Here is a 57,671-nt window from a genome sequence, read left to right on the forward strand (position 1 = left end):
TTTTAAAATTTGATAGAAAAACTAACAAATAGTTCCCAAAATCCATAAACCAAAAAAGATGCTTATTTTTGTGGACTATGAAACATTTTCCAGAAAATTTATCCGCAAAACTTGAAATTCGAAAGCAGCGTAATGCGTTGCGAAAATTACCTTTGTCAAGTAAAAAGATTGATTTTTCCTCCAATGATTACTTGGGTTTGTCACAATCAGAAATTATTTTTGAGGAAACGCATCAGTATTTAATTACCAATGAAATCAGTCAAAACGGTGCGACCGGTTCCCGATTATTATCTGGAAACCACAAAATATATCAAGAAACTGAAGATTTTATTGCAAAGTTTCACAAATCGGAATCGGCTTTAATTTTCAATTCCGGGTATGATGCTAATCTTGGATTCTTTGGCTCAGTTCCACAAAAAGGAGATTTGATTTTATATGATGAATTGTGTCATGCTTCTATTCGGGATGGAATTCAACTGTCGAATGCGAAAGCCTACAAGTTCAATCATAATGATTTTGAAGACCTAGAAAAATTAATTTTACGGAATCTAAATACCAATATCTATATCGTCACTGAATCTGTTTTTTCGATGGATGGTGATTGTCCAAATCTGGAAGAATTAATTTTGGTTTCAACTAAGCACCAGTGTTATCTTGTTGTTGATGAAGCGCATGCTTTGGGAATTTTTGGTTCAACAGGCGAAGGATTTGTTCAAATGCTGGGCTTGCAAGATCACGTTTTTGCCCGAATTATGACTTTCGGAAAAGGTTTGGGATGTCATGGAGCCTCGATTTTAGGTTCGGTTGAGTTAAGGGATTATTTAGTAAATTTTGCCCGAAGTTTTATTTATACCACAGGGCTTTCGCCACATTCTGTTGCAACGATTTTGATTGCTTATCAGCATTTAAAACAGGATTCGGATTCCATTTTAAAATTAAGAGAAAATATTATTTCTTTTAATCAGCAGAAGAATTTGTTGGGTTTAAAGCCACTTTTTGTTCGAAGCAAATCGGCGATACAATCTGCCATTATTCCAGGAAATGAAAAAGTAAAAACTATCGCGAATCAACTGCAGGAAAAAGGATTTGATGTGAAAGCAATACTTTCTCCAACTGTTCCAGAAGGCCAGGAAAGACTGCGTTTTTGTTTGCACAGTTATAATTCACAAGAGGAAATCTCTGAAGTCTTGCGATTGTTGAGTACTTTTGTTTTTAGCCACAGATAACACGGATTAAACGGATTTTAATTTTTAAACAGTAATAATGACTGAAATTTTGCACAAAGAATTATCGGAATCTATTTTAAAAGTTTTTTACGAAGTTTACAATGAATTGGGTTATGGTTTTCTTGAAAAGGTGTATCAAAACGCAATGTATTTGGAATTAAAATCACAAGGTTTTAAAGTGGAGCCTCAAAAGCAAATTAAAGTGTATTATAAAAATGAACTTGTTGGTGACTTTTTTGCTGATTTGTTAATTAATGATGTAATCATTTTAGAATTAAAGGCTTGTGACATTTTGGTAAAGGCTCATTATGTTCAAACTTTAAATTACTTAAAAGCTACAAATATTGAAATAGGTTTGTTATTAAACTTTGGAGAAAAACCAGAAATTAAAAGACTTATTTTTACAAACAATAGGAAAAATTAAAGAATCTATATAAATCCGTTTAATCCGTGTCATCTGTGGCCAAATATCTATGAAACTATTTATAACAGGAATTGGGACCGATGTTGGTAAAACCATCGCGTCGGCCATTATAACAGAAGCTTTAGAAGCTGATTATTGGAAACCTGTTCAAGCAGGCGATTTACAAAACTCCGACAGCCATAAGGTTAAATCTTTTTTGTCCAATGAAAAAACGGTGATTCATCCCAATAGCTATGCTTTGAACACACCGGCGAGCCCACATCTTGCAGCTGAATTGGACGGAATTGTGATTGATTTAAAGAAAATTATTGAACCCAAAACAGAAAATCATTTGGTTGTTGAAGGAGCGGGAGGTGTTTTCGTACCATTAAATGGTACTGATTGTGTGATTGATTTAATCCAAAATGAATATAAAGTGATTGTGGTTTCCCGTCATTATTTGGGTAGTATCAATCATACTTTGCTAACGATTGAAGCCTTGCAAAACAGAAAAATAGTAGTTGCAGGGATTGTTTTCTCCGGAGATGAAAATAAAGCGACAGAGAAAATAATCTTGAGTAAAACGGGTATCAAATGTGTTGGAAGAATAGAGCAAGAACCCTATTTTGACCAAAATGTAATCAAAGAATATGCTGATTTGTTTCGGGAACAGCTATTGACTTTATAAAAAATAAGAAGCAAGAGGATAGAATTCAGACTTGTTTTTTATGTTTTTCTCGCTTCTTGTAGCTTGCTTCTTTTATCTTTGCAAAATGAATTTAACAGAAAGAGACGGTCAATATCTTTGGCATCCGTATACCCAACACAAAACTGCAGCGTTACCAATTGCCATTAAAAAAGGAAAAGGCGCTTTGCTATGGGATGAAAACAATAAAGAATACATTGATGCAATCGCTTCTTGGTGGGTAAATCCTTATGGGCATTCCAATACGTTTATAGCCAATGCGATTTACAAACAACTCACGACATTAGAACACGTGTTGTTTGGTGGATTTACACATGAGCCTGCTATATTAGTAGCTGAGAAGTTGATGGAAATTTTACCAAAAAACCAACAAAAAATATTCTTTTCTGATAATGGGTCTACGGCTGTTGAAGTCGCTATTAAAGTTGCCTTGCAGTATTTTTTCAATAAAGGAGAAAAGAGAACTACGATAATTGCTTTTGAAAATGCATTTCACGGGGACACATTTGGCGCTATGGCAGCAAGTGGAATCTCGTTTTTTATAGAAGCTTTTCAAGGAATGTTTATTGATGTGGTTCGGATTCCAGTTCCGGTGAAAGGACAGGAGCAGGAAAGTTATGATGCGTTACAATCAGTTATAGAAAACAACAATTGTGCGGGTTTTATTTTTGAGCCATTGGTTCAAGGAGCCGCAGGAATGGTGATATACGAACCGGAATCGTTAGATAAATTGATGCGAATTTGTCAGGAGAATAATGTCCTAACCATTGCGGATGAAGTGATGACGGGCTTTGGGAAAACCGGAAGAATTTTTGCAACGGATTATTTGGTGGAAAAACCAGATATGATGTGCTTGTCCAAAGCATTAACTGGAGGGACTATTCCTATGGCAATTACGACTTTTACGCAGGATTTATTTGATGCTTTTTATGATGACGACATTAATAAAGCGTTGTTTCATGGACACACCTTTACAGCAAATCCAACAGGTTGTGCGGCAGCTTTGGCTAGTTTAGACTTGTTGCAAACCGATGAAATGCAAGCGAATGTAGTTCGTGTCAATCACAGACATTTGGAGTTTGAAGAACGCGTGAAAAATCATCCAAAAGTAACAACAACAAGAGTTCTCGGAGTCATTTTTGCTTTGGAAATAAAAACTGAAAGTTCAGCCAGTTACTATGGAACTTTGCGCAATAAACTATATGATTTTTTTATCGAAAACGGAGTAATTTTGCGTCCGGTTGGTAATATTGTATACATTTTGCCTCCTTACGTTATTACGGATGAGCAATTACAAAAAGTATATCATGTGGTTGAAAAGGCGCTGGAAATAGTTTGATTTTTAGCCACAAATTAAAAGGATTCTCCAAGATTAAAAAATCCGTCTTTATCAGCTAAATCCGTGTTATCCGTGTGCTATTTTTTTACCATTAACCTGGCAGATAGATAGCTACAATTGATTTCTAGTTTTTTTAGCCGCAGATTAAACGGATTAAACGGATTTCCACAGATTGAAAAAATAAAAATCTTTTTTTGTCAGTAGCATAGGTGCTATTGTGTGCCAATTTTTCGAAAAACTTTGCGACCTTTGCCGCAAAATAATAGTACTATCTTGTCAACAATAATCTCCATAACCGCCATAGCTTCCATTTCACCTTTGGGAGCTGACTCAAAAATAATTTGGGAAAATTATCTTAATGAAAATCATTGTTTTACGGAACATGTTTTAGACGATAAGAAAACTTTCGTTGCTAAGTTGGACAATGATTCAAAAGAAGTTGTGGATGCTTTACAAGAGTCAGATAACAAATATAAGTCTTTAGATAAGTCAGTTTTGTATGCGATGGCTGCTTCGCGAAAAGCAATAAACAATGCGGGTTGGACACACAAAGATATTTTTGGGATTAACATTGGTTCCTCTCGTGGCGCAACAGATTTATTTGAAAAACACTATCAGGACTATTTAAAAACTGGGAAAGCACAAACTTTGGCTTCACCAACGACGACTTTGGGAAATATTTCTTCTTGGGTTGCCCATGATTTACAAAGTTCTGGTCCTGAAATCTCACATTCTATAACTTGTTCTACTGCTTTACATGCCGTTTTAAACGGGGTGGCGTGGCTTCGAGCAGGAATGGCTGATAAATTTCTTGTTGGTGGTAGTGAAGCGCCTTTAACTGATTTTACGATTTCACAAATGCGCGCTTTGAAAATTTATTCGAATAACACAGAACAATATCCGAATCGGGCACTTGATTTAGAAAAAAAGCAAAACACCATGATTCTTGGCGAAGGTGCAGGCGTGTGTTGTCTCGAAATTGGGAAAAAAGAAAACGCATTAGCTTACATTGAAGGAATTGGTTATGCTACAGAGATATTGGAACATAGTATTTCTATTTCGGCGGAAGCGACTTGTTTCCAAAAATCAATGAAAATGGCGTTGCAAAACACCAATTTATCCGAAGTTGATGTAATTGTCATGCATGCTCCGGGAACCATAAAAGGTGATTTGACAGAATATAAAGCGATAGAAAAAATCTTTGGCGAAAGCCTTCCTTTATTGACTACCAATAAATGGAAAATTGGTCACACTTTTGGCGCATCTGGAATATTGAGTATGGAACTCGCTATACTGATGATGCAACACAATAGATTTATCGGAGTTCCTTTTGCGGAAGTACAAAAACAAACAAAACCCATTAAAAAAGTACTTATTAATGCTGTTGGTTTTGGTGGAAACGCGGTGAGCTTGCTTTTGAGTTTGTGATTTTTTATTCTTCTTTTAAATTTTCCAACTCTTTTACCTTTTCATAAATTATATTGCTTTCGAATCCTTTGCGCAATAGATAATCACAGAATTTTTTTCTTTTTTTCAGATTGTTGGTTTCGCTTATGGTTTCCCATTGTCTTTCTGCGACGGTATCAAAAGTCGATAAATACTCCTCTATTGAGATTTCTTTGAGTGCCAGATTTATATTGTATTGTGTTATTTTTCGAAATTTCAATTCGTTTACAATTCTGATTTTTCCCCAAAATTTGATGCGGTGTTTTCCTCTTGCGAAACTGCAGGCAAAACGGCTTTCATTCAGAAAATTATCTTTGATAAGATGTACTAAAATAGTGTCAATTTCATCAGAATCCATTTTCATGCTCCTTAATTTTTGAACTACTTCTTCGTGACAGCGTTCCTGATAGGCGCAATAATGCTCTATTTTATTAATGGCTTCTTTTATAGAGTAAACTGGGTTCATTTTTTTGATTTTAAAATGATTCTCTGTGCTTCAATTTGTAAAATAGATACGCAATTTTATTTCAAAAATAAGGCTTTAAATCCATTGTGATCCAAGTGGTAAACATGAATTTATTTTTTGTTGTTTTTTATCATAAAAAAGGAAATTAAATTTTCAACAAAAAAGGTTGTCGTAGAGGAAGTTCAGGCTAAGAAATAATTTGTTTTCAAGGTGAGTTTCAAAAGATTTTGCTAGGCTGAAAAGTGTATTTTGACAGATTATTTTGTATTTTGTCGATTAAATTGGGCTTTATTTAAAATACGGAACGATATTGCGATGCAAGATAATTTCTTTGTTTTTTTGATAAAAAATAAGAAAGAAGTTGTTGAATTTAGTGTTACGATATATAACGATAATACCACATGAATAAAAAATTACTTTTACTAATTGCATTCTTTTTTACGGTTGCGTTTACAAGTGCACAAAATACTCGATTTTCTGTTAATAGTGGTAATTGGAATAGTACTTCTACATGGAGCACAACTTCGGGTGGTGCAGCAGGAGCATCTGTTCCTTTAGCAACCGATGCTGTTGTAATTGAAAGAGGTAGAACAGTTAGTGTCAATATTAACAATGCAGTTTGCGCAAGTTTACAATTAGGCGGGTTAACAGCAGATAATTCAGGTACACTTACTTTTTCAACAACAACTATAACTGATCCTACACTTACAGTAACTGGACTTGTTCAAGTAGGTGGGGCTGGAAATGCAAACCGAGACGGAATTATAACATTTATAAGTGGATCAACTCTTACAGCAGGTAGTTTAACTCTTGGTAATTCTGCAGGAACACCTGGACAAGGTGCTGTTACAATGACTTCAAATTCTATCATGAATGTTGGTGCATTTAATGTAATAAACGCAGGTCATGCTTGGTTTCCAAGTACAGGAACGGTAAACATGACCACTACAAATACTTTACCTACATCAATATTTACTTCTTTTAATAATTTGACAGTAAGCGCTGGCACAACAACCGCTGGCTCTGATTTTTCAGTAAGTGGAGTTTTAAATGTTGCGGCAACAACTACTTTAAATATGGCTGCTTTTGCTATGACAGGAGCTGCTCTAAATACTTCAGGCATAGGAACAATTCGAACACAAGCAACTGCAACACCATTGCCAACAGGACGTAATTGGTCTGGAACAGTTCAATATGATAGACCTGCTGGAGGTCAAGTAATAATGGCGGGTACTTATAGCAATTTAACCTTGAGTAATACTAGCGGAACACAAACGGCTAGTGGAGCATTAACTGTAAACGGAGTATTAATTACAACTGCAGGCTGTACATTGAATATCGGGACTAATCAATTGTTAGGAACTCTTACTACAATAACCAATGGCGGGACAATACAAACCCAAAATACGACATCAACACCAATTCCTACTGGCAAAATATGGGGTGGAACAGTGCAATACAATGGGGCTGGACAGACTGTTATGAGTGGGACTTATAATAACTTAACTCTTTCAGGAAGTGGTGTTAAAACATTTGCAGCCAACACTGTTATCGATAATATAACTGCTATTGGGACGGGAGTTCAAGCTAATTTAAATGCAATAACTACGCATACAACAGGAGCACTTCTATTGAATGTTGCTAATCAAGTTGGTGGCACATGGGGAACTACGACCTCAGGAGCTACCAGCACTAACAATACGTTTTTTTCAGGGACCGGTAGAATAACTGTTCCAAATAATGCTATTATTGATAATAATTTTGCCTCTTATAGTAATTCTACAGCCGATGTTTTTGCTTCTGTTGGAGAGTATACAGGTCCATTAACACTAACAGCCCCTAATGGATTTGTTTTTATTAATACTAAGTTTGCTAGTTATGGAACTCCAAACGGCTCGTATCCTAACTTCACAATAGGGAGTTGTCATGCAGTTAACAGTCGCGCAATAACAACTGGTTTGTTGGGAAATACAATAGCTACAATAGCTCCAACTAATGGTGTTTTTACTGACCCATGTGGAGGGACAGTAAAAAGATATAGTATTATTGCAACGTATGCTGAGCCTATTTGTTCAGGAAATAGTGTGGGTGTGATAACAGGATCCACACCAACTGGCGGTAATGGGACATATAATTATTTATGGGAACAAAGTACAAGTGTCGCTGGTACTTACATAACGGTTTCTGGTACAAGTAATGCCAAAGACTATACACCGGGAACGCTCACTGCGACTACTTACTATAGAAGAACAGTAACTTCAGGGGCTTACTCAGATGCCACCATCGTAATTGTGCCCATTTTAAGTGGCCCTATTACGGCTCCAGTAATAACATCATTATGCACTAACACACTGTCTGTGCCAGCATCGACAATTCCAGGAACTTATGTACAGTGGTTTTCAGGATCATGTGGCGGTACAGTACTTGCCACGGGAACAACATATAATCCAACTGCGGCAGGAACCTATTTTGCTCGTTATACTAATCGTTGTGCCAGTAGTTCTTGTAGTAGTTTTAATGTGGCTTCTACTCCTCCAATAAATACTGTAAGTATTACCCCAACAAGTCCTAATCCAATATGTACTGGAACATCAACTGCAAGTTTAGTCTACACATCAACAGGATCTCCTAATAGCTATAGTATCACTTGGTCACCAAACGGATATTTAATTGATATTGCAAATAGGAGCTTGCCTAATGCATCAAGCGGAACGATTACTTTAGATATTCCAGCCAATGTTCTTGCGGGAACTTATACAGGAACTATAACGGTAAGAACTTCTGGGGGATGTGTAAGTGCAAGTAAAACATTTACTATGCAGTTTAATAAAGCAGCTAGTATCGCTTCTTCAAGTCCTACTTTGTGTCAGAATACCTTAATGACACCCATAACTCATACCACTACAGGTACTACAAGTATAGGTGCGCCTACGGGCTTACCTATAGGCGTTTCAGCCTCTTGGGCATCAAATACTATAACAATTAGTGGTACACCAACACAGTCAGGGACATTCAATTATAGTATTCCGTTAACCGGAAGTTGTTCGGGCACGGTAAATGCAACAGGGACGATAACAGTAAATCCACCGAGTGTTGGAGGAACAGTTTCAGGAGGCACCACTGTTTGTTCAGGGGCAAATAGTACGATTTTAACATTATTAGGGCATACAGGAGCAGTTGTGAGATGGGAATCGTCATTAGATAATTTTGCTACAGCAGGAAGTGCCATTGCTAATATAGGCACAACATTAACCGCAACGAATTTAAGCACTACTACTTCTTATAGAGCTGTCTTGCAAAGTGGTTCATGTTCAATAGCAAATTCATCATTGGCTACTGTAACAGTAGATCAACCGAGTGTTGGAGGAACTATTTCAGGAGGCGTAACGGTTTGTTCAGGGATAAATAGTACGAATTTAACATTATCAGGGCATACAGGAACAGTTGTAAGATGGGAATCGTCATTAGATAATTTTGCTACAGCAGGAAGTACCATTGCTAATACAAGCACAACATTGACAGTAACTAATTTAAGCGCTACTACTTCTTACAGAGCTGTTTTGCAAAGTGGTTCATGTTCAATAGCAAATTCATCATTGGCTACTGTAACAGTAGATCAACCGAGTGTTGGAGGAACTATTTCAGGAGGCGTAACGGTTTGTTCAGGGATAAATAGTACGAATTTAACATTATCAGGGCATACAGGAACAGTTGTGAGATGGGAATCGTCATTAGATAATTTTGCTACAGCAGGAAGTACCATTGCTAATACAAGCACAACATTGACAGTAACTAATTTAAGCGCTACTACTTCTTACAGAGCTGTTTTGCAAAGTGGTTCATGTTCAATAGCAAATTCATCATTGGCTACTGTAACAGTAGATCAACCGAGTGTTGGAGGAACTATTTCAGGAGGCGTAACGGTTTGTTCAGGGATAAATAGTACGAATTTAACATTATCAGGGCATACAGGAACAGTTGTGAGATGGGAATCGTCATTAGATAATTTTGCTACAGCAGGAAGTACCATTGCTAATACAAGCACAACATTGACAGTAACTAATTTAAGCGCTACTACTTCTTACAGAGCTGTTTTGCAAAGTGGTTCTTGTTCAATAGTAAATTCATCATCTGCCGCGGTAACAGTAAATCCACCGAGTGTTGGAGGAACAGTTTCAGGAGGCACCACTGTTTGTTCAGGGGCAAATAGTACGATTTTAACATTGGCAGGGCATACAGGAGCAGTTGTGAGATGGGAATCATCATTAGATAATTTTGCTACAGCAGGAAGTGCCATTGCTAATATAGGCACAACATTAACCGCAACGAATTTAAGCACTACTACTTCTTATAGAGCTGTCTTGCAAAGTGGTTCATGTTCAATAGCAAATTCATCATTGGCTACTGTAACAGTAAATCCACCGAGTGTTGGAGGAACAGTTTCAGGAGGCACAACTGTTTGTTCAGGGACAAATAGTACGGTTTTAACATTGGCAGGACACATAGGAACAATTACAAAATGGCAATCAGCTGTAAGTCCATTTTCAACTTGGACAGATATTGCAAATACGGCTGCAACCTATACATCGGGTTCATTGAGCGCAACAACGCAATTTAGAGCAGTAGTTCAAAGTGGTTCTTGTGCAGAAGTTTATTCAGTTCCGGTAGCAATAACGGTAAATAGCGCTCCAACAATCACTCCAAATAAGGTTGACGAAACCTGCGCCACAACTAATGATGGTTCAATTTCACCGACACTTTTCGGAGGATTAACAAATGTACGTTACATCAAATTAACTCAGAAATTTGTTAATGCTGATGCTTGGCAACAAGTGCAAGAAATTCAGGCACTTGAAGTTTTTACAGGTTCAAATGTTGCGCTTTCCTCTACCGGAGCTATTGCAACTTCGAGTTCTATTTACAATAATGATCCAGGAACTTTTGGACCCGCAAAAGTGAATGATGGAGATGCTGTAGGATATAGTTTTTGGCATAGTAATTCAACTAATATTAATGAATGGGTACAAGTAGATCTTCAATCAGGAAAAAATATTGATTATCTGCGCATCTATAATAGATCGGATTGTTGTCAAAATAGAGGTCAAAACATGTTACTAGAACTCTTCGATGGTGCAAATAATTTAGTATATTCTAGAACTGTAAATCTTTGGGAGAATATTAATGGACCTCATTATATTGATGTAAATATATTAGATTTATCTTGGACAGATAGTGCAACCACTTTAAATAGAACCGGTTTAGATTCGGCTACATATATTTTGAATTATGCAGATGCAATAGGATGTTCGTTAAGTTCTCCAATAAACATTGGTTCAGCAATTATAGCTATACCAACACAAGGAACAATTACGCCGATAACTTGTAATGTTCCTGTAGCGAGTGTAATTTTAAATAACTTGCCGTCAGTAGGGACTTGGACTTTGACGCAAAGTGGAACTGCTACAGCAACAATTTCTGGCACAGGTAGTTCAGCCACTATTTCTGGACTTGCACCAGGCACATATAATTTTTCAGTATCAATTGGTGGTTGTTCTTCTTCTAATCTGGAAGCAGTAAAAATTGATCCTTTACAAGAAACTATTTGGAATGGTGGGTGGTCAAATGGATTGCCAAATAGTGATAAAAAACTTATTTTTACTGCAAATTATAACCAAACCATAGATTTAGTTGCATGTTCATGTGAAGTAAAATCAGGAAATGTTACTGTTTCAAGTGGAAAAACAATGACCTTGACTAATGAATTAAAAGTTTCTGGAGGAATAATGAAATTTGAAAACAACGCTAGCTTAGTTCAAATAAATGAAGACTCAACTATAAACTCGGGAGCTATAACCTATCAAAGGGAAACAGTAACGCCAGTGGATAAATTTGATTTTACCTATTGGACTTCACCTGTTTCTGGACAAACTTTATACAATACATCACCAAATACTTTAGCGGATAAATATTTTTCTTTTAACGCTGTTAACAATAATTGGATACAAGAAAATTCGTTAACAAAAGTAATGGAGCCAGGAGTTGGATACATTATTCGTGGACCACAAAATAATTATGCGCCAAATCCAATAGGCACACATCGTGCTAATTTTATTGGTGAGCCAAACAATGGAACTATTCCAGTTGAAATATTGGCAACAGACGCTTCCTATCTCCTTGGAAATCCTTATCCATCCGCACTGGATGCAGACTTGTTTTTACAAGATAATGACGGCGTTATAGACGGAACACTATATTTTTGGACACATAATACGGACATAGCACCAAGCGGTTCTAATTATATTTATGATTCAGATGATTATGCTTCCTATAATTTATTAGGAGGAGTTGGGACCGCTGCAGCTAGTGATGTTAATCCAGTGCCTACAATTCCTGCGGGAGAAATTGCTTCTGGTCAAGGTTTTTTTGCAACTAGTATTGCACTTGGAACGCTTAACTTTACTAATACAATGCGATTGGGAGGAAGTACTAATTCCCAATTCTTTAGGTCTAACTCAAAATCAAAAAAGAATGTGAGTTTTGATAAAAACAGGCTGTGGTTGAATTTTTCAAATACAGAAGGTGCATTTAAACAAACACTCATAGGCTACGCAACGGGAGCAACAAATGAGTATGAGAGAACATTTGACGGAATAAGTTTTGATGGGAATACATTTGTTGATTTCTATAGTATACTCGAGGATAAAAACTTTGTAATTCAAGGAAGAGCGCTGCCATTTCTGCAAAGTGATGAGGTGCCGTTGGGTTATAAAACAACTATTAAAGGAAACTTCACTATAACAATTTTTCAAACAGATGGATTCTTTACAGCTCAAAATGTATTTCTTGAAGATAAAATGCTGGGTGTAATCCATAATTTAAAAGAAGCGTCATATAATTTTACAACTGAGAAAGGAGTTTTTAATGAGCGTTTTGTGTTGCGTTACACTGATAAAACACTTGGAACGGGTGATTTTGAAAGTGAAGATAAAACAATTGTAGTTTTTAAAGAGAAGAACGAATTAAAAATTAAATCCGAATTCGAAACGATAAAACGGGTTACTATATTTGATTTATTGGGTAAAAAAGTATTTGAAGAAACACTTAAAGATGTAAATGAATTCCGTACTTCAAATATTACATTGAAGAATCAAATTGTAATCGTAAAAGTTGTCTTAACTAATGGTCAGGTAGTAGCTAAAAAAGTTAGTTATTAGTAATAAATAGTATTTTAAAAATTTTATTAAATCCCATTCTGATGAAAACAGAATGGGATTTTTTTTAAATAGAGTTAAAAAAGGAAAAAATTTAAACAATTTGGTAATTTAGGCTAAATATCACTAAATGTGGGTATTGCGTAGAATTGGGATTATCTATATTTTTATATTTAATTAGTAAACACTTGTATTAGTGTGTGTTATTATTATTGGTAAAAATCTTAAATCCATCATAAATTTGAAATCAAAACTTCTTTGCTTCGTTGTTGTGTTTAGTCTTTCCATTTTTAATCCAGCTTCTTGTCAAGAAGGGCGAGTTGATGCCACTTTTAACACCTATGATGATGGGGTATTAGGAGATGGTTTTGATAATACCGTCAGAACCGTATCAATTCAATCTGATGGGAAATTAATTGTAGGAGGTGACTATTTGAATTTTAATGGTGCAGTGACACCGTATTTATGTAGGTTATTTCAAGACGGTTCCAAAGATTCTTCTTTTAATTTAGGTACAAGTTTTAATGGTAAAGTGTACTGTTCTTTAATACAGCCTGACGGCAAATTAATTTTAGGAGGCTCTTTTACAACGTTTAATGGCATAAATGCAAACCGATTAATTCGATTGAATAGTGATGGATCCATTGATACTACATTCAATACATCAATAGCTGCTAGTAGCGGAATAGTATATGGATTAGTTTTGCAAACTAATGGAAGCGTGGTTATTGTAGGTAGCTTCACGAAATACAATGGAATTACAGCTAATCGAGTAGCCAGGATTTTACCTAACGGGAATTTAGATGCTGGCTTTATCACAGGATTAGCCGCTAATGGATTAGTAGAAGAAGTCCAGCTTCAGCCTGATGGTAAGATAATTTTAGCAGGTTCATTTGATTCTTTCAATGGAATTAGTAACAGTAAAATAATTAGATTAAATGCGGATGGGAGTGCCGATGCTTCATTTGTTATTGGCTCGGGTTTTAGTGCTAGTGTGTCAGCTCTTGCTTTACAACCTGATGGGAAAATTATTGCAGGCGGGGATTTTGTAACCTATAACGGAATTACAGCAAACAAAATAGTTCGCCTAAATATAGATGGTTCTGTTGATGCCAGTTTTGTTTCAGGTTTAGGATTTAATACGGGTGCCGTTGAGGTTATTAAATTAAATTCGGTTGGAGCTATTATGGTTGGAGGATCTTTTACGGGGACTTATAATGGAATAGATGTAAATCGGTTAACTTGTTTGAGCTCTAATGGAGTTTTAGACCCAACATTTGATATTGGTGCAGGCCCATTTTCTGCATCAGTTCTGGATGTTGCTAATGCAGCCGACGGATCATCGTATATTGGAGGTTCTTTTTCTATTTTTGATTCCCAAAATCAAGGCAGGCTAGCAAAAATTGATGCTTTTGGGGCTTTAGATATTGGGTATTTAACGGCTGGTGTTGGTTTTGACAATTCCGTTTATAAGGTCATTTCTTTATCCGATACTAAAACGATTGTGGTTGGTAATTTTTCTAAATTTAATGGGCTGAGCGCTCCAAAAATAGCACGTTTATTAAATGACGGTTCACTTGATCCTACCTTTAATGTTTCTGGGTCTGGCGCTGATGGATTAATTAAAAATGCGATTGTCCAACCAGACAATAAAATTATAATAGCGGGTAATTTTTTGAATTATAATGGGGTTTTAGTAAATAGGGTTGCCAGAATTTTATCAGATGGTTCTATTGATGTTTCTTTTAATACGGGTTTGGGTTTTAATAGTCAAATTTATGGAGTAGCCTCACAAGCAGATGGCAAAATCATCGTTGGAGGCAATTTTACAAAGTATAACGGAGTGTCTGTAAATAGGATAGCACGCTTGTTTTCAGACGGAACTCTTGATGCGAGCTTTACTAGTGGTTTAGGGGCTGATCAAATTGTCGAGTCTGTCAGTGTTCAGTCCGATGGAAAAATAGTGTTAGGCGGTCGATTCTTGACTTTTAATGGTGTTATCCACAATCGTATCGTGCGATTAAACATAGACGGTAGCGTTGATGCAGGTTTTGTTACAGGATTAGGTTTTGATAAAAATGTGTATTGTATAGAGAAGCAATCAGACGGAAAGTTAGTAATAGGAGGTGCTTTTTTAAATTATAATGGATCTGCTGCAAAACGACTGCTGAGATTGAATTCTGATGGAAGTTTAGATGCGGGTTTTGCTACTGGAACGGGCTTTAGTAACGGAGATGTCAGAGCTATTTTAATTCAACCTGACAAACGGATTTTGGTAGGTGGAACTTTCTCTGGAACTTATAACGGAATGTCTGTAAAGCGAATGATTCGACTTTTGCCTGCTGGTGCTTTTGATGGTACTTTCTCGGCTGATTTAAACAGTCCGCTGTATAGCATGTGTTTTACTCCGGACAATAAAGTGATGATTGCAGGCAATTTCAACTCTGTTTCAGGTGTGACCAAACACCGGGTTGCTCGGTTGCTTTTGTGTTTAGATACTTCTGTTTGGGATGGTTTAGTCTGGAATAATGGTTTGCCTTCTTCAGAAAAAAGAATTATTTTCAATGGGAATTATCCTGTTTTAAATTCTGTGAATGCTTGTTCATGTTCTATCAGTTCAGGAATTAGTGTTGGTGTTCCAAATGGAAATACGTTGAGTTTAGTTTTTGATTATTCTGGTTTAGGAACATTAATTTTGGAAAATAATGCCTCACTTTTTCAATCTGAGGATCAAATAACAAATACTGGACTAGTTGTCTATAAACGCGAAACAACTCCAATAGTTAAATTTGATTATACCTACTGGTCTTCCCCAGTTTCTGGCCAAAGATTGGTTGATGTCTCTCCTGATACATTATCAGATAAGTTTTTTTCTTTTAATGCAGCTTCTGATTCATGGAGCAATGAATCACCAACAACCGTAATGGAGTCCGGTAAAGGATATATCATAAGAGGTCCTCAAAGTTTTTCAACAACAGTTCCAGCTATTTACGGAGGCGTTTTTTCAGGAATTCCTAATAATGGGATGGTCTCAGTTCCTATAAGTATAACAGATACTTCAAATCTCATAGGGAATCCTTACCCATCTGCCATTGATGCGAACCTCTTTTTGAAATTAAATGAAAAAATCATTGATGGGACACTATATTTTTGGACACATAATACACCAATTACCAATAATGAATATGCATCAAATGATTATGCTTCTTATAATTTATTAGGTGGAGCAGGAACAAAAGCTACAAATTTGGGTGTTAATAATACAATTCCTGATGGTAAAATAGCGGCTGGTCAAGCTTTCTTTGTAACGAGTGTGAATGATGGTGGGACAGTCTTTTTTAACAACAGTATGCGTGTAGTTGGGCAAAACGCGAGTTTTTTTAAATCAAGTACAACTAAAAAATTGAAAAAAAATGTGATTGACAAACACCGTATTTGGTTGAATTTGTACAATAATGAAGGTACTTTCAAACAAGTTTTGATAGGATATGCATCTGGAGCGACTAATGATTTTGATAGTTCCTTTGACGGAGAGAGTTTTGATGGGAATGATTATTTAGATTTTTATAGTATTAATCAAAATAAGAATTTAGTAATTCAAGGAAGGTCATTGCCATTTAATGAAACCGATGAAATCAAATTAGGTTTCAAAGTTAAGATAGCAGGAGATTTCAGGATTAAAATTGATCATGTGGATGGTCTTCTGGCAAATCAAAATGTTTTTATCGAGGACAAATTGAATAATAGTATTGTTGATATAACAAATGAGAGTTATGCTTTTCATACAACTGTCGGGACATTTGATGATCGTTTTATATTGCGCTACGTAGATAAAAGCTTGTCCGTTGTCAATTTTGCCGATCCGGAAGAGTCAATTTTTGTATCGAGTAAAGACAAAAAGTTACAAATTAATTCAACCAAAGAATCGATAGATGAGGTTACAATATACAATTTAGCTGGACGAGAAATATATCAAAAAAATGAGATAAATGATGTTGATTTTTCAGTTTTTAATTTGCTTGTTGGACATCAAGTCTTGCTGGTGAAAATACTTCTGCAGAATGGTCAATCAGTTACCAAGAAAATAATCTATTAGAGAAAGTAGCATAAAAAAACCATCTTGTGAGCCAAGATGGTTTTGTATATTTATTCAAAATACAGTTTATTTTTCTTTACCGGATGCTTCAAGATTTCTCTCGATAGTGTGTCCTGGTCTTGACCATTTTGGTTTTTCACCTAATGGAGCAAATTGAGAATTTTCCGCTTCAACAGTTTGTGGTTGAGAAACTTTTGTGAATGGTTTTTGTGGATTTAAACCTAACATCTCAAACATTTTCATGTCTTCATTTACATCAGGATTTGGAGTTGTCAATAACTTATCTCCCGCAAAAATGGAATTGGCACCAGCAAAAAAGCACATGGCCTGTCCTTCGCGGCTCATGTTCATTCTACCTGCAGAAAGACGTACTTGAGTTTCTGGCATGATGATTCTGGTTGTTGCAACCATTCGGATCATTTCCCATATTTCAACGGGTTTTTCTTCTTCCATCGGAGTTCCTTCAACAGCTACCAAGGCATTTATTGGCACTGATTCCGGTTGTGGATTTAACGTAGAAAGTGCTACAAGCATTCCTGCTCTGTCTTCGATACTTTCTCCCATCCCGATTATTCCGCCGCTACAAACAGTAACATTTGTTTTACGAACATTTTCGATGGTTTGCAAACGGTCTTCAAATCCGCGGGTTGAAATTACTTCTTTGTAATATTCTTCAGAGGTATCTAAATTGTGGTTGTAGGCATATAATCCAGCTTCTGCCAATCGATGTGCTTGGTTTTCCGTAATCATCCCAAGGGTACAACATACTTCCATATCCAGTTTGTTGATGGTACGAACCATTTCAAGAACTTGGTCAAACTCAGGGCCATCTTTTACATTTCTCCAAGCCGCTCCCATGCATACACGGGATGATCCACTTGATTTTGCTCGCAAAGCTTGCGCTTTCACTTGGCTAACTGACATTAAATCATTCCCTTCAATTTCAGTATGATATCTTGCGGCTTGTGGACAATAGCCACAATCCTCTGGACATCCACCTGTTTTTATAGAAAGTAAAGTAGAAACCTGAACCACGTTAGGATCGTGATGTTCTCTGTGAATAGACGCTGCTTCGTAAAGCAAATCCATCATAGGTTTATTATATATTGCGATAATTTCGTCTTTGGTCCAATTGTGTTTTGTAATACTCATCGATACGATTTTTTGATGCGTAAAAGTAGTTAAATTGTTCTAAAGAACCAATGTAATACTATTGAAAAGCCTTTTGTAAAATATTTTTTGGTTAAAGGTAGGCTGTTGTATGCGGGCGTTTCAGAATTTTATAAAGTGTTATTTAATTACTTTATCCGAAGGTATTTATTAAACAGAAGGAATATATAATTTATAAAACATAAAAAAATAAACGCCGTAAAAACAATAGGAGATGCTCGATTGGGAAGTGGTATTGGAATTAAGTAAGGATAAAAAATTAAGATTCTGCTCCATGCTTATCTGAGGAATAGCGGGTGTCCCAGTATAACAGCAACATGAAGGTAACGATTACCGCTGAAACAATTCCTTCAAATAGCAGAGAAATAGAATAGGTCATTACGGATGGATCACCACCAAATAAAAATGTTTTTGACAATGTGCCCACATATGCGTCTCCACCTTTGGCGTAGCTATAAATAATTAAACCTACAATGCTCAGAAATATACCCGTGAGGGAAGTTAGTAATGCAGAAACAGCATTAGAAACTAATACTTTTTTGCCTTCAGCGAAATTAGATTTTAACGTTTTATAGGTTCCAAAAAATACAAATAGGACATTAAATAGACGTAATAAGTAAATATCCGCTAGGCCTAAAAGTTCCATTAATAGGAAATAAAAGCCAATTCCCATGAAAATAATGAATCCGTTTACTAATTCTTTTGGAAGTTTCATATAACTAGTTTTAAAAGTTAGAAAGCATATCGTTATGACAAAGAGGATATTACTTTCAAATTTACAGAAAAAATAGTAATATGTTATTAAAAAATCAAAATTTATTCAAGTACAAGAGTGCAGTTTTTTTGTCTTTTTCAAGTTGTTCTTTCAGTAAATCCACCGATTCGAATTTTTCTTCGGAACGAATTCTTTTAAGTATTGAAACACGGATTTCTTGATTGTATAAATCAGCATTGAAATCAAAATAATGAATTTCGATGGACTGATTGTGCCCGTCAACAGTGGGATTGAACCCAATATTCATCATTCCAAAAACAGTTTTTTCATTGAGAATACTTTGCACAATATAGACTCCGTTTTTTGGAATTAGCTTGTAATTTTCTGCGATTTTTAAGTTTGCCGTTGGGAAATTGATGGTTCTTCCCAGTTGTTTTCCTTGAATAACAGTCCCAGTCAGAAAATAATCATACCCTAAATATTCGTTGGACAAAGTCATGTCTCCTTCCAATAATGCATTTCTAATTTTGGTTGAACTCACGGAAATTTCATTAATTTCCTGAACAGATATTTGTTCTACTTCAAAATCATACTGTTTTCCAAAAGCGATGAGGTCATCAATATCAGCAGTTCGATTTCGTCCAAAGCGGTGATCGTGACCAATAATTATCTTTTGGATATGAAATCGATCAATGAGAATAGAGCTTACAAATTCTTCGGCAGTCAATCTCGAAAACGTTTCGTCAAAAGGATGAATCACTAGGTTTTCGATGCCAATTTTTTCCAGCAAATCTATTTTTTCAGCTATGGTGTTGAGTAATTTTATATCAGAATGTTCCTGTAAAACCATTCTGGGATGGGGAAAAAATGTAAGTACAAGACTTTCATATTTCTCGTTCTCCGTGTTTTGGGTTAGTTTATTCAGAATTTTTTTGTGACCAATATGAACTCCATCAAAGGTTCCTAAAGTTAGGATTGTTTTTTTCGTGGAAGTGAAATCGTTTATAGAATGAAAAATCTTCAAAGCAAGTGTTTTATAAAAGCGCAAATTTAAGGTATCTTATTTAAAAGTAGCGGTATGGCTAATTGAATTTCAATATAATTTTTTATTAAAATATGAAAAAAGGGGTTTAAAAACAGAAAACAGCTGAGTTTTCCATAATTTGATTTAAAATATTAAATAATTGAAGTAACGATTACTGTAAATACTTTATTTTTGATGGTTAAATCATGATATTATGAATAGAATCATACTATTTTTTATAATTATTTTTTCCAATTCTGCGATCCATGCCCAAGATGGCTCCTTTTGGAAAAGAATTGTGCAGGATAAAGTTGCAGTTTATGATAGAATCAATGCTAAACCGGTTACTGAAAATCAGTTGTTATTTAATTTAAATGAAGTTGCGATAAAAAATTCTTTGGAAACACTTCAAAATAAATCTTCAAAGCAAAGCAGAATTGAAATTACGATACCCAACATAAATGGTGAGTTAGAAAAATTTTGGGTTTGGGAATCTTCTAATTTTGAACCAGAGTTGCAAGCAGAAAATCCTGACATAAGAGCCTACAATGGTATTGGAATAACAGATCAAAAAGCTTCGTTGTATTTTAGTTTGTCACCAAAAGGTATTCAGACTATGATTCTTAGAGGGGAAAGTGGCTCTGAATTTATCGAACCTTATTCGAAAGATCATACTGTTTATGTTCTTTTTGATTCCAAAAGCAGAGTTCGCGGAAGTTTGCCTTTCACTTGTAAAACAGAAGATGTCGCCTTGAATAAAGAACTTTTAAACAAGACAGGCAAAGTAGCTGCAAATAATAAAGTTTTTAAAACTTTAAGATTAGCGTTGTCCTGTACCGGTGAGTATGCCGCATTTCATGGAGGGACTGTTGCAAATGCCTTGGCTGCGATGAATGCTACTATGACTAGGGTTAACGGTATTTTTAATAAAGATTTAGCGATAAAACTGAGTATTATTACAAATAACAATCTTATAATTTATACGGATGCCGTTACAGATCCGTATTCAGATTCTGCAGAAGGAGCAGCGGGTACATGGAACCTGGAATTACAAGAAAATTTAAGCGCTACAATAACGGATGCCGGATATGATATTGGTCATTTGTTTGGCGCAGATGGTGGTGGTGGAAACGCTGGTTGTATAGGCTGTGTGTGTGTAAATCCTTCTGATATTGAGCCCGCGGGAAAAGGAAGTGCGTATACGTCGCCAAGTGATGCCGTACCTCAAGGAGATACTTTCGATATTGATTTTGTAGCGCATGAAATGGGACATCAATTAGGAGCTAATCATACGTTTTCTTTTGAAATTGAGGATACTGGCGTAAATGTGGAGCCAGGAAGCGGTTCTACTATCATGGCGTATGCAGGAATTACTTTGGGTTATAATGTTCAAAATAATTCAGATGATTATTTTGCCTACGCAAGCATTAAGCAAATACAAGATAATCTATCGACTAAGACATGTCCTGTAAGTACAGTTCTTACTAATAGTCCTCCAACAATCAGCGCAGGCTTAGATTATACTATTCCTAAAGGGACGGCATTTATTTTAAAAGGTTCTGGTTCTGATTTGAATGGTGATGTGATTACCTATTGTTGGGAGCAAAATGATACCGCTATCAATACTGTAAATCCTGCGGTTAGCGAAGAAGGTAATTTTAGCTTTGCGTCACCTACAAAAGTACATGGCCCTAACTTTAGATCGTTTTATCCAAGTAGTTCACCAATTCGATACATGCCTGCTTTAAGTTCGGTTTTGGCTAATGAATTAACAACGACTTGGGAATCCGTTTCTACAATTGAAAGAACACTTTCGTTTACTTTAACAGGCAGGGATAATGCGGCTCTTGGAACAGCGCAAACAAATACAGATGTGATGATGGTAAACGTAAGTGGGGCAGCTGGTCCATTTGAAGTAACATCACAAAGCACTGAAAATTCAGATTGGTTGCAGGGATCGACTCAAACAGTTACTTGGAACGTAAATAATTCTAACACTCTGGTCGGTTCTGCGAATGTGAATATCAAACTTTCAACTGACGGAGGATTAAATTTTACTACAGTTTTAGCTTCAAATACGCCTAATGATGGTTCACAAACTATTACGGTTCCAAATGTAACGGCTAAAGATTGCCGAATTCTAATTGAGCCAACAGAAAATATTTATTATGCGGTAAACAGTAATTCTTTTGCAATTGGTTATTCCGTAGTTTCATCTTGTAATACCTATGCTTTTGCAGCGCCGTTTTCTATACCGGAATCTACATTTTATCGCACTAGAACAGCGACCGTTCCAGTTACAGCTCAAGTGATTTCTGATGTGAATTTTGCTATTGCTTTTACACATACTTATTTGAGCGATGTGCAAATAGAAGTGGTAAATCCGCAAGGTACTGTTGTAAAGTTGTTTGAAAGAAGTTGTGGGTCTACAAGCAATAGTTTAGTGTTGAATTATGATGACTTGGGAGTTTCTCTTGATTGTGCAGCGAAAACTGCCCAAACCGTAGCGCCTTTTGAATTATTGTCTAGCTTTAATGGGCTGAGTCCGCAAGGAAATTGGACTTTGCGTGTTCGTGATTTAGACACAGGTAAAGTTGGCACAATAGATTCTGCGTCAATCACAATTTGTACAAAAACATATACTTTAGCAACGCCGGACTTTGAAATCAATGATTTTGTCGTGTTTCCTAATCCAAATAAAGGGAATTTTAATGTTCAATTCACTACTAAATCTGATGCAGAAGTAAAAGTGATGGTTTATGATTTATTAGGAAGAAAGCTTTTTGAAAATGACTTTAAAAACAAGTCAAATTTTAATGAAAATATCCAATTGAAAAATGTCTATGCAGGAGTTTATTTATTGACGGTGACTGATGGAGAACGAAAAGAGGTCAGAAAGATTGTGATTGAATAATCAAAATAGAATTATTAAAAAAGGGAAGCGTTATTTGAAACGTTTCCCTTTTTTTTATTTCCCGTTAAAGGTGGTCATAGTGTTTTCCAGTCCTGCGGTCCCAAAAGATTTTATAATCTCAGATCCTACTTCCAGTCGTTCTGGAAGCGCCGTTTTTTCAGCATCATCCCAGTCGCCAAGGACGTAATCAACTTGTTTTCCTTTTTTGAATTCATCGCTGATGCCAAAACGGAATCTGGCGTAGTTTTGTGTATTCAGTACCAGATTGATGTTTTTAAGTCCGTTATGTCCGCCGTCGCTTCCTTTTTGGCGGATGCGAATGGTTCCAAACGGCAGATTCAAATCATCTGTAATAACCAGAATGTTTTCAAGCGGAATATTCTCTTTGTCCATCCAATATTGAACCGCTTTTCCGCTTAAATTCATATAAGTGTTGGGTTTCAAAAGCAGAAAAGTTCTTCCTTTGAATTTGTATTGGGCTAGCGCGCCTAGTTTTACGGTTTCGAAAGAAACACTTTCTTTACGGGCCAGAAAATCCACGATTTTAAAACCAATGTTGTGTCTTGTGTTTACGTATTCGGCGCCAATGTTCCCGAGTCCTACTATTAAAAATTTATTACTCACGCTTTCTATATTGTTTTTTTTGTGTTCGTGAACCTTTGGTTTTATACAATCTGTATCATTCTCTTTTTTTGTTGATGAGAATAATTTTGAAATCCAATTTATCATAGTGCAAAAATAGACTTAATTAGAATATTGGACTATTAGATTTTTAGAAAATCGTTATTGAAAATAAAATAGTTCTTAATAGCCCTGATGGAAGTGGCATCCTTTTTATTTTGAACTTGTTTCAGGATTCTGAAACAAGTTTAGAATAAAAAGATACAACGGACAGCAGGAGTAGAGTTGTTGTGAAAAAGGGTAGTTGTGCTCTTAACAATTTAGAATAGAATAATGAGATTGCTTCGTTCCTCGCAATGACAAAAAGTAATGCGCAAAAAAAAAGCACCAGTTTTACAACTGATGCTTTCTTGAATGATTGAAAAAATATTATTTTTTCTTTCCTTTTGCAGGAGCTTTCGCTGCTTTTGCTGCTTCTTGAGCTGCTTTCATAGCTGCACGAGAGATTCTTACTTGAGCAACAACAGTGTTGTCAGGGTGAATCAATTTGTAGTTGTCGTTTACTAATTTAGTAACGTACAATTTGTTCCCCATTTCAAGTGGAGTAATGTCAGCTTCAATAAAATCTGGAAGATTTTTTGGTAAAGCTTTTACTTTAAGTTTACGAGTGTTCAAACGTAAAACACCACCAGCAAGAACTCCTTTAGATGTTCCAACTACTTTTACAGGAACTTCCATAGTGATTTCTTTGTCATCAAATAATTGAAAGAAGTCAATGTGTAAAATCTTGTCAGATACCGGGTGAACCTGGATATCTTGTAAAATAGCGTTAAATGATTTTCCTTTTCCAAGATCGATCTCAACTGTGTGAGCGTTTGGAGTGTAAACCAAGTTTTTGAAAGCCATAACTTCTGCTGAGAAATGAACTGCCTGATTTCCTCCGTATAATACGCAAGGAACCAATCCAGCATTACGTAGGGCTTTAGTCGCAACTTTACCCACGCTTTCTCTTTCTGATCCTTTAATTGTAATCGATTTCATTGTAAAAAAAATATAGTTATTAAATAATATTACTTGTTTGGGGTTACATTATGAACTTTCCACTAATGGAATTGTTATGATGTACCATGTGCATAACTTCAGCAAAAAGTGGCGCACAACTCAACACTCTTATTTTGTTTGATTCTTTCTTCAACGGAATAGAATCGGTAACGATCAATTCTAATAATTTAGAATTCTCTATTTTTTCGTAAGCATCACCAGATAAAATCGCGTGGGTACAAATTGCTCTTACGCTCAATGCTCCTTTTTCGATCATTAAATCTGCGGCTTTCGCCAAAGTGCCTCCGGTATCAATCATGTCATCTACTAAGATTACATTTCTACCTTTTACCTCACCAATTAATTCCATGGTATCGATAATGTTGGCTTCTTTTCTTTGTTTGTAACAAATCACCACATCTGATTCTAAAAATTTAGAATACGCATATGCTCTTTTTGAACCTCCCATATCTGGAGAAGCAATAGTCAGATTGTCTAAGCCTAAACTTTTTACATATGGTAAAAAGATAGTTGATGCAAAAAGGTGATCTACCGGTTTTTCAAAGAATCCTTGAATTTGATCAGCGTGCAAATCCATTGTCATTACTCTTGTTGCGCCTGCTGCATCTAATAAATTAGCTACTAGTTTAGCTCCTATCGGAACTCTTGGTTTGTCTTTTCTATCTTGTCTTGCCCAACCAAAGTAAGGAATTACTGCTGTAATGTGTCTTGCCGAAGCACGTTTGGCAGCATCAATCATCAGTAACATTTCCATTAAATTATCTGCCGTTGGAAAAGTAGAGCAAACGATAAATACGCGTAATCCTCTGATAGACTCCTCATAAGAAGGCTGAAATTCACCGTCGCTGTATTTTGACATGGTGATTTTTCCTAATGGGATTCCGTATTGCTCTGCTATTTTTTCTGCGAGATAGACACTTTGTGAACAAGCAAAAATTTTAGCTTCCGGTTCTAGGTGTGACATTTAATTTGTTGTTTTTATTCCGATGCGCTCCATACAGTTCGGCTTTGTCATTTGATTAAAGCCTTATGTGTGTATTTGCCTCGGGTGTAGTTAGTTGTGTGTTGTGTTTTTATCGAGGTGCAAATTTATAAAATTTATTCAACTCTGAAAGGAAAAAATTAAGTATTTTTAGTTGAACATTTAATATTATTTTTTACATTTGCACCGTGTTAAAGGAATTGATGGTTGATTTAAACACAATCACATCTTTTATTGCGTTGAAATAACTGTCGTTATTTCATGTCTGCTAAGCCCGGATGGCGGAATTGGTAGACGCGCTGGTCTCAAACACCTGTGGGAAACCGTGCCGGTTCGACTCCGGCTCCGGGTACGTTAACGGAAAAGCTGTCATTTTTGACAGCTTTTTTTGTTTTAAGCCTTTCTGAACCCTTGCTATTCCTAGTCAAAACCTCAACAACCTCATTCACTTTAGTGGTTCGACAATTGTCATTTCCAAATAATAACTTTTCAGTGAATATTGAACCCGCTATGATTCTCTTGGAGTCATAGTCACTATTGTCAAACATGATATTTAAGTTCGATAATAGCATTAAACCTGAATCAACATAGTTTTTGATTGAATCTTTGCTTGCACTAAGTATTTCAATTTCATTATTGACTTCATTAAGTTGTCCGTTGATACGTTCGATTATACTATTGAATCTTTCTTTGTTGATATCTTTACTTAATAGCAAGTCTTCAGCATCTTCCATCTTAGACTTTAGACTCTTTTGGAGCTCTGTTTTACTTTTAAGTTGAGTAACTCTATTGCCATTAATTTGAGAATCAGAATCCTTTAAAATCTCCGAGAACAACTCCTTTATATTTTCGTTAATCTGTAAATTAAAGAGAAGGCTTCCGATTTTATTATGAGCATCATCAACCGACACTCTTGTTTTGCATTTATTTCTGCAATGATAATACGCATATTTCTTAGTTCTTCCTTTTGAAACACTACCTGTAATCTGTCCTCCACAAAGCTCACAAGTTAGAAAATCTCGCATAGGAAACTCTAGGTTTTTCTGAGCGGGTTTCGTTCCGTACCATCTTTTTCCTTTAAACACATCCTGAACTTTGTTGAATGTTTCTATACTAACCAATGCCTCATGTTTCCCATTTACCACCATGGCAGATTCTTTCTTAAATTCAGGAACTTTAATCTTACCTATATATATCACGTTTTTAAGCAATTCGCTAAATGCACTTTTTTCAAGCTTCATTCCTTCTTGTTTTAGCTTCTTGCGAATCGTTTCAATTGATTCGATATTCATAGCGACCTCAGCAAACGCTTTTTTTACGAAAAAAGAAAATTGGTTTGGCTTCAATGTTGATTTTTTGAATTCATCTCGAAAATTATCATAGCCGTAAGGGGCTTTTCCTGTGAAATATCCTTCCTTTTTTGCTTGATAAGTTCCGCTAATTGTTCGGCTCGAAATTTTATCTCTTTCGACCTCTCCAGCTGTTAGGTAAATTGAAAGAACCATTTTGTTATCTGAATTAGACATCTCTAAATATTGCTCTGTAGCGTTCAATTCAATCCCCATTGAATCAAACTCTCGCAAGACTGTTAAAGCTTGCTCTGTATTTCTTGAGAATCTGTCCCACTTAACAAACAATACTTTGTGGATTAGTTTTTTATTAGCTTTTGCGAACGTTTTCAAACTAGACCATTCAGGACGCTTGAAATTTTTTGCTGAGTGGTCTTCTCTATATGACTTAACGAGATTATAACCCATTCTTTCGCAATGGTTTATTAATGTTTGTTCTTGATAATCTAGACTAAATCCTTTTTGTGCTTGCTCGTCAGTACTAACTCTAGAGTACAATATTACATTTGTATTATTCATAAATTGTTCCATTTAAAGTGGTTGCTAAATTCAAGCAACAAACTCTTGCTTGAAATTCATTTTCATAATCCTCTATATCTTCAAAATAACATATGTCCTCATAGTTATCTAAAACTGAATGAGTCACGTAATATTCATCTTCGAATAAAATCAATGCCCATTCTGCATAATTATCATTGAGTAAACTAATAATTCCAAATTCACACACAATGCCTTTTAATTTCATCATTTCTATTAGCTCATGTATTGTCATTCTAAATCTTATTTTCAATCTTTGTATTGTCATATTTTTTTATTTTAAATTATTTTATTTGACTGGCATACTTCTGCCAATTTATACAGCACATTTCGGATTAATTCAATTTCTTCATCCGAGTATTTTATTCCTTTTTTATTTAATGTTGTTTTACAGTGTGTTATACTTAACAAGTTGGTACTCTGTCGTCATTTTCCAATTCTTTACTTTGACGGTGGAATTCTTTTTATTGTAGGTCACAAAGCGACCTCTCCTAAATCAGTCTGATTCAGAAATTGGATGCATACATCATCAATTCGAATTATTTAATGAATTAACATTACTTGAGGCATGCCTTTCCCGCTTCGGGTATTGCACCGAATTGATAATTTAAAATATAATTTGATTTTTAGAACATGGTTGTTCAGCTTTACAACCTGCTCTTTTTGCATTCTTTAGCTGTCAGAATGCAGAAAAGATTCTTGCAATAATCTCTTCTTTTATTTTTCTTTACAAAGGTAGGACATGTTTTTGATATTCTTTTTTAGGTAACTTAATCAACTTATATAGAATAAGATAAATCGTATTAAAAATATATAAATTGTTTTATTTCAATAAGTTAAAGAATAAAAAAATAATAAAAAAAATTATAATTAACAAATAATTAGTACGCTATTTCTTAATTATAATTTTTTTAATTTTCTAGATAACTCAATTTATTTATGTAGCCAATAAGTTAGTTCTATTATACAATTGAAGTACAGTCGGAGCATAAAATTTATTACCATATCTGGTCTTGAAATTGAGCTGATTAAGATAATCTGCAATTTGTCTGTAGCTCATTTCTTTCTCTTTGCAATTGAGGATTATTGATTGAGCTTGTCGATTTCTGTCATTGTTCATGGCATTTTCTTTGATTTTATCAACTCCCTTGGCTCTAGCCTCACTGGTTAGATTTTGCGGATTACCTAATTTTACTCCTTTTTTCTTAAGTTCCGCCAGCGCAAGCTTGGTTCTTGAGCTGATAAGTTTGGCTTCCTGCTCCGCAAGTGCCGAGAATATATGAATGGTGAAATTGTTGGCTGAGGGCATATCTACCGCCAAAAACTCAATACCTGCATCCATCAAAGAACTTACAAAGCTCACATTGCGAGCTAATCTGTCTAATTTTGCAATAATTAGGATTGCTCCTTCGTTTTTTGCCAGTTGAATTGCTTTATGGATTTCGATGCGTTCACGTTTATTAGTACCAGTCTCAATCTCAGTAAAACTCTTAACAATAGTTCCATCCTGCGAGGTTACATATTTTTCAACTGAACTTTTTTGAGCTGACAATCCTAAACCCGATATTCCTTGCTCTTTTCTACTGACTCTATAATATGCTACAAATTTTTTCATTTTGATGTTGATTTAAATCTTAAACGTCCGTTTGTGATTTATTACACGTCAAATGTCCAGGTCTATTTTGGATTAAACAAGAGAAATCCTGGTTTTCCTGGGCTCACGGCTTTTTTGGTCACTTTAGCTCACAAAAAAACGAGGTAATTAGCCTCGTTCTTTGGATTGAATCAATTTTGAAAACACTTCAAGTTCTTTATCCGTGAAGTTTCCCGCTTTTATCGTTAGCGGATACCTCACATCTTGGGATTTGAGCACTTGTTTAAGTTGGGATAGTCTTATTAATAATCTCATGGTTACTTTTACTATAAATATGGTCTAAAATTTAAATCTAAATTTTTTCTCAGAAATTTTTTTCTCAATTTGGATAGCGCAGTGAACGAACATATCCATCGCTATAGATAGGAAAGTGTACTTTATCAGATTATCGAAGGAGGTAACTAAGCTTGTGTTTACAAGGGTTACGGGAGGGAGGGTGTAATATTGGAAGAGATAATCTCTTTTGAAAGGCTTGCTAGCGTTTACAGGAGCATCTGTAGCTTAATCGGAACACAATTAGTTTTTAAATAGTTGCTGAGGTTTAAATCTCTCTCTTCAATCTTCTATCATATATGTTACTTAATATACTACTGATTAGTAGGGTTGAAACCCTAGTAATATCAATGCTTTAGAGAATGTTAACTCAAATAGGTGTATGCTCAGTTTGCGCTATTCAAAAACATGGTTGTTAAAATTAATTTGAAGTGGTTTGAAAAATAGTTGACCAAAAGACTTGACTTAGCCAGCTCATTTTCGTATATTAAGGTTAAACAATAACTGAGAGTAAAACTCATTAAAATCCTTGGTTGCTGGAGGGGTCATGTCTTCCAGCTTCTCTTACCAAGTTAAACAATTAGAGAATACAATAATCCATCCTCAGTGATGGAACGAGAATAAGAGAATACAAGAATGAACTTTAAAAATGAAGATTACATCGCCTTTACTGGCGATACAGGAGATTTTGACCTGCTCCAAAACGATTACAAGCTGTCTGAATCAGCACTACGTTTCCCAAACGTAAATTCTATACTAATTCCAAAGAAAGCCCAGTATAACCTACGTAAACATGTTTCTAAACCGATGCTTAGAACCATTGATACTAATATTGATATAGCTATTGAAAAGTGCCTAGTGTTCTTGTATAACCTAGCTAGCACTTACTACACGGATGACAAATGGAAATCGCTTAGCTCTAAGATACTGCACCAGCAGAGCCGAAATGCTGACAATACCTATATATATACCAAGATAATTGATGTTCTTACCACTGGAACAAGTACAGGTGCATTTATTGAAGTTGACAGCAGCTATCAAGTCGGCATGCAGTCCAAGAAGTTTCGATTAACGGATACTTACTTAAAAGCGGGACTTGTTGAATACATCATTAATGATGTTGGAATCATCCGTACTCGAAATAAGATTTACTACCAGCAATTATGCGAAGCCATGGCAAATCCGATATGTTCCAATTTGATTGCGATGTATCCAAAAATTGACTTACCAACTAGTGAAGAACTACTGTCTATTGGCAAACTATTAGCTAAAGAAGGAAGAACCACCAAAAAAGGAAAGATATTGACTATGCGAAACAAACATAAAGACCACTATTGGTTAGATGTAAAAAACAGAAGCTTTGTCGAGGATAATATTGAACTGTTTGAGTTTCTAACTGGTCGTGGGTTTATGATTCCCAGTGCGGGAGATTTTCACAGCGGTGGTCGTGTTGTGGACAGTTTTACTCTTATGCCTTCATGGATTCGGGAACAGATTACCATTGAAGGAAAGAAGTTGATAGAGTGTGATTACAGCGCACTGCATCCAAATATTGCTATCAATTTGTACGATGGTTCATTAACTTATCTCACACATCAAATTATTGCTGAACGTACAGGAATTCACTTTGATAATGTTAAGATTGAGCATTTGAGTTTTTTCAATATGAAATGGAATGATATGATAAAATCTCCACTTTTTGACTACTATTCAAGATATGATTCTGATATGTTAGCAAGGATTTATCACGATAAAAACGAACATGGTCATAAGATTACCTCTCAAAAAATGTTTGGGGTTGAGGTAGCTATTATGACTGATGTTATAAGGTACCTCAACGATAAAGGTATTTTTGTCTTATACGTGTATGATGCTCTTTTATGTGATTCTAAAGATTTTGATTTGGTAGCAAAAACTATGAATCGAATCATTTTAGAACATGGTATTAGAACAAATCTTAAAACTTAATAATTTAATTTGTGTTTATCGCCTCCGGCGATCAACGCAAATTTATAATTAATTTAAAAATGTTTCCTCAAGGATAGCGACATGAATAATTTTATAGTAATATAATTTTTACAATTGTTTCTCGGTCGCATTATACATATATTTGTTTTAAAAAAAAACTATTTACCACGACAACCAACCCGAAAATTGATGAATTAATATTATTATAAGAATAATAAAAGTTCGAAATTATTACTAAGATTTGAAAAAGAAAGAATTTTATAAATATAGAATCAAAGAGGGTGCCTCTAAAAAAATGTCTAATATACTTAAAGATTTTAATTCGAGAGTTGCGCTAGTTGATGGAACAATGTGTTCAATTACAGCAGTGATTCCAGCGAACAATTACTTTATAAAAGACGGGAATTTAGATGTTGAAAATTTATATCAAATAAAAATCCTCAACTCAAAAAGTAATCAAGAAGCATTAGTAATCCCAGAACTTTTAGAAAATATACCTGAAGCGGAATGGATAATAATTGATTAGATGTTGAGGTTTAATTGCATTAAGAAGTTGTAGTCCTAAGTATAAAATAGATATAAACAACATAGTTACATGGAAGAGGAGAAGTTGAAAATTAATCAAGTTAAAATGTCTGTTGGGAAAACTGAAAAACAATTTTACTATGAAAAGATGCACTATGCTGATTCTTGGACAAAAATTCCAAAACTAAATTATGAGTATTGTGTAAAAAACAATTTAGCTATCGCCACTGAAGTTTTAAAAGACTTAGACGGAAATATTATTTTATTAAAATATAAAAACGAGAACTCTCAAGAGAAAAGGGAAAGGCAAAAAAAAGAGATTAAGTCTAAAACAGTTGAAATAGATAATCTTAAACATATTTACTTAGTAAAAAGAACTATCGGAAAAACTGGAAAGCATTACTACTATGAATCATTAAGTTCTGTTGAAAATGCAAAAGATGTTTATTGGTACAAAACTGACGAATCCTTCTTTAGACATTTAATTAATTCGTACAAAAAAAACGCATTAAATATTGAGTTAGACGACAAAGGTGAAGTTGTCTATATGGAATATACTAAAAATGAAAAAGAAAGTAGTAAAGCCATTATAAGTGATGATAATTTAAAAAAAGAAACAAAAGGTTGTTTTAAAACGGTAATCCTTACGTTTGTTTTTCTAATAGTGGTTTTATTAATTATTACTTTTTAACCAAATTTCAATTAATATTACTGAGTAAAAAATGACAGATAAAAATTTAAATGATTATTACCAAAGTCAAATAGACAATATTAATAATATACAGAAAGATATTTCTGGAAAACTGACTGATTTAATAAAACACACTACCACTATTTCTTTTGGGATGCTAACCATTTTGGTTACTTTCAAACCCTCTTTAGATTCTGACAACGAAAACTATATTTTGTTTATTTGTGTTTTAGTCTTATTGGGACTAAATGTAATTACAGGTATTTTATATATTTTTTGTCAGATTATTTTATTAAATAAACAACTAAAATTCCAAACAGATAGTTTTAACAACAGATTAAGCGGTAATTTAGAAAAAATTTATGTCTCGAGAATAAAAGAAAAATGGCATATTCCAGTAATAAAATATCTGTTTTATTTCTCCTTTTTGCTATCAATTATAATTCTAATAATATACGGAACAAAATCTTAAATACAACAAGCATTTATATAACCATATTAAAATATTTTTATGAAAATTAGACACTTTAAAAACCTAACTGTTAAATTGTTATTAGCTCAATTACTTTATTTAACTTATAGCTGTGGTGAAGCTGTAAAACCATCAGACGACCCAAATAATAAAATTGCACTTGAAGAAATTAAGAAAGAACCTAAAATTAAGGAAGCGATAATAACTGATGCAAACGTACTTTATGTCACTGTGGAAGATGATAAGACAAATCGTGATGGATATGCTCAATATTTATGTGAGATTTTAAAAGAACACAAAGCAAGTAGTTCTTGGGTTAAAGTTGTGAAAGCTAATTCTATTAATGATGAAAATAGCGACAATGTATATGGTATTTTGCTGGGAGAATCAAATTGTAATTAAAAAAAGGTTGTTTAAAATTGATATGGTTCAATAATTTATTTTTAATTAAGTGAAGGGATAAATATTCACTAACAGAAACTATTTTATAGAAATTTTATAGAAATTCGTCAGATTTTTAAGGTTATCCTCTCAGGTACGATAAGCTTGTAATTTAATATAAGCAAAGGATAGTTTCTTCAAATCTTCAATAAAAAGATTCGACAACTCAACTGTAACGGGTACAAAAACCGCTTCGAAAGAAGCGGTTTTTTTGGTTTTATATCACAACGAATTCCTAATAATCAAATCACACTTATTCTCAATTTGTTCTTTTTTCCCTTTTGTAATCATCTGTGCCAGTAACTTTCCCATGGCTTCAAAATTTGTTGATATGGTAGTGATTCCGTTTTCGACTACTTTTTTGAGTGGAGTTTCATTATAAGAAATAATACCATAATCACTGCCTAATTGCAACTTCTGCAGTTTTGCTTTTTCAATAACACTTACTAAATCCCTATCACTCGGAATGATGTATACTTCTCCTTTTTGTATTTCCCGATTCTTGAATTCAGTGATGATTTCATAATCGAATGCAAAGTCTTTGCAAAAATTCTCAAAACCTATTTTCATTCCCAATGGTTCGCGAAATCCCGGAAAAATCATAATCAGTTTCTTGTATTTGCTTAATTTGGTTTTTCCTTTTACTAATCCGTTATAAATGTCTTTAAGGTGATTTTGATAAATTGCAGGTAAAGATTTTAATTCTGGATTGGTCTGGTCTAAGATGTAAACATCGTTAACTGGTAGGGTTTTTATCATCGTGGCCGCGTCGACTAAATTAGTCGGCATGATAATGTATTTTGTATAATTACCGTTACTGTCATTTACCAGTTTTCGAAAAACAGAAGTGTTAAAATGATGAAAGAAAATGTCTACCTGAACATTATTTCCAATGTTTTCCAAAAACGAATTGTAGATGTCTTCCTTGAAAATATTCAATTCATCAAAAAGTAAAAATATCCTTTGTTTTATGGTGACTTCAACACTTTTTACATAATATCCTTTCCCAAGAATAGCATAGATTATTCCTCTTTTTTTTAACTCTTCATAGGCTTGCAAAACCGTGTCTCGGGACAAGGAGAATTCTAGGCAGACTTTGTTTACGGAGGGAAGTTTGTCCCCTTTTTGCAGGTTTTCGTCTTCTATTGCCTTCTCAACGGAGCTAATTATTTGTCGGTATTTAGGAACTCCAAGGTTGTTCTGAATCGAAATTATTTTCATACAGCAGTGAATTTCTCGGCAATATACAAAAACTGGTAGGTACTGGTATGTTAATGAAAACAATTATTTTACTTTTGGTTTTTCATATTTCATAATTAAATGACAAAAATAAAACACATATCATATTTTATAGCCAATTCTGAAGCAGAATTATTTGGTTTAATGCCAGATGGCGAAGAGGTATCTATTTATCAGTTAATCAATAAAAATGGAATGGAAATAAAGGTTACCAATTATGGTGCAACGGTTACCTCCTTAAAAACACCATTAAAAAACGGCGAACTGGTTGATGTAGTTTTAGGTTTTGATACTTTAGATGCCTATTTGCAATCATTTAATCTAAAAAGTGCTCCTTACTTTGGGGCAACTGTAGGAAGATTTGCCGGAAGAATAAATAATGGCGAATTTAAACTGAACGAGGAAACGTTTCATTTGTATCAAAACAATAACAATCATTCGCTTCATGGCGGAAATTTAGGCTTTAGCCAAAAAAATTGGAAAGTTAAAAATCTAGACAATGGCAGAAACCCATCAATTACCTTGTACTATGTTAGTGATGCTCAAGAAGAAAATTATCCAGGCGAATTGACCGTGGAGCTGACTTATACTTTGTCTGAAGAAAATGAATTAATTATAGAATACAAAGCGAACACTACTGAGGATACCATTGTGAATTTAACGCATCACAGCTATTTTAATCTTGATGGCCATCAATATACTGTTTCTGAACAGAAATTGATTGTAAATTCCGAAAAAACGGTAGAGACGACCGATGAAAATATTCCAACAGGAAGGTTTTTAAATGTGGCTGGTTCTTCTTTGGATTTTAAACAGCCAAAAAAATGTCCTTCAATAATTGATACTACGTTTGTTTTAGAAAAAGAAAATGAATTTTCAGCTTCGCTTTTTAGTAAAAAGAATAATCTGAAAATGACGGTTTATACGAATCAACCCGGGGTTCATATTTATGTAGGAGGAGATTGTTTTAATACTGTAAAAGGGAAAGAAAATGTAGATTATCATCCGTTGAGTGGCATTTGTTTTGAAACACAAAATTTTCCTGATGCACCAAATCACAAACATTTTCCGAGTTCCGTTTTGAAAAAAGAAGAGACTTATCATCATAAAACGATTTATAAATTTCAATCTTTTTAATTAAGAGATTTTAAAAGTTACAGTTCCTATTTGTTTAAGTTTTTATAAAAAAAAGATTTTGAGATATTGTATTTTCTTATTGCTAATTCTAATGGGTTTTTCTTCTGGAGAAATTCAGGCACAGTCACGATCAATAGTCAATATTGGATCTAATTGGAAATTTCAAAAAGGTGATTTTGAAGAGGCGTTTAAAGTAAATTTTAATGATTCGAAATGGGAAACCGTTACCGTACCACACGACTGGGCAATCTATGGTCCTTTTGATAAAAATGTAGATATACAGAAGGTTGCTATTGTTCAAAACGGAGAAAATGTAGCTACCGAAAAAACAGGGCGAACAGGTGCTTTGCCCCATATTGGAACTGCGTGGTACCGCAATACATTTACCTTGCCGAAAGATTCAAAAGGGAAGAAAATAATTTTACTTTTTGAAGGTGCCATGAGCGAACCTCAAGTGTATTTAAACGGAAAAAAAGTGGGAGAATGGGCGTATGGCTACAGTTACTTTTATTTTAATGTTTCCCAATTTATAGAAGAAGGAGCCAACACATTGTCAGTAAAATTAACCAATAAAGAATTTGCTTCCCGTTGGTATCCTGGCGCAGGTTTGTATCGAAAAGTAAGTGTTATTATAAAAAATAGCGAAAGCATTGATCAATGGGGTCAGTTTGTAACGACACCTTTTATCAGTGAAGATGTGGCCAAAGTTAACATTAAGACCAAAGCTTCTGGAGAAAATACGCGTTTAGTCACCACTATTTTTGATGCCGAAGGACACAAACTAAGTTCAGAGGAGTCGACTTTGCAATTCGGAAAGGAGTTCGATCAAAACTTAAAAGTAGAAAATCCAAAATTGTGGAGTCCTGAAACGCCGCATTTGTATAAAGCGGTTTCTCAATTGTATGTTGGAAAAGAACTGAAAGACGAAATATCAACACGTTTTGGAATTCGGGAAATAAAATACGAGGCTAATAAAGGCTTTAGCCTAAATGGAAAGATAACCAAATTTAAAGGAGTTTGTCTGCATCACGATTTGGGTCCGCTTGGAGTTGCCGTAAATAAAGCCGCGTTACGCAGGCAAATGACCATATTAAAAGATATGGGCTGTAATGCAATCCGCAGTTCGCACAACATGCCCTCTTTCGAGCAATTGGAGTTGGCAGATGAAATGGGCTTTATGTTTCTAGCAGAGAGTTTTGATGAATGGGCAAAGCCAAAAGTAGAAAATGGGTATCATCGTTTTTTTGAAGAATATGCCGAAAAAGACATCGTGAATTTAGTACAAGCCACACGAAATCATCCCTCGATTGTGATGTGGAGTTCTGGAAATGAAGTGCCGGATCAATGGGGTGAAGAAGGAGTAAAACGTGCCAAATGGTTGCAGGAAATCTTTCATAGAGAAGATCCAACTCGTCCCGTTACAGTTGGTATGGATCAAGTAAAAGCAACTATTGAATCTGGTTTTGGTGCTTTGCTAGATATTCCAGGACTGAATTATCGCGTTCATTTATATGATGAAGCCTATAAAAAATTTCCGCAAGGGTTTGTTTTAGGTTCAGAAACCGCTTCAACGGTTAGCTCCAGAGGGATTTATAAATTTCCTGTCGTTCAAGAAAAAATGAAACAATATCCAGATTTTCAATCTTCTTCTTATGATCTGGAAGCCTGCAGTTGGTCAAATGTACCCGATGAGGATTTTGTACTTCAAGATGACAAACCGTGGGTAATTGGCGAATTTGTGTGGACGGGTTTTGATTACTTGGGCGAGCCAACTCCTTATGACGAAAGTTGGCCGTCGCGAAGTTCTTATTTTGGAATCAACGATTTAGCGGGTTTGCCTAAAGACCGTTATTATTTATACCGAAGCCGTTGGAACACGAAAGAAACTACGCTACACATCCTGCCACATTGGAACTGGGAAGGTCGTGAAGGGCAAACAACTCCTGTTTTTGTTTACACCAATTACAACAGTGCCGAGCTTTTTATCAACGGGAAGAGCATGGGTGTGCAGAAAAAAAATAACAATACACCACAAAATCGATACCGTCTGATGTGGATGGATGTGAAATACGAGCCAGGAACGGTAAAAGTGGTGGCTTTTGATGACAACGGTAAGGCTGTTGAAGAAAAAGAAATGCATACTGCCGGCAAACCTTATCAAATTGTTTTAGATGCAGACAGGAAAACAATTGCTGCCAATGGAGAAGATATTTCTTTTGTAACCGTATCTGTAGTGGATCAAAATGGAATTGTTTGTCCTACAGCGACGAACCAATTGAAATTTAAGGTTACTGGAGCGGGTACTTACAGAGCGGCTTGCAATGGCGATGCCACTTCACTTGAAATGTTTCATAAAGATACCATGAAACTTTTTAGCGGAAAATTGGTAGTGCTTATAAAATCTAAAACAACCGCGGGTGATATACAACTTGAAGTGAATGGAGCAGGGCTAAAGAGCGGTAAATTGGCCTTGGCAGCAGCCAAATAAATAAAAAAGATAAGTAAGTATTGCAACTTTACTTTTGAAAACAAAAAACATAAAAACAGCCTTAAAGCTAAATGCAATAACAGAAAATTTAGAAAACAACACACCATTAATTAAAATAAAATGAATGATTTATTAATTAAAAAAACAATAGCTTTCTTTGAAAAGAGCTTTGGTTCAGTGCCAAAGAAAATAGTTCTCTCTCCAGGAAGAATTAACATTATCGGAGAACATATTGACTATAATGATGGTTATGTTTTGCCAGCAGCAATTGACAAGATTATTTGTTTCGCTTTCGAAAAAAATTATACCAATACCTCAAAAATCATTGCTATAGATTTAGATGATTCGTTTGAAGTTGATTTGACAACGGACATGGAATTGACGGATAATGTATGGACAAATTACATTCGTGGAGTTATTAATCAATTGAAAATCAAAGGTTTTAAATTTGATGGGTTCAATTGTGTTTTTAGCAGTAACATTCCTGTAGGTTCCGGTTTGTCTTCTTCGGCGGCATTAGAATGTGGGTTTTTATTTGGAATCAATGAACTTTTTGACTTGAAAATAAAACCGGTAGATATTGCCTTAATGGGTCAAAGTGCGGAACATTGGGTGGGTATCAATTGCGGAATTATGGACCAGTTTTCGAGCGTCATGGGACAAGAAAACAAAGTCATAAAAATTGATTGCAGAACATTAGAATACGAATATCATGATGCTGATTTTAATGATTATTCTTTGATTTTATTCGATTCGAATGTAAAACATTCCTTGATGACATCGGCTTATAATGAAAGAAGACAGCAATGTGAAGAAGGGATTGCGATTATAAAAAGTAATTTTCCGGAGATAACTAGTTTTAGAGATTGTAACGAACAACATGTTTTAGGATTGCAACAGATAATGAGTGCCAATGTTTTCAAAAGATGTCTTTTTGTGGTAAAAGAAATCAAACGAGTAACTCAGGCTTGTGACGCTTTGGACAAAGGAGATATCGAAACCTTGGGTAAATTAATGTTCGAAACGCATCAAGGATTATCGGTTGATTACGAAGTAAGTTGCGCCGAATTAGACATGATTGTAGACACGCTTAAAAAGGAAGATGCCGTAGTAGGTTCCCGATTAATGGGCGGCGGTTTTGGAGGTTGCACCATCAATTTGATTAAAAAAGGGCATGAAGAGCGAATTAAACAGCAACTTTCTGCACTTTATTTAGATACTTTTGGAATAGAATTAAAAATTTACGATGTAAAAATCGGAAATGGAACATCACTTTATATCGCATAATAATGAAAAATTTTGATATCAACGAAGATCCTCACAGACGTTATAATCCTTTAATCAACGAATGGGTTCTGGTTTCTCCACACCGTTCGAAACGTCCTTGGCAAGGACAGAATGAAACAGTAATTTCGGATACATTGCCGGAATATGACCCAACGTGTTATTTGTGTCCGGGAAATGTTCGTGCGAATGGAATGGTCAATCCAGACTATGAAAGTTCTTTTGTTTTTGAAAATGATTTTGCTGCTTTAAAGCAAGAAGAAATTGCTTTTGAAGAAAACAAAAATGAAACTTTTTTTAAAGCAAAACCAGAAAGAGGAATTTCTAGAGTAGTTTGTTTTTCGCCAAAACACAATTTGACATTGCCAGAAATGTCAGCCGATGCGATTGAAAATATCATTCATACTTGGCAAAAAGAATATACGGATTTGGGCAACGTAGATTATATCAACCATGTTCAGATTTTTGAAAATAAAGGAAGTGTGATGGGTTGCAGTAATCCCCATCCACACGGACAAATTTGGGCGCAATCTTCTTTGCCAACTGAAGTGGAGAAAACGCAAAGTAATCTAAAGGCCTATTTTGACAAACACAACAAAACGCTTTTAGAGGATTATGTAAAAGAAGAGCTGAAGTTAGATGAACGCATTGTGATTGATAATGATCATTTTGTGGCATTGGTTCCTTTTTGGGCGATTTGGCCGTATGAAACCATGATTGTCAGCAAGCGAAATGTGAATAAAATAACTGATTTTACGGAAGCGGAAGTGGTTGATTTTGCAATTATTCTAAAGCAATTGACAACCAAATACGACAACCTTTTTGAAACCTCTTTTCCATATTCATCAGGAATTCATCAATCGCCAACAGATGGAGAGTTGCATCCGGAATGGCATTTTCACATGCATTTTTATCCACCATTATTGCGTTCTGCAACTGTAAAGAAATTTATGGTAGGTTACGAAATGATGGGAGAATCACAAAGAGATATCACACCGGAGAAAAGTACTGAAATTTTAAAAAACCAATCAAACGTTCACTATAAACGACTAACCAAAACCTAAAAAATTTAACCAATGCAAACATTAGCAATCCAAGATTATATTGTTTTTTTATGTTATTTCATCCTGATTGTTGGGTATGGAATCTGGATTTACAATAAGAAAAAGAAAGAAGAAACGAGTAGTAAAGATTATTTTTTAGCCGAAGGATCACTTACTTGGTGGGCAATTGGCGCATCATTAATTGCTAGTAATATTAGTGCGGAGCAATTTATAGGGATGAGCGGAAGTGGTTTCAAGATGGGGTTAGCGATTGCTACTTATGAGTGGATGGCGGCTCTTACTTTGATTATTGTTGCCATTTTCTTTATCCCGGTGTATTTGAAAAACAAAATTTTCACTATGCCACAATACCTGAATCAAAGGTATAACAGCAATGTTGCCATGATTATGGCGGTATTTTGGTTGTTATTGTATGTCTTGGTCAATCTTACTTCCATATTGTATTTGGGAGCTTTGGCGATAAGCAGTATTTCTGGTTTGGATATCACATTATGTATGATTTTCTTAGCGTTTTTTGCGGTGATGATTACACTGGGCGGAATGAAAGTGATTGGATATACGGATGTTATTCAGGTTTTCTTTTTAATCTTGGGAGGTTTGGTAACTACGTATTTAGCTCTGAATTTAGTTGCCGAAGAGTTTGGTTCTACGGGAGTTATAAATGGTTTCAATTTGATGACGACACAAGCAAATGATCATTTCCACATGATTTTTGAAAAATCTAATCCTAATTATATGGATTTACCGGGATTGTCAGTTTTGATAGGAGGAATGTTAATCATCAATTTAAATTATTGGGGTTGCAACCAATACATTACGCAACGTGCATTGGGAGCTGACTTAAAAACAGCAAGAAATGGGATTTTGTTTGCTGCTTTCTTGAAATTGCTAATGCCTATAATTGTTGTTTTACCTGGGATTGCAGCTTTTGTATTGTATCAGAACGGGCATTTTGGTGCTGAAATGTTGCAAGATGGTACAGTAAATCCTGATCGTGCTTATCCAGTTTTGTTGAATTTGCTTCCGGTGGGTTTAAAAGGACTTTCGTTTGCAGCTTTAACCGCTGCGATTGTTGCTTCTTTAGCTGGAAAAGCGAATAGTATTGCTACAATTTTCACTTTGGATATTTACAAAACGAAACTGAATGTGGATGCCGATGAAAAGAAATTAGTTAACGTGGGGAAAAAAGCTATTGTTGTTGCAATGTTAATTGCAGTTATAGTAGCACCTTTTCTTGGAATTGATAAAAAAGGAGGGTTTCAATACATCCAAGAATATACGGGTTTTGTAAGTCCCGGCGTTTTTGCCATGTTTATTTTAGGATTCTTTTGGAAGAAAACAACTTCTAATGCGGCTTTATTTGCGACAATTGGTGGATTTATGTTCTCAATCTTGTTCAAATTCATGCCTGCTTTTGTAGACTTATCGTTCCTTCATGCAAGTGGTTTTTCAGTTCCAAATGCTAATGGTGTTTATGAAATTCCTTTTATTGACAGAATGGGATTTGTTTTCTTGATTTGCGTTATCGGAATGTATAGCATTAGTATGTATGAAACAGCAAGAGGCGTTAAAACAAATGGTCTGGAAATTGATAGAACTATGTTTAAAATGTCTCCAGGTTTTACTGTCGGGATGTTGATAGTACTTTCGCTTATTGCCGCTTTCTATACTATCTTCTGGTAGAAAATAGCCTAAATTCAAAAAAGCGATGGTTTCAATTATATTGAATTCATCGCTTTTTTATTTTATAATAAGGTCTTAAGAGAATTGCTGTAAATGATATAGATTCCTATAAAGATTTTTTTATGCTAAACGTAATGTTTTTTAGAAGCAATAATCTACTAAAGTGTAGTTTGAGCAAAAAATATAAGGCACAAAAAAAGCCTTCGAATAACGAAAGCTTTAATGATATTTAAATTTCTTTTAATTGTTAACCAACGCGTCTTGTTTCCAAGTTTTAACAGAAGCGATTCTGCTATTAGAATATTCTACTTCGTTCAGTTTGTTACCATTCCAAAAAAGCCATTTTCCAGTTTTCTCTCCATTTTCATAATTAGCGACAGATAATTTGTTTCCATTTACGTCAAATGAAATCCAGATTCCTTCTAATTTTCCATTTTTAAAGAAACCTTCTTGCTGTACTTTTCCGTTTTCATGGTAGTATGTAGTTTTGACTAAGTCACCTACAGCTTCTAATTTTGGGTTGTTTTCTTGAGCGAATGCTATTCCTGAAAATAGTAATGCGGTTAATATTATATATTTTTTCATGTTATTGGATTTTTAAATTCATATTAGCTTAACAAATATATAAAACATTTTACAATAAAAAAACTTTAAGTTAACAATTTAGTAACATTGAAGTGAAATTTAACATTGGTAAGAAAGTTTGGTTATCAGCCAAACGCTAAAATTTCTTATTTCTCAATTCATTATTCATAATTAGTCCTAAATTTGCAGCGGTGTCCAAAGGGCAAAATAATCAAAAATTTAGAACATGTATAGAAGTCATAACTGTGGCGAATTGAATGCCTCACACATTAATACTGAAGTAACACTTGCGGGATGGGTACAAAAATCGCGAGATAAAGGATTTATGAACTGGGTTGATTTACGGGACCGTTATGGAATTACGCAGTTAATTTTTGATGAAGGACGTACTGAAAAATCTGTTTTTGAGTTGGCTAAAACACTTGGTCGTGAATTTGTAATTCAGGTAAAAGGAACTGTTATTGAGCGTGAAGCCAAAAATAAAAATATCGCGACTGGTGAAATCGAAATTTTAGTGACAGAACTTACTATTCTTAACGCTTCGCTTACGCCTCCTTTTACAATAGAAGATGAAACGGATGGAGGAGAAGATATCCGAATGAAATACCGTTACCTGGACATCCGAAGAAATCCGGTGAAAAACAGTTTGATGTTTCGTCATAAAGTAGCCATGGAAGTGCGTAAATATCTTTCGGATTTGGATTTCTGTGAAGTAGAAACGCCGTATTTGATCAAATCTACTCCCGAAGGAGCCAGAGATTTTGTGGTTCCTTCCAGAATGAATGAAGGGCAGTTTTATGCATTGCCGCAATCTCCGCAAACGTTCAAGCAATTGTTGATGGTGGGCGGAATGGATAAGTACTTCCAGATTGTTAAATGTTTCCGTGACGAAGATTTACGTGCAGACAGACAACCGGAATTTACACAAATCGATTGCGAAATGGCTTTTGTGGAACAAGAAGACATTTTGAATGTTTTCGAAGGATTGACAAGACATTTATTAAAAGAAATAAAAGGTATAGAGGTAGAGAAATTCCCAAGAATTACCTATGAATATGCGATGAAAACCTACGGAAATGACAAGCCGGATATCCGTTTCGGAATGGAGTTTGGGGAATTAAATGAAGTAGCACAGCACAAAGAATTCCCGGTTTTTAATGCTGCGGAATTTGTGGTTGGAATTGCAGTTCCTGGAGTTGGAAATTATACTCGTAAGGAAATTGATGGATTGATTGACTGGGTGAAGCGTCCACAAGTGGGTGCATCCGGAATGGTTTATGTAAAATGTAATGAAGATGGAACTTATAAGTCATCCGTTGATAAATTTTACGATCAAGATGATTTAGCACAATGGGCCAAAATCACTGGTGCAAAACCAGGAGATATGATTTTTGTGCTTTCTGGTCCTACTGATAAAACAAGAACACAGTTAAGCGCATTAAGAATGGAATTGGCAACTCGTTTAGGATTGAGAAATCCAGCCGAATTTGCTCCTCTTTGGGTGGTTGATTTTCCTTTATTGGAATTTGATGAAGAAAGTGGTCGTTACCATGCCATGCACCATCCTTTTACATCTCCTAAGCCAGAAGATATGCACTTATTAGAAACAGATCCAGGTAAAGTTCGTGCTAATGCGTATGATATGGTTTTGAATGGAAATGAAATTGGCGGAGGTTCAATTCGTATTCATGATAAAGCTACACAACAATTGATGTTTAAATATTTAGGTTTCACCGAAGAAGAAGCTAAGGCTCAATTCGGATTTCTGATGGATGCATTTCAATTCGGTGCGCCACCTCATGGAGGTTTGGCTTTCGGATTGGATAGATTGGTTGCTATTCTTGGAGGACAAGAAACGATTCGTGACTTTATTGCTTTTCCAAAAAACAATTCCGGAAGGGATGTTATGATCGATGCGCCATCTGTAATCGATGAATCACAGTTAAAAGAGCTTCATATAAAATTAGCTTAGTTGCAATTGGTCGGAATAATTTGTTAGAAAACGTTGAATATCAATATTTTTACAAAATAAAAACAGAAGATAGTATTTCGTATTATATTAAATATTACATTTGCTTCATTATAAATTATTATTACAATTACAATGCGTACAGGTACAGTTAAATTTTTCAATGAGTCTAAAGGTTACGGATTCATTACAGACGAAGAAACAGGAAAAGACATTTTTGTTCATGCATCAGGAATCAACGCGGAAGAATTACGCGAAGGTGATAGAGTAAGCTATGAAGAAGAAGAAGGAAGAAAAGGAAAAGTTGCTGCGAAAGTAGCAGTTATCTAAGCATAAAAAATTAATTTTTTTTGCCTACGAATGGTAAAAACGTTTCGATTTATATCGAAGCGTTTTTTTTTGTACCTATGACATCCGAAAAAATAAGCTTGGTGTTTAAAATTGTTAAGTAAAAAAACGTTAAACAGATCTTAAGATAACGGTCTTTTCTTATTTATAATTAATAAAAATTGTAAATTTACATCGATGTAGTTAGGATGTATTTTTAAGTTTTAATTGTTGTTTAATAATTTGAAAGTTATCTTTGCCACTTACTCTTAATAAAAAAACACACAATATGCAATCCGATCAATTAAATTATATTCCAATTGTCATGCAGTTCATTTTGGCTGTAGGTTTTGTAGTTGGTACAATATTGGTTTCAGGTAAATTAGGGCCTAAGCGTTCCTCTGAAGCAAAGGATAAAAACTTTGAATGTGGTATTGAATCTGTTGGAAACGCAAGAATTCCATTTTCAGTAAAATATTTCCTAGTTGCAATCTTATTTGTTTTGTTTGATGTTGAGGTAATTTTCTTGTATCCATGGGCGGTCAATTTCAAAGAGCTCGGCATGGAAGGAATGGTTAAGATGGTAATTTTTATGCTTTTACTTTTGGTGGGTTTTTTCTATATCATCAAAAAGAAAGCCCTAGAGTGGGAATAAAGATTTGTTTTAAATGCTGAATTTTAAAATATAAATGGTTTCATTTTAATTTGTAATTCAAAATTTGTAATTCAAAAAAATAAAAAATGAGTGATTCTAAAATAAATATGGTAGCGCCACCCGAAGGAGTTGTAGGAGAAGGTTTCTTCGCTACAAAACTGAATGATGTTGTGGGTATGGCTCGTGCTAATTCATTATGGCCATTACCTTTTGCGACTTCTTGTTGTGGTATAGAGTTTATGGCAACAATGGCGTCACACTATGATTTAGCTCGATTTGGTTCTGAACGGGTTAGTTTTTCTCCGCGTCAGGCCGATATGCTAATGGTGATGGGAACGATTTCAAAAAAAATGGCTCCTATTTTACGTCAGGTATATGAGCAAATGGCCGAACCTCGTTGGGTAATAGCGGTTGGTGCTTGTGCTTCCTCTGGAGGTATTTTTGATACTTATTCTGTTTTGCAAGGAATTGATAAGGTGATTCCGGTTGATGTTTATGTTCCGGGTTGTCCGCCAAGACCAGAACAAATTGTAGATGGAGTTATGAAATTGCAAGAGTTGGTTAGAACGGAATCGGTAAGAAGAAGAAGTTCGCCAGAATACCAAGAATTATTAGCTTCTTATAACATCAAATAAATAATGGCGCTAGAAACGATACAAATCCAAGAAAAATTAGTTGAAACATTTGATTCAGCTGTTTTTGAATTCAATCAAGAAAGAGATATATTTTCATTTGAAGTCGCTGCCGATAAAATTACGGCGGTTATTCTTTTTTTGAAAAATGACCCAATATTACGTTTTCATTTTTTAACTGATTTATGTGGAATTCACTATCCAGACAATGATGTTGATCATCAATTTGCAGTGGTGTATCATTTGCACAATTGGTACGAAAACAAAAGAATTAAAATCAAAGTCTTTATCAACGGTGAAAACCCGGAAATAAAAACAATATCAAATATTTTCTTGAGTTCTAATTGGATGGAGAGAGAAACGTTTGATTTTTATGGCATAAACTTCATTGGTCATCCGCAATTGAAACGTATTTTGAATATGGATGAAATGATTTCTTTTCCAATGCGAAAAGAATTCCCAATGGAAGACAGTGGAAGAACTGATAAAGATGACCGTTTCTTTGGAAGAACAACCGACAATTATTAAAAACACACACTATTATAATTTTTCACATTAAATAAATGTCAGAACTATTATTACCACCAGAGCATCGCTATGCTAAAAGAATTGCAGCCCAACTAAATGAAGATGGAAGCGAGCTTACTATTCTTAATTTGGGGCCAACTCACCCAGCTACACACGGTATTTTTCAAAATATCCTGTTGATGGATGGAGAAAGAATTCTGGAAGCGGAACCAACCATTGGTTACATTCACAGGGCTTTCGAAAAAATCGCCGAAAACCGTCCTTTTTACCAAATTACACCTCTTACCGATAGAATGAACTATTGTTCATCGCCTATAAATAATATGGGTTGGTGGATGACATTAGAAAAATTGTTGGATATTGAAGTTCCTAAAAGAGCGCAATATTTAAGGGTTATTGTAATGGAATTGGCAAGAATCACGGATCATATCATCTGTAATTCAATCCTTGGTGTGGATACCGGAGCCTATACCGGATTTTTATATGTATTCCAATTTAGAGAAAAAGTATACGAAATCTACGAAGAAATTTGTGGAGCTCGTTTAACAACTAATATGGGAAGAATTGGTGGTTTCGAAAGAGATTGGTCACCAGAAGCTTTTAGAAAATTAGATGTGTTTTTAGAAGAATTTCCAGCAGCTTGGAAAGAATTTGAAAACTTATTCGAAAGAAATAGAATTTTTATTGACAGAACTGTAAATGTTGGAGCTATAACGGCTGAACAAGCTATGGCCTATGGGTTTACAGGTCCAAATTTACGTGCAGCAGGTGTTGATTATGATGTTCGTGTAGCGCAACCGTATTCTTCTTACGAAGATTTTGATTTTATTATTCCTGTTGGAAAATCGGGAGATACTTACGATCGTTTTTGTGTTCGTAATGCCGAAGTTTGGGAGAGTTTGAGTATCATTCGCCAAGCATTAGCAAAAATGCCGGAAGGAAATGACTTTCATGCGGATGTTCCAGATTATTACCTTCCCCCAAAAGAAGATGTATACCATAACATGGAATCGTTGATTTACCATTTCAAAATCGTGATGGGTGAAGTTCCAGTTCCAGTTGCCGAAATATATCATCCCGTAGAAGGTGGAAACGGAGAGCTAGGTTTTTATTTGGTTACGGACGGAAGTAGAACTCCTTATAGATTGCATTTCCGCAGACCTTGTTTTATTTACTATCAAGCATATCCAGAAATGATTAAAGGGTCATTACTTTCGGATGCAATTGTTATTTTGTCAAGTTTAAATGTTATTGCCGGAGAATTAGACGCATAAAAGATATCAGATTGCTTCGCCAGTTCGCCTTTTGGCTCGGGTGTTGATTAACGATTTTAGATTTCAGATTTAAAAAAAAATGGAAAGAACTTATCACAAACAAGAAATAAATATGACTGAAGCATTGATGTTGCGCATCAATGAATTAATCAGTCATTATCCGGAAGACAAAAGAAAATCGGCATTATTGCCTGTTTTACATGAAGTTCAAGATGCTCACGAGAATTGGTTGAGTATTGAATTAATGAATAAAGTAGCCGAAATCCTTTTGATTAAACCAATTGAAGTTTACGAAGTAGTATCGTTTTATACGATGTACAACCAAAGACCAATTGGAAAATACATGTTTGAATTTTGTCAAACTTCTCCTTGTTGTTTGAACGGGGTGGAGGATTTAATGGATTACACTTGTGAAAAATTAGGTGTAAAAGTGGGTGAGCCTACTCCAGACGGTCTTTTTGAAGTGAGAGGAGTTGAGTGTTTAGGTGCTTGTGGTTATGCTCCAATGATGCAATTAGGCGATTTTTACAAAGAACATTTGACGGCAGCAAAAATCGATCAGCTAATTGAAGATTGCAAAAACGATACAATAATATTACACGATAAATAATATGTCACAAAAAATATTATTAGACAAAATAAATATTCCAGGAATTAAAACCTACGAAGTGTACCGTCAAAACGGGGGTTATGCTTCAGTAGAAAAAGCCCTAAAAACATTAACACCGGACGAAGTTGTTGAAGAAGTGAAAACTTCCGGATTGCGTGGTCGTGGTGGAGCAGGTTTCCCAGCGGGAATGAAATGGAGTTTTATTGATAAAAAATCAGGAAAACCAAGACATTTAGTTTGTAATGCCGATGAATCTGAGCCAGGAACTTTCAAAGACCGTTATTTGATGGAATTTATTCCTCATTTATTGATTGAAGGAATGATTACTTCCAGTTATGCTTTGGGTGCAAACCTTTCTTACATCTACATTCGTGGAGAATACATGTGGGTGTATAAAATATTAGAAAGAGCCATTAACGAAGCAAAAGCTGCTGGATTTTTGGGTAAAAATATATTAGGTTCAGGATACGATTTAGAACTTTATGTTCATTGTGGTGCCGGAGCTTACATTTGTGGTGAAGAAACTGCTTTAATCGAATCATTGGAAGGTAAAAGAGGAAATCCTCGTATCAAACCACCCTTTCCTGCTATTTCAGGACTTTGGGCAAATCCAACGGTTGTAAATAACGTGGAAACAATTGCCGCTGTGCCTTGGATTATCAATAATTCAGGTGCGGAATACGCTAAAATTGGTATTGGACGTTCTACAGGAACCAAATTAATTTCGGCTTCAGGACATGTCAAAAATCCTGGTGTTTATGAAATTGAATTGGGTTTAAGTGTTTACGAATTCATGAATTCTGATGAATATTTAGGCGGAATGAGTTCTGACAGACCTTTGAAAGCATTTGTACCGGGAGGAAGTTCTGTTCCCGTTTTACCTGCTCATTTAATTTATAAAACGGCAAACGGTGAAGATCGTTTGATGTCATACGAATCGTTAAGTGACGGTGGATTTGCAACTGGTTCTATGTTAGGATCAGGTGGATTTATTGTTTACAATGACACATCTTGCATCGTTCGCAATACTTGGAATTTCTCTCGTTTTTACCACCATGAAAGCTGTGGGCAATGTTCTCCATGTCGTGAAGGTACTGGTTGGATGGAAAAAGTATTGCACCGAATTGAAAATGGTCACGGTCGTGAAGAAGATATTGATTTGCTATTGAGTATTCAAAGTAAAATTGAAGGAAACACCATTTGCCCATTAGGTGATGCGGCAGCTTGGCCAGTGGCAGCAGCAATTCGTCATTTTAGAGAGGAGTTTGAATACCATATTCGTTTCCCGGAAAAAATAAAGAATAGAGATCATTTTGTTGCGGAACCTTTTGAAAAAGTAAAGCATTTAGTTTCTAAAGTAATCGTATAAAGTCAAGAATTTCAGAAAATGAAAGTAACCATAGACGGTCAAAGCATAGAAGTAGAACCAGGAACAACAATCCTGCAGGCAGCACGTATGATAGGTGGAGAAGTAGTTCCGCCAGCAATGTGCTATTATTCTAAACTAAAAGGTAGCGGTGGAAAATGCCGTTGTTGTTTAGTGGAAGTTGCAAAAGGAAGTGAAGCTGATCCAAGACCAATGCCTAAATTAATGGCATCTTGTGTAACAGGTTGTATGGACGGAATGGAAGTGAACAGTAAATCTTCACCGAGAGTTCAAGAAGCCAGAAAATCAGTAACAGAATTTTTATTGATTAATCACCCGTTAGATTGTCCAGTTTGTGATCAGGCAGGAGAATGTGATTTGCAAAACTTAAGCTTTGAGCACGGGAAATCAGAAACTCGTTTTATCGAAGAAAAAAGAACTTTTGAGCCAGAAAATATTGGTCCAAATATTCAATTGCACATGAACCGTTGTATTCTTTGTTACCGTTGTGTAATGGTTGCAGATCAGTTGACTGACGATCGTGTTCACGGAGTAATGGATAGAGGAGACCATTCTAATATATCAACTTGTATTTCTAAAGCGGTTGATAATGAGTTCTCTGGAAATATGATTGATGTTTGTCCGGTAGGTGCTTTAACTGATAAAACATTTAGATTTAAATCTAGAGTTTGGTTCAGCAAGCCTTATAATGCGCACAGAGATTGCCCTACTTGTTCTGGAAAAACCACCGTTTGGATGTTTGGTGACGAAATCCAACGTGTTACCGGACGAAAAGATGAATATCATGAAGTAGACGAATTTATTTGTAATGGTTGTCGTTTTGATCATAAAGAAATAAAAGACTGGGTTATTGAAGGACCAAGAGCATTCGAAAAAGACTCGGTTATCAACCAAAATAAATACAACAGGAAATTACAGAAAGTTGAAATCGCTACCGAAGATCATATTCTTTTAGGTAGAGAAGAAGACCGTAAGAAAATAAGCATGGTCGAGATTCCATTGACCGAAGAAGACATTATTAATCAAAAAAGCTTGGGTAATAATGGATAGTACTATTATCATAGAAAAAAGTGTCATTATTGTTGCCGTTTTTGCTTTGACAATGTTGATGGCAATGTATTCCACTTGGGCGGAACGAAAAGTTGCCGCTTGGCTTCAAGACCGTGTTGGACCAAATAGAGCCGGTCCTTTTGGATTATTTCAACCGCTTGCCGATGGTTTAAAATTATTCTCGAAAGAGGAATTTGAACCAAATACACCAAACAGATTTTTGTTTTTTGTAGGTCCTGCAATTGCAATGAGTACCGCATTAATGACAAGTGCCGTAATTCCTTGGGGAGACAGACTACATTTGTTTGGAAGGGATATTTTATTGCAGGCAACTGATTTAAACATTGGATTGTTATACTTTTTTGGAGTAGTATCAGTGGGTGTTTACGGAATCATGATTGGTGGCTGGGCATCTAATAATAAGTTCTCTTTGATTAGTGCTGTACGTGCTGCTTCGCAAATGGTATCGTATGAAATCGCTATGGGTTTATCCATAATTGCATTGCTGATGATGACTGGAACTTTAAGTCTAAGAGAAATATCTGAGCAACAAGCTGGAATGAATTGGAATGTTTTTTATCAGCCACTGTCTTTTATTATTTTTCTAATCTGTGCTTTTGCGGAAGCAAATAGAACTCCTTTTGACTTAGCGGAATGCGAAAGTGAGTTGATTGGAGGATATCACACGGAGTATTCTTCGATGAAAATGGGATTTTATTTATTTGCTGAATATGCGAATATGTTTATCTCTTCGACTATTTTAGCGGTTTTATTCTTTGGAGGATATAATTATCCGGGAATGAGTTGGGTTGTTGAAAATTGGGGTGTAAATATTGCCAATATTTTAGGATTTGGTGCTTTATTTATCAAATTATGTGGATTCATCTTTTTCTATATGTGGGTTCGTTGGACCATTCCAAGATTTAGATATGATCAATTGATGCATTTAGGATGGAAAATTCTAATCCCGTTAGCGATTATTAATATTATAATTACTGGAATTGTAATTTTGCGAGCAGATATTGCTGCTTATTTAGGATTTTAATTAGTACCGAAAAGCCCTAGCCCTGATAGCAGTGGAAATCCTTTTATGTTTTTTGTTTAAAAACATAAAAGATTGAAACGAATAGCAGGATTAAGCTTCAAATAAAAATAAAAAATGTCAATAGAAACTATATCCTTATCAGGAAGAAAAAAGCAAGTCTCTAACAAGGAGATGACTTTTTGGGAAAGAATGTATCTTGTTGCGATTGTCAAAGGTTTGATAATAACGATTCAGCATTTGTTTACCAGAAAAGTAACGATTCAATATCCGGAGCAAGTACGTGAAATGAGTCCGGTTTATCGCGGTCAGCACATGTTGAAACGTGATGAACAAGGTCGTGAAAACTGTACGGCTTGCGGTTTATGTGCGTTGTCTTGTCCTGCGGAAGCGATTACGATGAAGGCTGAAGAACGCAGAGCTGACGAAAAACATTTGTACAGAGAAGAAAAATATGCGTCGATATATGAAATCAATATGTTGCGTTGTATTTTTTGTGGATTGTGTGAAGAGGCTTGTCCGAAAGACGCTATCTACCTGACGACTTCTAAAGTTTTGGTTCCTTCAAGTTATGAAAGAGAAGATTTTATTTTTGGAAAAGACAAATTGGTCATGCCGCTTGAAATGGCAATGAAAAACGCTCAACTTAAAAACGCTAACTAATGTCTACGATACTTATAATTTTTTGTGTATTGGCTGCTATCACATTAGCAACCGCATTTTTGACAATTTTTAGCAGAAATCCGATTCACAGTGCTATTTATTTAGTGATTTGTTTCTTTTCGATTGCAGGTCATTATCTATTATTGAATTCTCAATTCTTGGCGATAGTGCACATCATTGTGTATTCTGGAGCGATTATGATTTTGTTTTTATTCACCATCATGTTGATGAATTTAAATGAGGAAAGAGAAGTGCACCGACCTAGAATTACGCGATTAGGAGCTATTGTTTCTTTCTGTTTAATCTGTTTGGTTTTAATAGCTATTTTCATCAATTCAAAACCTATTGTTGGAGAATACGTAACTACCGGCGAAGATTATCAATCTATAAAAGTATTAGGTAAAATCTTGCTGAATGAATATATGGTTCCGTTTGAATTTGCTTCTATATTACTTTTGGTTGCTATGATTGGAACTGTGTTATTGTCTAAAAAAGAAAAATTGCAAAAATAAGATGAACAATATTTTAAACCACATTGGTATTGAAAATTATATATTCCTAAGCGTAATACTTTTTTGTATCGGCGTTTTTGGAGTGTTGTACAGACGAAATGCCATTATCGTATTTATGTCAATTGAAATTATGCTGAATGCAGTAAACTTATTGTTTGTGGCATTTTCAACCTATCATCAAGATGCGCAAGGACAAGTTTTTGTGTTCTTTTCGATGGCTGTTGCTGCGGCAGAAGTTGCGGTAGGATTGGCAATTCTAGTTTCTATTTTTAGAAATTTAGGTTCAATTACTATCGATAATTTAAAAAACTTAAAAGGATAAATGGAAATGAATACCAATATAGCTTTAGTTTTAGTTCTCGCTCCTTTTTTAGGATTTTTAATCAATGTTTTCTTTGGCAAAAGCCTTGGAAAATCGCTTTCAGGAATAATTGGAACGCTTTCAGTAGTGGTTTCTTTTATTGCGACTGCTTACTTCTTTGGGGGAATAGCTGCGCAACCGGAAGGAATTCGAATTTCACTTTTTGATTGGATCCAAATCAGTAATTTCAAAGTTGATTTTGGATTTCAATTGGACCAATTGTCTATTTTATGGTTGCTTTTCGTAACTGGAATTGGATCTTTGATTCATTTGTATTCCATAAGTTACATGCACGATGATGAAAATATGCATAAGTTTTTCGCGTATTTGAATCTGTTTATATTCTTCATGATTACATTAGTAATAGGAAGTAACTTATTAGTATTGTTCATCGGTTGGGAAGGTGTAGGTCTTTGTTCTTATCTGTTAATTGGATTTTGGCATAATAACCAAGAGTACAATGACGCTGCTAAGAAAGCATTCATCATGAACCGTATTGGTGATTTAGGGTTGTTAGTTGGGATTTTCATTCTTGGAAATTTATTCTCTACTTTAGATTATGCTACTTTAAAAACGGCTATTGCCGGTGCAACAAATCTTGATATGTATTGGCTTTCTGTTGCTGCTTTCGCTTTATTTATTGGAGCTTGTGGTAAATCAGCACAAATTCCGTTGTACACTTGGTTACCAGATGCGATGGCAGGTCCAACACCAGTTTCAGCATTAATTCACGCAGCTACGATGGTAACTGCAGGAATTTTTATGATTACCAGATTGAATTTCTTATTTGATTTGACTCCGGATGTACAATCTATAATTGCAATTGTTGGAGCTGTTACTGCTTTAGTTGCTGCTACGATTGGATTGGTTCAAAATGATATCAAGAAAGTATTGGCTTATTCTACCGTTTCTCAATTGGGATTGATGTTCTTAGCTTTGGGATTGGGCGCTTATGAAGTGGCTGTTTTCCACGTAATCACTCACGCTTTCTTCAAAGCTTGTTTGTTCTTGGGTTCAGGTTCTGTAATTCATGCTTTGCATGGAGAACAAGATATGCGAAATATGGGCGGCTTGAAAAAAGTAATGCCAATTACGTTTGCAACGATGTTGATTGCTTCATTAGCGATTTCTGGAGTTCCATTATTCTCAGGTTTTTTCTCGAAAGACGAAATCTTATTAGTGGCTTTCCATCATAATATTCCGTTATGGGTTGTGGCTTCGGTTGCTTCTATAATGACTGCTTTTTATATGTTCCGTTTAATGTTCTTAACGTTCTTCCAAGAGTTTAGAGGAACCGCAGAACAAAAACACCATTTGCACGAAAGCCCTTCTTTAATTACCATTCCTTTAATTGTTTTAGCAATTTTGGCTACCATCGGTGGTATGATTAGTTTGCCTGGAAACAGTTGGTTGAATCATTATCTAATTCCAATTTTACCAAAATTAGCAACCGCTGAACACAATTTAGGAACTACAGAATATATCTTGATGGCTATTGCTGTTGTGGGTGGATTAGTAGGAATTGGTATTGCTTACGCCAAATACATCAAACAAAATACAGTTCCAACTGAAGATGCTGCAATCACAGGATTTTCTAAAGTGCTTTACAATAAATATTATGTTGATGAATTTTATGACGCTGTTTTTGTTAAACCGATTAATTTCTTGTCTCGTTTTTTCAGAGACACTGTAGAAACAGGTTTATCAGCATTAGTTTTTGGATTCGGAAAAGTTACCAACGAAATAAGTTACCAAGGAAAGAAAATACAAAATGGAAGCATTGGTCTTTATCTTTTTGTTTTCGTATTAGGGCTTTGTGCCATTGTTTCTTATTTATTTTTAGCTCAACAATAATCTATCATAAAATAGACTTTTTAATACCGAAATTTCAATTTTAAAATAAATTATCTTTTAAAAGTCTATTACATTTGACCTTTAAAAAACAATAAAAAATTACAAATGAATGTATCTCTAATATTAATTATACTTTTGGTTGGTGCGTTTGCAACTTTTCTTGCAGGCGATAAACTAGCTTCAAAAGTGGCTTTGTTCTTTGGGTTAGCTGCTGCAGGCGCTTCTATTGTATTATTAAATCACTATAATTTAGGTGAAAACATCGGTTTCATCAACCAGTGGATCACACAACCTAATATTTCTTTTGCTCTAAAAGCAGACGGATTATCGATGGCAATGCTTTTGTTGACCACAGTTTTGACTCCAATAATTATATTTTCCTCTTTTGGGAATGACTATAAAAATTCAAAATCATTTTATGCGTTAATTCTGTTTATGTCGTTTGCAATGGCAGGAACATTCTTGGCATCAGACGGTCTTTTGTATTACATTTTCTGGGAATTATCATTGATTCCAATTTACTTCATCGCTTTAATTTGGGGTAACGGAGATGTAGAAGAACGCAAAAAAGCAGTAGTTAAATTCTTTATCTACACCTTAGCAGGTTCTTTATTTATGTTGGTGGCTTTTGTTTACATGTATCAAAAAGCAGGAAGTCTTTTATTAGAAGATCTATACAAATTGAACTTAACAGCAACAGAACAATTATGGATGTTCTTGGCTTTCTTTTTAGCATATGCCATTAAGATTCCATTAATTCCTTTCCACACTTGGCAAGCAAATGTGTATCAAAAAGCACCAACTGTTGGGACAATGCTTTTATCTGGTATCATGTTAAAAATGGGATTGTATAGCGTTATTCGTTGGCAATTGCCATTGGCGCCATTGGCAGCCAAAGAGTACATGTACATTTTTATCGGACTTGGAATTGCGGGTGTTATTTACGGTTCAATAGTTGCTTTGAAACAAAAAGATTTAAAGAAATTATTAGCGTATTCTTCTTTGGCTCACGTGGGATTAATAGCAGCAGGAACGTACACTTTGACATTAGACGGATTGCGTGGTGCAGTTTTACAAATGATTGCTCACGGATTTGTAGTTGTTGGATTGTTTTATGCCGCTGAAATTATTTTCAGAAGATACGAAACCCGAGCCATTGCTGAAATGGGGGGTATTCGTTCGCAATCACCAAAATTCACTTCGATGTTTTTGATTTTGGTATTGGCATCTGTTGCATTGCCAACAACTTTTAACTTTATTGGAGAATTCACCGTTTTATACAGTCTTTCACAAATTAATATTTGGTTTGCCATTTTAGGAGGAACAACCATTATTTTAGGAGCGTATTATATGTTGAAAATGTTTCAACATGCCATGTTAGGAGAAACAAATACAAAGTCTTTTGCTGATGTAACAATCAATGAAGGAATAACATTGGTGCTTATAATTGGTGTTTTGTTCTTTTTTGGGATGTATCCAAAGCCAATTACCGATTTGATTACCCCAAGTCTGGAAGAAATTTTAACTCAAATAAACCGAATTAACTAAGTCAAATAAAAAATGAATACATTAATAGCTATAATAGGATTAGGTGTTTTATGCCTTTTATTTGAGATTTTTAATTTAAGGAAAGCCATTGTTCCAATAACAATTATTGGATTATTGGCAGTGTTGGGTTTAACCATATCTGAATTTAATTCTACGGAGAGTTACTACAACAACATGATTGTTGTGAGTAAATTTTCAACTACATTTTCGTCTTTGTTTATTGTGCTTACCATTTTCTTGGTGGCTTTAGGACATAACTTTTACGAAAATCACCAATCTAAAATCTCTGATTATATTGCCATAAAAATATTTTTATTGGCAGGAGCAGTGGCTATGGTTTCTTTTGGAAACTTAGCGATGTTCTTTTTAGGAATTGAAGTATTATCCATTTCATTGTACATTCTTGCGGCAAGTGATCGTATGAATTTAAAAAGTAACGAAGCGGGAATGAAGTATTTCTTGATGGGATCCTTTGCATCGGGAATCAT

General features: G+C 35.0%; 47 protein-coding genes and 1 tRNA gene (1 of these 48 running past the window's edge). 35 read left to right on the plus strand and 13 right to left on the minus strand.

Annotated features, from left to right (window positions below):
• Positions 1–77: 77 nt before the first annotated feature.
• From DR871_RS05030 to DR871_RS05050, 5 genes are all read left to right on the plus strand, one after another.
• Positions 78–1,226 carry an aminotransferase class I/II-fold pyridoxal phosphate-dependent enzyme gene (locus DR871_RS05030; protein ID WP_113664574.1) on the plus strand — a complete coding sequence of 383 codons (1,149 nt, stop codon included), beginning with the start codon at positions 78–80 and terminating at the stop codon, positions 1,224–1,226.
• Positions 1,227–1,263: 37 nt separating this feature from the next.
• Positions 1,264–1,650: a GxxExxY protein gene (locus tag DR871_RS05035; protein WP_113664573.1), complete on the plus strand. Its 387-nt coding sequence runs from the start codon at positions 1,264–1,266 to the stop codon at positions 1,648–1,650.
• 49 nt (positions 1,651–1,699) lie between these two features.
• Positions 1,700–2,317 (plus strand): dethiobiotin synthase, encoded by a 618-nt coding sequence (gene bioD / locus DR871_RS05040; RefSeq protein ID WP_113664572.1) that lies wholly within the window; start codon positions 1,700–1,702, stop codon positions 2,315–2,317.
• Between the two features lie 85 nt (positions 2,318–2,402).
• On the plus strand, positions 2,403–3,674 hold the full coding sequence (bioA, locus tag DR871_RS05045; protein WP_113664571.1) for an adenosylmethionine--8-amino-7-oxononanoate transaminase: 1,272 nt from the start codon (positions 2,403–2,405) through the stop codon (positions 3,672–3,674).
• Positions 3,675–3,947: 273 nt separating this feature from the next.
• Positions 3,948–5,102: a beta-ketoacyl synthase N-terminal-like domain-containing protein gene (locus tag DR871_RS05050; protein WP_113665435.1), complete on the plus strand. Its 1,155-nt coding sequence runs from the start codon at positions 3,948–3,950 to the stop codon at positions 5,100–5,102.
• 4 nt (positions 5,103–5,106) lie between these two features.
• Here the strand turns inward: DR871_RS05050 and DR871_RS05055 are convergent, their stop codons facing one another.
• Positions 5,107–5,586, minus strand: coding sequence for a regulatory protein RecX (locus DR871_RS05055; RefSeq protein WP_113664570.1), 480 nt, complete (start codon positions 5,584–5,586; stop codon positions 5,107–5,109).
• A 401-nt stretch (positions 5,587–5,987) separates the two neighbouring features.
• Between DR871_RS05055 and DR871_RS05060 the strand changes: the two genes are divergently transcribed.
• On the plus strand, positions 5,988–12,800 hold the full coding sequence (locus tag DR871_RS05060) for a T9SS sorting signal type C domain-containing protein (RefSeq protein ID WP_113664569.1): 6,813 nt from the start codon (positions 5,988–5,990) through the stop codon (positions 12,798–12,800).
• A gap of 238 nt (positions 12,801–13,038) precedes the next feature.
• Positions 13,039–16,893, plus strand: coding sequence for a T9SS sorting signal type C domain-containing protein (locus tag DR871_RS05065; protein ID WP_242497072.1), 3,855 nt, complete (start codon positions 13,039–13,041; stop codon positions 16,891–16,893).
• A 66-nt stretch (positions 16,894–16,959) separates the two neighbouring features.
• On the opposite strand, the gene bioB is transcribed toward DR871_RS05065, so the two are convergent.
• The 3 genes from bioB to DR871_RS05080 all read right to left on the minus strand — a co-directional run bounded on the left by bioB (position 16,960) and on the right by DR871_RS05080 (position 19,802).
• Positions 16,960–18,045: a biotin synthase BioB gene (gene bioB / locus DR871_RS05070; protein WP_113664567.1), complete on the minus strand. Its 1,086-nt coding sequence runs from the start codon at positions 18,043–18,045 to the stop codon at positions 16,960–16,962.
• 277 nt (positions 18,046–18,322) lie between these two features.
• Complete coding sequence (locus tag DR871_RS05075; RefSeq protein ID WP_113664566.1) at positions 18,323–18,778, minus strand: hypothetical protein; 456 nt, start codon at positions 18,776–18,778, stop codon at positions 18,323–18,325.
• Positions 18,779–18,872: 94 nt separating this feature from the next.
• Complete coding sequence (locus DR871_RS05080) at positions 18,873–19,802, minus strand: bifunctional riboflavin kinase/FAD synthetase (RefSeq protein WP_113665434.1); 930 nt, start codon at positions 19,800–19,802, stop codon at positions 18,873–18,875.
• Positions 19,803–20,016: 214 nt separating this feature from the next.
• Between DR871_RS05080 and DR871_RS05085 the strand changes: the two genes are divergently transcribed.
• Positions 20,017–22,716 (plus strand): zinc-dependent metalloprotease, encoded by a 2,700-nt coding sequence (locus DR871_RS05085; RefSeq protein WP_113664565.1) that lies wholly within the window; start codon positions 20,017–20,019, stop codon positions 22,714–22,716.
• Positions 22,717–22,770: 54 nt separating this feature from the next.
• Here DR871_RS05085 and pth read toward each other — a convergent pair whose 3' ends face one another.
• The 3 genes from pth to DR871_RS05100 all read right to left on the minus strand — a co-directional run bounded on the left by pth (position 22,771) and on the right by DR871_RS05100 (position 25,363).
• Positions 22,771–23,445: an aminoacyl-tRNA hydrolase gene (gene pth / locus DR871_RS05090; RefSeq protein WP_113664564.1), complete on the minus strand. Its 675-nt coding sequence runs from the start codon at positions 23,443–23,445 to the stop codon at positions 22,771–22,773.
• Positions 23,446–23,766: 321 nt separating this feature from the next.
• A complete protein-coding gene (locus DR871_RS05095) occupies positions 23,767–24,378 on the minus strand; it encodes a 50S ribosomal protein L25/general stress protein Ctc (RefSeq protein ID WP_113636383.1) in 612 nt (203 codons plus the stop codon).
• 43 nt (positions 24,379–24,421) lie between these two features.
• Positions 24,422–25,363, minus strand: a complete 942-nt coding sequence (locus DR871_RS05100) for a ribose-phosphate pyrophosphokinase (protein ID WP_113664563.1) — start codon at positions 25,361–25,363, stop codon at positions 24,422–24,424.
• Positions 25,364–25,653: 290 nt separating this feature from the next.
• Between DR871_RS05100 and DR871_RS05105 the strand changes: the two genes are divergently transcribed.
• A tRNA-Leu gene (locus DR871_RS05105) sits at positions 25,654–25,733 on the plus strand.
• On the opposite strand, the gene DR871_RS16645 is transcribed toward DR871_RS05105, so the two are convergent.
• The 4 genes from DR871_RS16645 to DR871_RS16400 all read right to left on the minus strand — a co-directional run bounded on the left by DR871_RS16645 (position 25,687) and on the right by DR871_RS16400 (position 29,176).
• On the minus strand, positions 25,687–27,261 hold the full coding sequence (locus tag DR871_RS16645; RefSeq protein WP_394345630.1) for a recombinase family protein: 1,575 nt from the start codon (positions 27,259–27,261) through the stop codon (positions 25,687–25,689). The genes DR871_RS05105 and DR871_RS16645 overlap by 47 nt on opposite strands.
• Positions 27,242–27,535: a hypothetical protein gene (locus DR871_RS05115; RefSeq protein WP_129752525.1), complete on the minus strand. Its 294-nt coding sequence runs from the start codon at positions 27,533–27,535 to the stop codon at positions 27,242–27,244. The genes DR871_RS16645 and DR871_RS05115 overlap by 20 nt, the downstream gene beginning before the upstream one ends.
• Before the next feature lie 669 nt (positions 27,536–28,204).
• On the minus strand, positions 28,205–28,882 hold the full coding sequence (locus DR871_RS05120; protein ID WP_113664560.1) for a recombinase family protein: 678 nt from the start codon (positions 28,880–28,882) through the stop codon (positions 28,205–28,207).
• Positions 28,883–29,029: 147 nt separating this feature from the next.
• Positions 29,030–29,176 carry a hypothetical protein gene (locus DR871_RS16400; RefSeq protein ID WP_165355307.1) on the minus strand — a complete coding sequence of 49 codons (147 nt, stop codon included), beginning with the start codon at positions 29,174–29,176 and terminating at the stop codon, positions 29,030–29,032.
• A 654-nt stretch (positions 29,177–29,830) separates the two neighbouring features.
• Here DR871_RS16400 and DR871_RS05125 point away from each other — a divergent pair.
• The 5 genes from DR871_RS05125 to DR871_RS05145 all read left to right on the plus strand — a co-directional run bounded on the left by DR871_RS05125 (position 29,831) and on the right by DR871_RS05145 (position 33,252).
• Positions 29,831–31,162, plus strand: coding sequence for a hypothetical protein (locus DR871_RS05125; RefSeq protein WP_113664559.1), 1,332 nt, complete (start codon positions 29,831–29,833; stop codon positions 31,160–31,162).
• A 295-nt stretch (positions 31,163–31,457) separates the two neighbouring features.
• Positions 31,458–31,688 (plus strand): hypothetical protein, encoded by a 231-nt coding sequence (locus DR871_RS05130; protein WP_113664558.1) that lies wholly within the window; start codon positions 31,458–31,460, stop codon positions 31,686–31,688.
• A gap of 84 nt (positions 31,689–31,772) precedes the next feature.
• Complete coding sequence (locus tag DR871_RS05135; protein WP_129752526.1) at positions 31,773–32,378, plus strand: hypothetical protein; 606 nt, start codon at positions 31,773–31,775, stop codon at positions 32,376–32,378.
• Positions 32,379–32,409: 31 nt separating this feature from the next.
• Positions 32,410–32,850: a hypothetical protein gene (locus DR871_RS05140; RefSeq protein WP_113664556.1), complete on the plus strand. Its 441-nt coding sequence runs from the start codon at positions 32,410–32,412 to the stop codon at positions 32,848–32,850.
• A gap of 39 nt (positions 32,851–32,889) precedes the next feature.
• Positions 32,890–33,252, plus strand: a complete 363-nt coding sequence (locus DR871_RS05145) for a hypothetical protein (protein ID WP_113664555.1) — start codon at positions 32,890–32,892, stop codon at positions 33,250–33,252.
• A 261-nt stretch (positions 33,253–33,513) separates the two neighbouring features.
• On the opposite strand, the gene DR871_RS05150 is transcribed toward DR871_RS05145, so the two are convergent.
• The gene (locus tag DR871_RS05150) at positions 33,514–34,512 is read right to left on the minus strand and encodes a GntR family transcriptional regulator (RefSeq protein ID WP_113664554.1); all 999 of its coding nucleotides are present in this window, start codon (positions 34,510–34,512) and stop codon (positions 33,514–33,516) included.
• Between the two features lie 99 nt (positions 34,513–34,611).
• Here DR871_RS05150 and DR871_RS05155 point away from each other — a divergent pair, with 99 nt between their 5' ends.
• The 5 genes from DR871_RS05155 (at position 34,612) to DR871_RS05175 (ending at position 42,186) form a co-directional block, all read left to right on the plus strand.
• Positions 34,612–35,667 (plus strand): aldose epimerase family protein, encoded by a 1,056-nt coding sequence (locus tag DR871_RS05155; RefSeq protein WP_113664553.1) that lies wholly within the window; start codon positions 34,612–34,614, stop codon positions 35,665–35,667.
• Between the two features lie 91 nt (positions 35,668–35,758).
• Complete coding sequence (locus tag DR871_RS05160; protein WP_113664552.1) at positions 35,759–38,155, plus strand: DUF4982 domain-containing protein; 2,397 nt, start codon at positions 35,759–35,761, stop codon at positions 38,153–38,155.
• A 120-nt stretch (positions 38,156–38,275) separates the two neighbouring features.
• Positions 38,276–39,442 carry a galactokinase gene (galK, locus tag DR871_RS05165; RefSeq protein ID WP_113664551.1) on the plus strand — a complete coding sequence of 389 codons (1,167 nt, stop codon included), beginning with the start codon at positions 38,276–38,278 and terminating at the stop codon, positions 39,440–39,442.
• Between the two features lie 2 nt (positions 39,443–39,444).
• Complete coding sequence (locus tag DR871_RS05170) at positions 39,445–40,503, plus strand: UDP-glucose--hexose-1-phosphate uridylyltransferase (RefSeq protein WP_113664550.1); 1,059 nt, start codon at positions 39,445–39,447, stop codon at positions 40,501–40,503.
• A gap of 12 nt (positions 40,504–40,515) precedes the next feature.
• Positions 40,516–42,186 (plus strand): sodium/sugar symporter, encoded by a 1,671-nt coding sequence (locus tag DR871_RS05175; protein WP_113664549.1) that lies wholly within the window; start codon positions 40,516–40,518, stop codon positions 42,184–42,186.
• A gap of 240 nt (positions 42,187–42,426) precedes the next feature.
• On the opposite strand, the gene DR871_RS05180 is transcribed toward DR871_RS05175, so the two are convergent.
• Positions 42,427–42,771 carry a toxin-antitoxin system YwqK family antitoxin gene (locus DR871_RS05180; RefSeq protein ID WP_113664548.1) on the minus strand — a complete coding sequence of 115 codons (345 nt, stop codon included), beginning with the start codon at positions 42,769–42,771 and terminating at the stop codon, positions 42,427–42,429.
• A gap of 226 nt (positions 42,772–42,997) precedes the next feature.
• Between DR871_RS05180 and aspS the strand changes: the two genes are divergently transcribed.
• The 16 genes from aspS to DR871_RS05260 form a co-directional block, all read left to right on the plus strand.
• Positions 42,998–44,743 (plus strand): aspartate--tRNA ligase, encoded by a 1,746-nt coding sequence (aspS, locus tag DR871_RS05185; protein ID WP_113664547.1) that lies wholly within the window; start codon positions 42,998–43,000, stop codon positions 44,741–44,743.
• A gap of 132 nt (positions 44,744–44,875) precedes the next feature.
• On the plus strand, positions 44,876–45,070 hold the full coding sequence (locus DR871_RS05190) for a cold-shock protein (protein WP_007137066.1): 195 nt from the start codon (positions 44,876–44,878) through the stop codon (positions 45,068–45,070).
• Positions 45,071–45,356: 286 nt separating this feature from the next.
• Positions 45,357–45,722, plus strand: coding sequence for an NADH-quinone oxidoreductase subunit A (locus DR871_RS05195; protein WP_113664546.1), 366 nt, complete (start codon positions 45,357–45,359; stop codon positions 45,720–45,722).
• 86 nt (positions 45,723–45,808) lie between these two features.
• Complete coding sequence (locus DR871_RS05200; RefSeq protein ID WP_113664545.1) at positions 45,809–46,357, plus strand: NADH-quinone oxidoreductase subunit B; 549 nt, start codon at positions 45,809–45,811, stop codon at positions 46,355–46,357.
• Positions 46,358–46,360: 3 nt separating this feature from the next.
• On the plus strand, positions 46,361–46,882 hold the full coding sequence (locus tag DR871_RS05205) for an NADH-quinone oxidoreductase subunit C (RefSeq protein ID WP_113664544.1): 522 nt from the start codon (positions 46,361–46,363) through the stop codon (positions 46,880–46,882).
• A gap of 35 nt (positions 46,883–46,917) precedes the next feature.
• Positions 46,918–48,156 carry an NADH-quinone oxidoreductase subunit D gene (locus DR871_RS05210; RefSeq protein ID WP_113664543.1) on the plus strand — a complete coding sequence of 413 codons (1,239 nt, stop codon included), beginning with the start codon at positions 46,918–46,920 and terminating at the stop codon, positions 48,154–48,156.
• Between the two features lie 79 nt (positions 48,157–48,235).
• Entirely contained in the window at positions 48,236–48,766 is a 531-nt protein-coding gene (locus tag DR871_RS05215; RefSeq protein ID WP_113664542.1) for a complex I 24 kDa subunit family protein, read from the plus strand.
• Between the two features lies 1 nt (position 48,767).
• Positions 48,768–50,135 (plus strand): NADH-quinone oxidoreductase subunit NuoF, encoded by a 1,368-nt coding sequence (nuoF, locus tag DR871_RS05220; RefSeq protein WP_113664541.1) that lies wholly within the window; start codon positions 48,768–48,770, stop codon positions 50,133–50,135.
• A gap of 18 nt (positions 50,136–50,153) precedes the next feature.
• Positions 50,154–51,203 carry a 2Fe-2S iron-sulfur cluster-binding protein gene (locus DR871_RS05225; protein ID WP_113664540.1) on the plus strand — a complete coding sequence of 350 codons (1,050 nt, stop codon included), beginning with the start codon at positions 50,154–50,156 and terminating at the stop codon, positions 51,201–51,203.
• Complete coding sequence (nuoH, locus tag DR871_RS05230; protein ID WP_113664539.1) at positions 51,196–52,248, plus strand: NADH-quinone oxidoreductase subunit NuoH; 1,053 nt, start codon at positions 51,196–51,198, stop codon at positions 52,246–52,248. The genes DR871_RS05225 and nuoH overlap by 8 nt, the downstream gene beginning before the upstream one ends.
• 114 nt (positions 52,249–52,362) lie before the next feature.
• Positions 52,363–52,908 carry a NuoI/complex I 23 kDa subunit family protein gene (locus DR871_RS05235; RefSeq protein WP_113664538.1) on the plus strand — a complete coding sequence of 182 codons (546 nt, stop codon included), beginning with the start codon at positions 52,363–52,365 and terminating at the stop codon, positions 52,906–52,908.
• A complete protein-coding gene (locus DR871_RS05240) occupies positions 52,908–53,420 on the plus strand; it encodes an NADH-quinone oxidoreductase subunit J family protein (RefSeq protein ID WP_113664537.1) in 513 nt (170 codons plus the stop codon). The genes DR871_RS05235 and DR871_RS05240 overlap by 1 nt, the downstream gene beginning before the upstream one ends.
• 1 nt (position 53,421) lies before the next feature.
• Positions 53,422–53,742, plus strand: coding sequence for an NADH-quinone oxidoreductase subunit NuoK (gene nuoK / locus DR871_RS05245; RefSeq protein WP_066079401.1), 321 nt, complete (start codon positions 53,422–53,424; stop codon positions 53,740–53,742).
• A 6-nt stretch (positions 53,743–53,748) separates the two neighbouring features.
• A complete protein-coding gene (gene nuoL, locus DR871_RS05250; RefSeq protein ID WP_113665433.1) occupies positions 53,749–55,635 on the plus strand; it encodes an NADH-quinone oxidoreductase subunit L in 1,887 nt (628 codons plus the stop codon).
• Positions 55,636–55,740: 105 nt separating this feature from the next.
• The gene (locus DR871_RS05255) at positions 55,741–57,183 is read left to right on the plus strand and encodes a complex I subunit 4 family protein (RefSeq protein WP_113664536.1); all 1,443 of its coding nucleotides are present in this window, start codon (positions 55,741–55,743) and stop codon (positions 57,181–57,183) included.
• Between the two features lie 12 nt (positions 57,184–57,195).
• Positions 57,196–57,671, plus strand: partial view of an NADH-quinone oxidoreductase subunit N gene (locus tag DR871_RS05260; RefSeq protein WP_113664535.1) — the 5' portion only. It continues 895 nt past the right edge of the window; only the first 476 of its 1,371 coding nucleotides appear in the window; its start codon is at positions 57,196–57,198; the stop codon falls past the right edge of the window.

This window comes from Flavobacterium petrolei, assembly GCF_003314435.2.
Classification (GTDB): Bacteria; Bacteroidota; Bacteroidia; order Flavobacteriales; family Flavobacteriaceae; genus Flavobacterium; species Flavobacterium petrolei.

What these genes read in the sequence shown, in the direction of transcription:
- DR871_RS05030 (WP_113664574.1), top strand. Translation starts at nt 78, where the DNA reads ATGAAACATTTTCCAGAAAATTTATCCGCAAAACTTGAAATTCGAAAG.
- DR871_RS05035 (WP_113664573.1), top strand. Translation starts at nt 1,264, where the DNA reads ATGACTGAAATTTTGCACAAAGAATTATCGGAATCTATTTTAAAAGTT.
- bioD (WP_113664572.1), top strand. Translation starts at nt 1,700, where the DNA reads ATGAAACTATTTATAACAGGAATTGGGACCGATGTTGGTAAAACCATC.
- bioA (WP_113664571.1), top strand. Translation starts at nt 2,403, where the DNA reads ATGAATTTAACAGAAAGAGACGGTCAATATCTTTGGCATCCGTATACC.
- DR871_RS05055 (WP_113664570.1), bottom strand. Translation starts at nt 5,586, where the DNA reads ATGAACCCAGTTTACTCTATAAAAGAAGCCATTAATAAAATAGAGCAT.
- DR871_RS05060 (WP_113664569.1), top strand. Translation starts at nt 5,988, where the DNA reads ATGAATAAAAAATTACTTTTACTAATTGCATTCTTTTTTACGGTTGCG.
- bioB (WP_113664567.1), bottom strand. Translation starts at nt 18,045, where the DNA reads ATGAGTATTACAAAACACAATTGGACCAAAGACGAAATTATCGCAATA.
- DR871_RS05075 (WP_113664566.1), bottom strand. Translation starts at nt 18,778, where the DNA reads ATGAAACTTCCAAAAGAATTAGTAAACGGATTCATTATTTTCATGGGA.
- DR871_RS05085 (WP_113664565.1), top strand. Translation starts at nt 20,017, where the DNA reads ATGAATAGAATCATACTATTTTTTATAATTATTTTTTCCAATTCTGCG.
- pth (WP_113664564.1), bottom strand. Translation starts at nt 23,445, where the DNA reads ATGATAAATTGGATTTCAAAATTATTCTCATCAACAAAAAAAGAGAAT.
- DR871_RS05095 (WP_113636383.1), bottom strand. Translation starts at nt 24,378, where the DNA reads ATGAAATCGATTACAATTAAAGGATCAGAAAGAGAAAGCGTGGGTAAA.
- DR871_RS05100 (WP_113664563.1), bottom strand. Translation starts at nt 25,363, where the DNA reads ATGTCACACCTAGAACCGGAAGCTAAAATTTTTGCTTGTTCACAAAGT.
- DR871_RS16645 (WP_394345630.1), bottom strand. Translation starts at nt 27,261, where the DNA reads ATGGAACAATTTATGAATAATACAAATGTAATATTGTACTCTAGAGTT.
- DR871_RS05115 (WP_129752525.1), bottom strand. Translation starts at nt 27,535, where the DNA reads ATGACAATACAAAGATTGAAAATAAGATTTAGAATGACAATACATGAG.
- DR871_RS05120 (WP_113664560.1), bottom strand. Translation starts at nt 28,882, where the DNA reads ATGAAAAAATTTGTAGCATATTATAGAGTCAGTAGAAAAGAGCAAGGA.
- DR871_RS16400 (WP_165355307.1), bottom strand. Translation starts at nt 29,176, where the DNA reads ATGAGATTATTAATAAGACTATCCCAACTTAAACAAGTGCTCAAATCC.
- DR871_RS05125 (WP_113664559.1), top strand. Translation starts at nt 29,831, where the DNA reads ATGAACTTTAAAAATGAAGATTACATCGCCTTTACTGGCGATACAGGA.
- DR871_RS05130 (WP_113664558.1), top strand. Translation starts at nt 31,458, where the DNA reads ATGTCTAATATACTTAAAGATTTTAATTCGAGAGTTGCGCTAGTTGAT.
- DR871_RS05140 (WP_113664556.1), top strand. Translation starts at nt 32,410, where the DNA reads ATGACAGATAAAAATTTAAATGATTATTACCAAAGTCAAATAGACAAT.
- DR871_RS05145 (WP_113664555.1), top strand. Translation starts at nt 32,890, where the DNA reads ATGAAAATTAGACACTTTAAAAACCTAACTGTTAAATTGTTATTAGCT.
- DR871_RS05150 (WP_113664554.1), bottom strand. Translation starts at nt 34,512, where the DNA reads ATGAAAATAATTTCGATTCAGAACAACCTTGGAGTTCCTAAATACCGA.
- DR871_RS05155 (WP_113664553.1), top strand. Translation starts at nt 34,612, where the DNA reads ATGACAAAAATAAAACACATATCATATTTTATAGCCAATTCTGAAGCA.
- DR871_RS05160 (WP_113664552.1), top strand. Translation starts at nt 35,759, where the DNA reads ATGGGTTTTTCTTCTGGAGAAATTCAGGCACAGTCACGATCAATAGTC.
- galK (WP_113664551.1), top strand. Translation starts at nt 38,276, where the DNA reads ATGAATGATTTATTAATTAAAAAAACAATAGCTTTCTTTGAAAAGAGC.
- DR871_RS05170 (WP_113664550.1), top strand. Translation starts at nt 39,445, where the DNA reads ATGAAAAATTTTGATATCAACGAAGATCCTCACAGACGTTATAATCCT.
- DR871_RS05175 (WP_113664549.1), top strand. Translation starts at nt 40,516, where the DNA reads ATGCAAACATTAGCAATCCAAGATTATATTGTTTTTTTATGTTATTTC.
- DR871_RS05180 (WP_113664548.1), bottom strand. Translation starts at nt 42,771, where the DNA reads ATGAAAAAATATATAATATTAACCGCATTACTATTTTCAGGAATAGCA.
- aspS (WP_113664547.1), top strand. Translation starts at nt 42,998, where the DNA reads ATGTATAGAAGTCATAACTGTGGCGAATTGAATGCCTCACACATTAAT.
- DR871_RS05190 (WP_007137066.1), top strand. Translation starts at nt 44,876, where the DNA reads ATGCGTACAGGTACAGTTAAATTTTTCAATGAGTCTAAAGGTTACGGA.
- DR871_RS05195 (WP_113664546.1), top strand. Translation starts at nt 45,357, where the DNA reads ATGCAATCCGATCAATTAAATTATATTCCAATTGTCATGCAGTTCATT.
- DR871_RS05200 (WP_113664545.1), top strand. Translation starts at nt 45,809, where the DNA reads ATGAGTGATTCTAAAATAAATATGGTAGCGCCACCCGAAGGAGTTGTA.
- DR871_RS05205 (WP_113664544.1), top strand. Translation starts at nt 46,361, where the DNA reads ATGGCGCTAGAAACGATACAAATCCAAGAAAAATTAGTTGAAACATTT.
- DR871_RS05210 (WP_113664543.1), top strand. Translation starts at nt 46,918, where the DNA reads ATGTCAGAACTATTATTACCACCAGAGCATCGCTATGCTAAAAGAATT.
- DR871_RS05215 (WP_113664542.1), top strand. Translation starts at nt 48,236, where the DNA reads ATGGAAAGAACTTATCACAAACAAGAAATAAATATGACTGAAGCATTG.
- nuoF (WP_113664541.1), top strand. Translation starts at nt 48,768, where the DNA reads ATGTCACAAAAAATATTATTAGACAAAATAAATATTCCAGGAATTAAA.
- DR871_RS05225 (WP_113664540.1), top strand. Translation starts at nt 50,154, where the DNA reads ATGAAAGTAACCATAGACGGTCAAAGCATAGAAGTAGAACCAGGAACA.
- nuoH (WP_113664539.1), top strand. Translation starts at nt 51,196, where the DNA reads ATGGATAGTACTATTATCATAGAAAAAAGTGTCATTATTGTTGCCGTT.
- DR871_RS05235 (WP_113664538.1), top strand. Translation starts at nt 52,363, where the DNA reads ATGTCAATAGAAACTATATCCTTATCAGGAAGAAAAAAGCAAGTCTCT.
- DR871_RS05240 (WP_113664537.1), top strand. Translation starts at nt 52,908, where the DNA reads ATGTCTACGATACTTATAATTTTTTGTGTATTGGCTGCTATCACATTA.
- nuoK (WP_066079401.1), top strand. Translation starts at nt 53,422, where the DNA reads ATGAACAATATTTTAAACCACATTGGTATTGAAAATTATATATTCCTA.
- nuoL (WP_113665433.1), top strand. Translation starts at nt 53,749, where the DNA reads ATGAATACCAATATAGCTTTAGTTTTAGTTCTCGCTCCTTTTTTAGGA.
- DR871_RS05255 (WP_113664536.1), top strand. Translation starts at nt 55,741, where the DNA reads ATGAATGTATCTCTAATATTAATTATACTTTTGGTTGGTGCGTTTGCA.